Annotated in this window: 42 protein-coding genes; 37 read left to right on the plus strand and 5 right to left on the minus strand. The window is 64.2% G+C overall.

All coding sequences use genetic code 11. The annotated features are described in order from the left end of the window. Positions 1-137: 137 nt before the first annotated feature. The 7 genes from ftsH to E0E00_RS07755 all read left to right on the plus strand — a co-directional run bounded on the left by ftsH (position 138) and on the right by E0E00_RS07755 (position 11,135). Positions 138-2,039 carry an ATP-dependent zinc metalloprotease FtsH gene (ftsH, locus tag E0E00_RS07725; RefSeq protein WP_130811957.1) on the plus strand — a complete coding sequence of 634 codons (1,902 nt, stop codon included), beginning with the start codon at positions 138-140 and terminating at the stop codon, positions 2,037-2,039. Between the two features lie 441 nt (positions 2,040-2,480). Continuing rightward, positions 2,481-5,294 (plus strand): isoleucine--tRNA ligase, encoded by a 2,814-nt coding sequence (gene ileS / locus E0E00_RS07730; RefSeq protein ID WP_130811958.1) that lies wholly within the window; start codon positions 2,481-2,483, stop codon positions 5,292-5,294. Between the two features lie 48 nt (positions 5,295-5,342). Further along, positions 5,343-5,912 carry a signal peptidase II gene (lspA, locus tag E0E00_RS07735; RefSeq protein ID WP_130811959.1) on the plus strand — a complete coding sequence of 190 codons (570 nt, stop codon included), beginning with the start codon at positions 5,343-5,345 and terminating at the stop codon, positions 5,910-5,912. Next, positions 5,905-6,921, plus strand: coding sequence for an RluA family pseudouridine synthase (locus E0E00_RS07740; RefSeq protein WP_130811960.1), 1,017 nt, complete (start codon positions 5,905-5,907; stop codon positions 6,919-6,921). Before lspA ends, E0E00_RS07740 begins: the two co-directional genes overlap by 8 nt. Before the next feature lie 68 nt (positions 6,922-6,989). Further along, positions 6,990-8,294: a glycosyltransferase family 2 protein gene (locus E0E00_RS07745; protein WP_130811961.1), complete on the plus strand. Its 1,305-nt coding sequence runs from the start codon at positions 6,990-6,992 to the stop codon at positions 8,292-8,294. A gap of 180 nt (positions 8,295-8,474) precedes the next feature. Further along, positions 8,475-9,992 carry an IMP dehydrogenase gene (locus tag E0E00_RS07750; protein WP_130811962.1) on the plus strand — a complete coding sequence of 506 codons (1,518 nt, stop codon included), beginning with the start codon at positions 8,475-8,477 and terminating at the stop codon, positions 9,990-9,992. A 45-nt stretch (positions 9,993-10,037) separates the two neighbouring features. After that, positions 10,038-11,135, plus strand: coding sequence for a 5-bromo-4-chloroindolyl phosphate hydrolysis family protein (locus E0E00_RS07755; protein WP_130811963.1), 1,098 nt, complete (start codon positions 10,038-10,040; stop codon positions 11,133-11,135). Positions 11,136-11,179: 44 nt separating this feature from the next. Here the strand turns inward: E0E00_RS07755 and E0E00_RS07760 are convergent, their stop codons facing one another. Continuing rightward, positions 11,180-12,349, minus strand: a complete 1,170-nt coding sequence (locus E0E00_RS07760) for a toxic anion resistance protein (RefSeq protein ID WP_130811964.1) — start codon at positions 12,347-12,349, stop codon at positions 11,180-11,182. Positions 12,350-12,446: 97 nt separating this feature from the next. Between E0E00_RS07760 and E0E00_RS14365 the strand changes: the two genes are divergently transcribed. The 6 genes from E0E00_RS14365 (at position 12,447) to E0E00_RS07785 (ending at position 19,044) form a co-directional block, all read left to right on the plus strand. Next, positions 12,447-12,602 carry a hypothetical protein gene (locus E0E00_RS14365; protein WP_165443615.1) on the plus strand — a complete coding sequence of 52 codons (156 nt, stop codon included), beginning with the start codon at positions 12,447-12,449 and terminating at the stop codon, positions 12,600-12,602. A gap of 188 nt (positions 12,603-12,790) precedes the next feature. Then, a complete protein-coding gene (gene leuS / locus E0E00_RS07765; RefSeq protein WP_130811965.1) occupies positions 12,791-15,358 on the plus strand; it encodes a leucine--tRNA ligase in 2,568 nt (855 codons plus the stop codon). A 312-nt stretch (positions 15,359-15,670) separates the two neighbouring features. Continuing rightward, positions 15,671-16,429 carry a helix-turn-helix transcriptional regulator gene (locus E0E00_RS07770; protein WP_130811966.1) on the plus strand — a complete coding sequence of 253 codons (759 nt, stop codon included), beginning with the start codon at positions 15,671-15,673 and terminating at the stop codon, positions 16,427-16,429. Positions 16,430-16,588: 159 nt separating this feature from the next. Next, the gene (locus tag E0E00_RS07775; RefSeq protein WP_130811967.1) at positions 16,589-17,146 is read left to right on the plus strand and encodes a hypothetical protein; all 558 of its coding nucleotides are present in this window, start codon (positions 16,589-16,591) and stop codon (positions 17,144-17,146) included. Between the two features lie 507 nt (positions 17,147-17,653). Next, positions 17,654-18,097 (plus strand): MarR family winged helix-turn-helix transcriptional regulator, encoded by a 444-nt coding sequence (locus tag E0E00_RS07780; RefSeq protein ID WP_130811968.1) that lies wholly within the window; start codon positions 17,654-17,656, stop codon positions 18,095-18,097. Between the two features lie 107 nt (positions 18,098-18,204). Beyond that, positions 18,205-19,044 carry a DegV family protein gene (locus E0E00_RS07785; RefSeq protein ID WP_130811969.1) on the plus strand — a complete coding sequence of 280 codons (840 nt, stop codon included), beginning with the start codon at positions 18,205-18,207 and terminating at the stop codon, positions 19,042-19,044. Positions 19,045-19,242: 198 nt separating this feature from the next. On the opposite strand, the gene E0E00_RS07790 is transcribed toward E0E00_RS07785, so the two are convergent. Continuing rightward, positions 19,243-19,647: a transposase gene (locus tag E0E00_RS07790; RefSeq protein ID WP_165443616.1), complete on the minus strand. Its 405-nt coding sequence runs from the start codon at positions 19,645-19,647 to the stop codon at positions 19,243-19,245. After that, the gene (locus E0E00_RS07795) at positions 19,602-21,056 is read right to left on the minus strand and encodes a transposase (protein ID WP_130811971.1); all 1,455 of its coding nucleotides are present in this window, start codon (positions 21,054-21,056) and stop codon (positions 19,602-19,604) included. Before E0E00_RS07795 ends, E0E00_RS07790 begins: the two co-directional genes overlap by 46 nt. A gap of 338 nt (positions 21,057-21,394) precedes the next feature. Here E0E00_RS07795 and rimP point away from each other — a divergent pair, with 338 nt between their 5' ends. From rimP to rpoD, 9 genes are all read left to right on the plus strand, one after another. Continuing rightward, on the plus strand, positions 21,395-21,892 hold the full coding sequence (gene rimP / locus E0E00_RS07800) for a ribosome maturation factor RimP (RefSeq protein ID WP_371683400.1): 498 nt from the start codon (positions 21,395-21,397) through the stop codon (positions 21,890-21,892). Positions 21,893-21,904: 12 nt separating this feature from the next. Continuing rightward, positions 21,905-23,158 (plus strand): transcription termination factor NusA, encoded by a 1,254-nt coding sequence (nusA, locus tag E0E00_RS07805; protein WP_130811973.1) that lies wholly within the window; start codon positions 21,905-21,907, stop codon positions 23,156-23,158. 73 nt (positions 23,159-23,231) lie between these two features. Further along, on the plus strand, positions 23,232-25,880 hold the full coding sequence (gene infB, locus E0E00_RS07810) for a translation initiation factor IF-2 (RefSeq protein WP_130811974.1): 2,649 nt from the start codon (positions 23,232-23,234) through the stop codon (positions 25,878-25,880). Positions 25,881-25,890: 10 nt separating this feature from the next. Next, positions 25,891-26,355: a 30S ribosome-binding factor RbfA gene (gene rbfA / locus E0E00_RS07815; RefSeq protein ID WP_130811975.1), complete on the plus strand. Its 465-nt coding sequence runs from the start codon at positions 25,891-25,893 to the stop codon at positions 26,353-26,355. Between the two features lie 11 nt (positions 26,356-26,366). Further along, the gene (locus E0E00_RS07820; RefSeq protein ID WP_130811976.1) at positions 26,367-27,434 is read left to right on the plus strand and encodes a bifunctional oligoribonuclease/PAP phosphatase NrnA; all 1,068 of its coding nucleotides are present in this window, start codon (positions 26,367-26,369) and stop codon (positions 27,432-27,434) included. Beyond that, positions 27,431-28,390 carry a tRNA pseudouridine(55) synthase TruB gene (gene truB, locus E0E00_RS07825; RefSeq protein WP_130811977.1) on the plus strand — a complete coding sequence of 320 codons (960 nt, stop codon included), beginning with the start codon at positions 27,431-27,433 and terminating at the stop codon, positions 28,388-28,390. Before E0E00_RS07820 ends, truB begins: the two co-directional genes overlap by 4 nt. After that, a complete protein-coding gene (ribF, locus tag E0E00_RS07830) occupies positions 28,387-29,472 on the plus strand; it encodes a riboflavin biosynthesis protein RibF (protein WP_165443617.1) in 1,086 nt (361 codons plus the stop codon). The genes truB and ribF overlap by 4 nt, the downstream gene beginning before the upstream one ends. Further along, the gene (dnaG, locus tag E0E00_RS07835) at positions 29,469-31,430 is read left to right on the plus strand and encodes a DNA primase (RefSeq protein ID WP_130811979.1); all 1,962 of its coding nucleotides are present in this window, start codon (positions 29,469-29,471) and stop codon (positions 31,428-31,430) included. The genes ribF and dnaG overlap by 4 nt, the downstream gene beginning before the upstream one ends. Positions 31,431-31,473: 43 nt before the next feature. Then, positions 31,474-32,865: an RNA polymerase sigma factor RpoD gene (rpoD, locus tag E0E00_RS07840; RefSeq protein ID WP_130811980.1), complete on the plus strand. Its 1,392-nt coding sequence runs from the start codon at positions 31,474-31,476 to the stop codon at positions 32,863-32,865. A 77-nt stretch (positions 32,866-32,942) separates the two neighbouring features. On the opposite strand, the gene E0E00_RS07845 is transcribed toward rpoD, so the two are convergent. Beyond that, a complete protein-coding gene (locus tag E0E00_RS07845; protein WP_242622189.1) occupies positions 32,943-33,725 on the minus strand; it encodes a YaaA family protein in 783 nt (260 codons plus the stop codon). A gap of 330 nt (positions 33,726-34,055) precedes the next feature. Here E0E00_RS07845 and E0E00_RS07850 point away from each other — a divergent pair, with 330 nt between their 5' ends. From E0E00_RS07850 to E0E00_RS07920, 15 genes are all read left to right on the plus strand, one after another. Then, complete coding sequence (locus E0E00_RS07850) at positions 34,056-34,994, plus strand: biotin--[acetyl-CoA-carboxylase] ligase (RefSeq protein ID WP_165443618.1); 939 nt, start codon at positions 34,056-34,058, stop codon at positions 34,992-34,994. Positions 34,995-35,158: 164 nt separating this feature from the next. After that, entirely contained in the window at positions 35,159-35,755 is a 597-nt protein-coding gene (locus E0E00_RS07855; RefSeq protein ID WP_130811982.1) for a MarR family winged helix-turn-helix transcriptional regulator, read from the plus strand. Further along, on the plus strand, positions 35,755-36,732 hold the full coding sequence (locus E0E00_RS07860) for a beta-ketoacyl-ACP synthase III (RefSeq protein ID WP_130811983.1): 978 nt from the start codon (positions 35,755-35,757) through the stop codon (positions 36,730-36,732). The genes E0E00_RS07855 and E0E00_RS07860 overlap by 1 nt, the downstream gene beginning before the upstream one ends. A gap of 111 nt (positions 36,733-36,843) precedes the next feature. Further along, positions 36,844-37,077, plus strand: coding sequence for a phosphopantetheine-binding protein (locus tag E0E00_RS07865; protein WP_130811984.1), 234 nt, complete (start codon positions 36,844-36,846; stop codon positions 37,075-37,077). A 72-nt stretch (positions 37,078-37,149) separates the two neighbouring features. Further along, positions 37,150-38,094 carry a nitronate monooxygenase gene (locus E0E00_RS07870; RefSeq protein WP_130811985.1) on the plus strand — a complete coding sequence of 315 codons (945 nt, stop codon included), beginning with the start codon at positions 37,150-37,152 and terminating at the stop codon, positions 38,092-38,094. Beyond that, the gene (locus tag E0E00_RS07875; RefSeq protein WP_130811986.1) at positions 38,082-39,044 is read left to right on the plus strand and encodes an ACP S-malonyltransferase; all 963 of its coding nucleotides are present in this window, start codon (positions 38,082-38,084) and stop codon (positions 39,042-39,044) included. The genes E0E00_RS07870 and E0E00_RS07875 overlap by 13 nt, the downstream gene beginning before the upstream one ends. A 2-nt stretch (positions 39,045-39,046) precedes the next feature. Beyond that, positions 39,047-39,799, plus strand: a complete 753-nt coding sequence (gene fabG / locus E0E00_RS07880) for a 3-oxoacyl-[acyl-carrier-protein] reductase (RefSeq protein WP_130811987.1) — start codon at positions 39,047-39,049, stop codon at positions 39,797-39,799. 33 nt (positions 39,800-39,832) lie between these two features. Further along, entirely contained in the window at positions 39,833-41,080 is a 1,248-nt protein-coding gene (gene fabF, locus E0E00_RS07885; RefSeq protein ID WP_130811988.1) for a beta-ketoacyl-ACP synthase II, read from the plus strand. A 2-nt stretch (positions 41,081-41,082) separates the two neighbouring features. Further along, positions 41,083-41,595, plus strand: coding sequence for an acetyl-CoA carboxylase biotin carboxyl carrier protein (accB, locus tag E0E00_RS07890; RefSeq protein ID WP_130811989.1), 513 nt, complete (start codon positions 41,083-41,085; stop codon positions 41,593-41,595). Positions 41,596-41,603: 8 nt separating this feature from the next. Beyond that, positions 41,604-42,032, plus strand: coding sequence for a 3-hydroxyacyl-ACP dehydratase FabZ (fabZ, locus tag E0E00_RS07895; RefSeq protein WP_130811990.1), 429 nt, complete (start codon positions 41,604-41,606; stop codon positions 42,030-42,032). Positions 42,033-42,035: 3 nt separating this feature from the next. Next, positions 42,036-43,373, plus strand: coding sequence for an acetyl/propionyl/methylcrotonyl-CoA carboxylase subunit alpha (locus E0E00_RS07900; protein WP_130811991.1), 1,338 nt, complete (start codon positions 42,036-42,038; stop codon positions 43,371-43,373). Then, entirely contained in the window at positions 43,366-45,102 is a 1,737-nt protein-coding gene (gene accD / locus E0E00_RS07905; RefSeq protein WP_130811992.1) for an acetyl-CoA carboxylase, carboxyltransferase subunit beta, read from the plus strand. Before E0E00_RS07900 ends, accD begins: the two co-directional genes overlap by 8 nt. Continuing rightward, a complete protein-coding gene (locus E0E00_RS07910) occupies positions 45,099-45,992 on the plus strand; it encodes a DegV family protein (RefSeq protein WP_130811993.1) in 894 nt (297 codons plus the stop codon). Before accD ends, E0E00_RS07910 begins: the two co-directional genes overlap by 4 nt. A gap of 198 nt (positions 45,993-46,190) precedes the next feature. Continuing rightward, a complete protein-coding gene (locus tag E0E00_RS07915) occupies positions 46,191-46,640 on the plus strand; it encodes a DUF3290 domain-containing protein (RefSeq protein ID WP_130811994.1) in 450 nt (149 codons plus the stop codon). 1 nt (position 46,641) lies between these two features. Beyond that, positions 46,642-47,301 (plus strand): DUF421 domain-containing protein, encoded by a 660-nt coding sequence (locus E0E00_RS07920; protein WP_130811995.1) that lies wholly within the window; start codon positions 46,642-46,644, stop codon positions 47,299-47,301. A gap of 181 nt (positions 47,302-47,482) precedes the next feature. Here E0E00_RS07920 and E0E00_RS07925 read toward each other — a convergent pair whose 3' ends face one another. Continuing rightward, on the minus strand, positions 47,483-49,225 hold the full coding sequence (locus tag E0E00_RS07925) for an IS1634 family transposase (protein WP_130811996.1): 1,743 nt from the start codon (positions 49,223-49,225) through the stop codon (positions 47,483-47,485). Positions 49,226-49,380 lie beyond the last annotated feature (155 nt).

Genomic DNA, 49,380 nt, shown 5'->3' on the forward strand with positions numbered 1-49,380 from the left:
GTAGCCCTCGTCCGGCGCGTCCCCTGCGCGCCGCGTGCGGCACTTGTGAATGGTTGTTGCGCGAACACGATCGAAGCACGGCAAATGGGTACGCTAAAGCCAGGTTCTTGCACGGCACCGGACGAAAGGGTCCACAGATGGACATGGATGACAACAAGAGACGCAGGTCGATGCTGGTCTACGTGCTCATCGCGATTGTGGTGTACCTCGCGGTGAGCCAGACGCTCTACCCCAACCTGGTAAGCTCCCGAGTGACCGAGACCAGCTACTCTCAGTTCCTCGAGGATGTCGACAACAAGAAGGTTGTCGCCGCCGAGATTGACACGAGCAACTCCACGATCAAGTACACCGAAGGCACGGGCGACTCGCAGAAGGTCTACAGCACAACCGCCTGGCCCAACGACGACAGCCTTGCAACCACGCTCAAGGAGCATGGCGTTGACATGACGGCGTCGATTCCCGATACCTCCGGTGACCTGTGGCTCTACATGTTCATCGCCTATGGGCTGCCGCTCGTCGGACTGCTCCTGCTCGGCTGGTGGGCAAACCGCCAGATGAAAAAGCAGATGGGCGATGATGGCCCATCGATGAACTTTGGCGGCGGCTTTGGCATGGGCGGCGGCCTTGGGCGCTCCAACGCCAAGGAGGTCAAAGGCGAAGACACCGGTGTCACATTCAAAGACGTCGCAGGCCAGGACGAGGCCAAGGAGTCGCTTCAGGAGATCGTCCACTTCCTCAAGAACCCCGGCAAGTACAACGAGATTGGTGCCAAGTGCCCCCGCGGCGCGCTGCTCGTGGGCCCTCCGGGCACGGGCAAGACGCTGCTTGCCAAGGCCGTTGCAGGTGAGGCGGGCGTGCCCTTCTTCCAGATCTCCGGCTCCGAGTTTGTCGAGATGTTCGTTGGCCGCGGTGCCGCCAAGGTGCGTGACCTCTTCAAGCAGGCCAAGGAGAAGGCCCCCTGCATCGTCTTCATCGACGAGATCGACGCCGTGGGCAAGAAGCGCGACATGTCAATAAACTCCAACGACGAGCGCGAGCAGACGCTCAACCAGCTCCTCTCCGAGATGGACGGCTTCGACAACCACAAGGGCATCGTTGTCCTCGCCGCAACCAACCGCCCCGAGACGCTTGACCTGGCATTGCTCCGTCCCGGCCGCTTTGACCGCCGCATTCCCGTTGAGTTGCCCGACCTTGCCGGCCGCGAGGCCATCCTCAAGATCCATGCCAACGACGTCAAGATGGATCGTGACATCGACCTCAGCGTGATTGCCCGCTCGACGCCTGGCGCCTCCGGTGCAGACCTTGCCAACATCATCAACGAGGCCGCCCTTCGCGCCGTCCGCTACGGCCGCAGCCGCGTCTCGCAGGGGGACCTCGAGGAGTCCGTCGACGTGGTTATCGCCGGCGAGAAGAAGAAGTCCACGGTTCTCTCCGAGCACGAGAAGGAAGTCGTGGCCTACCACGAGACCGGCCACGCCATTGTCGCGGCCATGCAGAGCGGCTCTGCCCCCGTGCAGAAGATCACGATCGTGCCGCGCACCTCGGGCGCCCTGGGCTTTACCATGCAGGTGGAGGAGGACCAGCACTTCCTCACCACGCGCAAGGAGGCCAAGGACAAGATCGCGGTGCTCTGCGGCGGCCGTGCGGCAGAGGAGCTCATCTTTGGCGAGATGACCACAGGCGCCTCGAACGACATCGAGAAGGCAACGCAGATCGCGCGCGCCATGGTGACCCAGTACGGCATGTCCGACAAGTTTGGCATGGTGGCCCTGGGCCAACAGCGCAACCGCTACCTTGGCGGCGGCCAGGAGCTCACGTGCTCCGAGGGTACTGCCCAGGAGATTGACACCGAGGTCCAGACGCTCGTCGAGGAGGGCCACGCACAGGCCATAGAGACCCTCAAGGCCAACCGCTTCAAGCTCCACGAGATTGCCCACTACCTCCAGAAGAAGGAGACCATTACGGGCGAGGAGTTCATGAAGATGCTCAAGCGCGACGACGGCTTTGCCCCGCAGTTCTCCGCCCAGAGCGCGCAGTAGCGGCGCAGCGTCGGACCCGGCGCCCCGGTTCGGGGGTGTCATGAAACATCAGGTGCCGCGCGGGCCCATGTGTCCGCGCGGCACGCCGCTCTTTCCGGGTGAAATCCGTCAGCGACGCGACGAGTCCGGCGAACGTGCTATCATGCAGCCCCGAAGGCTGTGAAGGGGACAGGTAGCCTCGGTGTGCGTCATGAGGAGCGAGCGGGGATGGTGGGAGCCCGCCTTGGCGTCCGTCGCAAGATCACCCCGGAGCCGCGGCCCCAAAGCGGGAGGTTTTCTCGCCCGCAAGTAGGCGTCGACGGAGTGGCCGCCGTGACAGGCCAGCCGAGTTTGGCGGAATGTTCGCTCGCTGGGTGGTCATAAGCGAAGTGTGAAGTGAGCGCTTCGTCCCAGCAGGAGGGACGGGCGCTCTTTTGTGCCCGCGAGATGGAGGTTTTCCAGGTGGCAAATGAGTACAAGAAGACGATGAACCTCCCCAGGACGGGGTTCCCGATGAGGGCATCGCTCGCTCAAAACGAGCCCAAGCGTCTCGCCCAGTGGGACGAGGACAAGCTCTACGAGCAGCTCCTCAAGAAGAACGAGGGGCACGAGAAGTTCGTCCTCCACGATGGTCCCCCGTACGCCAACGGCCCCATCCACCTGGGCCACGCTCAGAACAAGATCAGCAAGGACATCATCAACCGCTACTGGTCCATGCGCGGCTTCCAGACCCCGTACGTGCCCGGCTGGGACTGCCACGGCCAGCCCATCGAGCACAAGGTCGAGGAGATGCTGGGTACCGAGAAGTTCAACCAGCTTCCCACTGTCAAGATCCGCGAGCTTTGCCGCAAGATGGCGGTCGAGCAGGTCGACACGCAGCGCCAGGGCTTCAAGCGCCTGGGCGTTCTCGGCGAGTGGGATAACCCCTACCTCACCTATGTCCACGACTACGATGCCACCGACGTCGAGATCTTCAAGGCCATCTTCGACAAGGGCGCCATCTATCGTGGCCGCAAGCCCGTCCATTGGTGCACCCACTGCCACACGGCACTCGCCGAGGCCGAGATCGAGTACGGCGACGAGGTCTCTCCCGCAATCTTCGTGCGCTTCCAGATGACGACCGTTCCCGAGGGGCTCGAGGCCTATGGGGGCAACCTCTGGGTGGACATCTGGACTACGACCCCGTGGACGCTGCCTGCAGACGATTGCGTCATCCTGCACCCCGAGGCCGATTACGTTGCCGTTGTGGTGGACGGCCGCGCCGAGATCATGGCACAGGCGCTTGTCGAGAAGGATTGCGAGAAGTTTGGCTACGAGTCCTTTGAGCTTGCCAAGCGCGCCGACGGCTCTGTGTGGAGCATGACCGGCATCGAGCTTTACCGCAATAGGTACAAGCAGCCCATCTTTGGCGATCGGGGTGTCGAGGGCGAGTTCATCTACGCCGACTACGTCACGCTTGATGACGGCACCGGCATCGTTCACTCCGCCCCCGGACACGGCGTCGACGACTACAACGCCGGCATGAAGTTTGGCATCCCCGTCGTCATGCCCGTTGACGACGATGGCAACTTCTACAAGGGCGATGACATGGGGACTGGCGGCCCGTGGTCCGGCATGAACGTGAACGACGCCAACCCCAAGATCATCGAGTGGCTGGACGAGCGAGGCGAACTCATCCTCCACGAGGACATCTCCCACAGCTACCCGCACTGCTGGCGCTGCAAGGAGCCAGTCATCTTCCGTGCCACGAGCCAGTGGTTTGTCTCGATGGACAAGACGGGCCTTCGCAAGGATGCCCTTCGCGAGCTCGAGAAGGTCAAGTTCTATCCCGCGCATTCCCGCAACCGCATCACCTCGATGGTCGAGGGGCGCCCAGACTGGTGCATCTCGCGCCAGCGCAACTGGGGTGTGCCAATTCCTGCCTACACCTGCCAGGACTGCGGCGAGACGGTTATGAACGACGCCACGCTTGACAAGGTCATCGAACTCTTCCGCGAGAGGGGCTCCGACGCCTGGTTTGCCGAGGACCCCGCGAGCTACCTGGGCGCCGCCTGCGTCTGCCCCAAGTGCGGCAGCCACAACCTCAAGGCCAATTCCGACATTCTCGACGTGTGGTGGGACTCCGGTGTCTCCCACACCGCCGTGTGCAAGCACCGTGGCTACCTCAAGTTCCCTGCCGACATGTACCTCGAGGGTTCCGACCAGCACCGTGGCTGGTTCATGAGCTCGCTCATGACCTCGGTGGGTGCCTACGACACGGCTCCCTACGAATCGATTGTCTCGCAGGGCTTCACGCTTGACGGCCAGGGCCGCAAGATGTCCAAGTCGCTCGGCAACGTGATTGACCCCAACAAGGAGTGCGACACCCGCGGTGCCGACGTCTTGCGCCTGTGGGTCGCCTCCGTTGACACCTCGACCGACGTCCCCTGCGACAATGCGATCCTTGACCACGTGGGCGATGCGTACCGTAAGATTCGCAACACCTTCCGCTTCCTCCTCGGTGAGATCGAGGACCAGTTTGACCCCGCTACCCAGGGCGTGCCCCTGGACCAGCTTGCGCCGTATGACCGCATCACGCTTGCGCACATGTGCGAGGTCCACGACACCGTGGCGCGTGCCTACGAGGGCTACCGCTTCAACGTGGTCTTCCGCACGCTCTACGACTATGTGACCGAGCTCTCGAATGGTTACCTCAACGCGACCAAGGACCGCGTCTACTGCGGTGCCACCGACTCGCCCGAGCGCCGTTCCGCGCAGACCACGTGGGCACACATCCTCTCGATGCTGGTCCACGACCTCCAGCCCATCCTCGTCTACACCACCGACGAGGTCATGCCCCACCTGCCCGCATCCATGCGCGACAGCCAGGGGCATGCGGCACTTCTCGACTGGTACGAGGCCCCCATGGCTCCTGCGGAGTACGAACCGCTGCTCAAGGCCCACGAGGCCTTGACCGAGGTGAGGGGTGCCTTCACGAAGGCCTACGAGGAGGCGGCTTCCGAGGGCGTCATACCCGAGAAGACCTCCCAGGCCGCTCGCGCGGCGCTCACTATGCCCGTCGATGCCCTGGAGGTGGTCCGCGCCACGGGCATCGACCTCGCAGAGCCCCTCGTGTGCTCTTCGGTCACAGCCGAGGCGGCAGACGAGTTCTCCGCGACCGTCACCCACGCCGAGGGAGAGCGTTGCCCCAGGTGCTGGAACTGGCGCGAGCTCGGCGAGGACGGTCTCTGCGACCGCTGTCATGATGCTGTTGAGAAGGCGGGCGAGCAGGACTAGCATCACTTGTACGGAACGTATTGGGGACGGCACGCGTAGGGGGACTTTGTGACGGTTGACGCAATGCATAAGGTACGGTCGTGGCGAGGGGCGAGGCTCGTCGTGTTCTGGGTCGTCTGCGTGCTTGCCGTTCTCGTCGACCAGGTCACCAAAGCCGCTGCGCGCGCGTCCCTCGTTCCCGGACAGCCCCAGACCTTCATTCCGGGCATCCTTGACCTCGCGTTTGTGAAGAATGCGGGCGCGGCGTTCTCTATAGGGGAGGGTGCCGGCCCCGTGTTCATCATCTTTGCGGCGGTTGTGCTGGCGTTTGGCATTTGGCTCGTGTGGTCCCATGACGCGCTGCCCATGTCGCTTGTGGTGTCTGTCGCCTGCGTTTGTGGCGGTGGCGTTGGCAATATGATCGACCGTATGATCTTTGGCTACGTCACCGACTTCTTTGCCACTACCTTTATGGCCTTTCCCGTCTTCAATGTGGCGGACATCTTCGTTACCATGGGCATTGCGGTCTCAGTGGTTCTCTACGTCGTGATGGTTGACGCTCCCGAGAGCGCTGCCGAGAGTGCCGCGCATGCCGACGAGTCCGCACCTTCCAGCGCTGGGGATAGCCAGGATGCCTGATCGCCTCATCGGCCTGCTCGTGGGGCCTGAAGGGGATGGCGTTCGCATCGACGCGTTCCTCTCCGCACAAGACGGCCTGCCGTCGAGAAGTGCCTGCGCTCGTCTCGTCGAGGAGGGCCGCGTGACGCTCAACGCCACGGCCGTATCGTCCAAAAGCGAGCGGCTCTGCCTGGGTGACCGTCTGCAGGTGACGCTGCCCGAGGCAGAACCCGTCATGGGGGGCCTCGCTCCCAACCCCTACATCCCCCTGGACATTCGCTTTGAGGACCAGTATCTCATGGTCCTCTCGAAGCAGGCTGGCCTCGTGTGCCACCCAAGCCCGGGGCACGTGGACGATACGCTGGCAAACGCCCTTGTCGCCCATTGCGGTCACGCGCACCTGGGGCGTCTTCAGGGCGATGACCGTCCCGGCATTGTGCACCGACTGGACATGGACACCTCTGGGCTCATGGTGGCCGCCAAGGACGACGATACCCAGAAGGCCCTGCAGGACCTCATCCGCCTGCGCGTGCTTGACAGGCGCTACGTGACCCTTGTACAGGGCTACGTAGCGCCTGACCAGGGCACCATCGGGAGTGGCATCGCGCGTTCGACGAGGGACCGCCTGCGCATGATGGTCACGGATGACCCCAATGCGCGTGAGGCCATCACCACCTTTACGACGCTCGAGCGCTTCGAGGCTGGTCGCAGAGACGATGGCTACACGCTTTTGGAGTGCCACCTCTACACGGGCAGAACGCACCAGATTCGCGTCCACATGCGCCACATAGGCCATTGCGTGGTGGGAGACCCGCTCTACGGCCGCGGTGACCTGCGTCAGAACCTAGGCCTTACCAGGCAGTTCCTCCATTCGTGGCATATCCGCTTTGACCACCCCGTTACAGGAGAGACCATTGAGCTTGCCAACGAGCTGCCGGAGGACCTGCGCTCTGTACTAGAATCACTGAAGGATACCTCCATGGGCAGGACCGAGGCCGGGGAGCGCATCTGCCCACAGCTCGGCGTATGACGCTATGACGCGTTTTGTCCCGCACGTACGTCACCTGGCGCACGTGAAGATGTGAGAGAGAGCTTGATATGGAGTTCAACAGGATCGGACTCACGCCCATCGTGATTTTCAACTTGGTCGTGTGGCTCTTCTTCACGCTGGCGTACTTTTACCAGTTCGTCTATCTCATCCGCGTGGCCGCACGCGGCACGGTCAAGCTGCCTCCCGCCAAGAAGCTGCACCGGTATGCCTATTTCATCTCGGCACACAACGAGGAGCCGGTCATTGGCAACCTCGTACGCTCGATTCTTGCCCAGGACTACCCCCGTGAGCTTATGGACGTCTTCGTGGTGTGCGACGCCTGCACCGACAACACCCACGAGGAGGCCGAGCGCGCCGGTGCCATTGTATGGGATCGAAACGACCTTGCTCGCCGAGGTAAGAGCTGGGCCATGGACTATGGCTTTGATCGCATCCTCGACGAGCATGGCGACAAGTACGAGGCCTTCTTCGTGTTTGACGCCGACAATCTTGTCTCACCCAACTACACCCGCATCATGAATGACGCGTTCGACGCGGGATACCTTGTGTGCACAAGCTACCGCAACTCGAAGAACTTCGACTCAAGCTGGGTCTCTGCCGCCAATGCGCTGTGGTTTATGCGCGAGGGCAAGTTCTTGAACAACGCCCGCACGATGGTAGGCACGAGCTGTGCCATCTCGGGTTCGGGCTGGCTTGTCTCGGGCAAGATTATCAAGGGCATGCATGGGTGGGACTTCCACACCCTGACCGAGGACATCCAGTTCTCCACGTTCTGCTGTGCGAACAACATCCAGATCGGCTATGCCCCGGCTGAGTTCTTTGACGAGCAGCCAGTCACGTTCAAGGCCAGCTGGGTGCAGCGCCTGCGGTGGACAAAGGGCTTCTACCAGGTCTTTTTCTCGTACTGCAACGACCTTTTCCACGGGATTCGCCACGGCCGCTTTGCCTCGTACGACATGCTCATGACCATCGCACCGGGCATGATCTTGACGCTGCTCTCGGCCTTTGTGAACGCGACCTACCTTATCGTTGGCGGCCTGAGCCACGGTTTTATCGCCACGGAGGCGGAGCTCTCCATGTGCGCGGGATCGCTGGTTATGACGTTCCTCTCGATGTACGTTGTGTTCTTCCTGCTCGCCGTCATCACGACCATCTCGGAGCGCAAGCATATCCACTGCCACAAGAGCAGGCGCTGGATCATCTTCACGAACCTGTTCACGTTCCCGCTGTTCATGATGACCTACATCCCCATGACCGTGGTGGCGCTCTTCAAGAAGGTGGAGTGGATTCCCACCAAGCACGACATCGCCGTGAACGTCGAAGACGTGCTGGGGGAGGACCCTGCGACGTAGCGGCCGGGGCGCGCGGGCGCGGATGGCAGCGCGGCGGGTGGCCCTCCGCGCACGTGGTCCAACCTGTGGCGCGTTGTCGCAGGTCGGCAGCCGGGGCCAAAGAGCTCCCCGCTGGATGCTACAATGGCCCGCAATGGTGGCTACTAGTACCGCAGTGGCGGAGAGTAGGAGCGCGCACGTATGGCAACGTTCTTCGAAGGGGAATCGCACACCTTCTCTGAGTATCTGCTTGTCCCTGGCTATTCCTCAGCGGAGAACATCCCCGCGAACGTCTCGCTGCGCACGCCCCTCGTGCGCCACAAGCGCGGCGAGGAGTCGGCCCTGAGCCTCAACATCCCTATGGTCTCGGCCATTATGCAGGCGGTCTCTGGTCCCAAGCTCGCCGTCGCGCTTGCGCAGGAAGGTGGTCTCTCCTTCATCTACGGCTCCCAGAGCGCAGAGGATGAGGCAGCCATGGTCCGGGAGGTGAAGTCCTACAAGGCAGGCTTTGTGGTCTCGGATTCCACGCTCACGCCCGACATGACGCTTGCACAGGTCATGGACATGAAGGAGCGCACCGGCCACTCCACCATGCCCGTCACCGATGACGGCACCTCCCACGGCCACCTCGTGGGCATCGTGACCTCGCGCGACTATCGTCCCTCCCGCGATGACCGCGCCAAGCTCGTCTCCGAGTTCATGACCCCGCGCGAGAAGATGGTCGTTGCCGAGGACGGCACCTCCCTCAAGACCGCCAACGACATCATCTGGGACAACAAGCTCAACCAGCTGCCCATCGTCGATGCGGACAACCGCTTGGTCTCGCTTGTCTTCCGCAAAGACTACGACTCCCACAAGTCCCGTCCGGACGAGCTTCTCGACCAGAGCAAGCGCTACCTCGTGGGCGCCGGCATCAACACGCGCGACTACGCCGAGCGCGTCCCCAAGCTGGTCGAGGCTGGTGCGGACGTGCTGTGCATCGACTCCTCCGAGGGCTTCGCGGAATGGCAGAAGCGCACGCTCGCATGGGTGCGCGAGAACTACGGCGACTCCGTTCGCGTGGGCGCAGGCAACGTGGTTGACGCCGAGGGCTTCCGCTTCCTTGCCGACTGTGGTGCCGACTTCGTGAAGGTGGGCATCGGTGGCGGCTCCATCTGCATCACCCGCGAGCAGAAGGGCATCGGCCGTGGCCAGGCCTCCGCACTCATCGACGTGTGCCGTGCGCGCGACGAGTACTTCGAGGAGACCGGCATCTACGTGCCTGTGTGCTCCGACGGCGGCATCGTCTACGACTACCACATGACGCTTGCCCTTGCCATGGGCGCCGACTTCCTCATGCTCGGTCGCTACTTCGCTCGCTTCGACGAGAGCCCCACGCGCCGCGTCAACGTGAACGGCTCCTACATGAAGGAGTACTGGGGCGAGGGCTCCGCGCGCGCTCGCAACTGGCAGCGCTATGACCTGGGCGGCAACAAGAGGGGCCTCTCCTTTGTCGAGGGTGTGGACTCCTACGTTCCCTACGCCGGCCCACTCAAGGATAACGTCGACAACTCGCTGCTCAAGGTGCGCTCCACGATGTGCAACTGTGGCGCCCTCGACCTGGAGGAGTTCCGCGACAAGGCCAAGCTCACGCTCGTTTCGGCCACGTCGCTTGTCGAGGGCGGCGCGCATGACGTGCTCCTCAAGGATTCTAGCCAGCAGGTGAACTTTCGCTCGTAGAGATGAGGCAAGGGGACTGTCCCTTTGCCTCTTAAGGGGGTCAGAGTGGGTGAGCAGGATTTTGATGATGTGCGTCGCGCCGGTGTCGATGCCGCGCGTCAGGTGGGCGAGGCCCTCTCTCAAATCGACTTGTCTGGCGTCTCTCGATCGATCGAGAAGGTCATGTGCGACGTGGGGCAGCAGCTCAGCGCCTTTGGGCGCGACCAGAGTTCGCCCTACGTCATCAGTGACTCGCAGGTCGTGAGCCGTGGTCGCTGGCGCATGTGGGCCGGCTTTGCCCTGCTCGTCTTCTTGGCGCTCCCCCTTGTGATAGTCGGGCTGGGGATATTCCTTTTTAGTCCTGTTTCGGGCTTCGTGACCATGGGGCTTGGCATTGCTGCCACGATTTTTGGCGCGCGTCTGGTGGGGCAGGGCTCTCACGAGAAGAGCTTTGCGCAGGTGCTTCGCCGCGTTGACCAGGTCCTGGGGGCGCGACAGAGCATCCCCGTGCTGGAGCTTGCCAACGAGACGAGCATCGCGGTGCCCCGGCTCTCCGATACCCTCGACGAGGCGATCTCACGGGGCCTCATCCCCGAAGGCCACCTAGGCATGCACGATGGCAAGAAGGTGCTCTACCTCACCGAGGACGCGTGGGGCGCTGCTCAGGGCGTGAGACGCTACGTACAGCCCGCATCGGCATCCCAGGCGGGACCTGATGGCGCAGGCGAGAATTCCCCCGGCCTTTCCGAGGAGGCCCGCGAGGTTCTTTCCGCCGTCGAGCAGAGCATCGAGAAGATTCGCGACTCTGCGTCACGTGTCCGTGAGGCCGAGGTCCGCGCCACGCTTGAGCGCATCGCCTCGAAGAGCGAGGGCATCTGCGCATACGTCCTGCGCCATTCGGAGGTGGCATCACAGTTTAGGAAGGCTGCGACCTATTACCTCCCCACAACGGCAAAGCTCGCGGATTCCTACGCAGAGCTGGAGGGTCACGCTACTGGCCCGGAGGCGGTCAAGACCCTCTCCGAGCTGCGGTCATCGTTCACGCAGATAGATGACGCGCTCGCAAGGCTCTCTGACGAGCTCGTGTTCGATCAGTCCATCGATGTCCACAGCGACATCGAAGTCCTGCGTACGGTTCTCAAGCAAGACGGGCTGTCTGAGTAAAAGCCGCGCGGCTGGCCCACTCACAGCCAGCCGTGCGTGTGCACCTACTCCTTTGAAGCCTCAAGCAGCTTGCTCTTGAGCTCTCCCTCGATCTGGGCAAGCTCGGTCTCGGCCTGGCGGCGCTTCTCACGCCCCTCGGTCTGTATGCGCTTGACCTCGTCAAGTGTCGAGATGAGCTGCTCGTTGGTGTGCTTGAGCGTCTCGATGTCCACCACGCCACGCTCTGCCTCACGCGCGGCGTCGACCGTGGCCACCTTGAGCTTGTCGGCGTTCTTCTTGAGAAGCTCGTTTGTCATATCGGCGACCTCGCGCTGGGCGCGCGCCGCCTGCGAGGCGTGCTCGATGCCCAGCGCGATGACCATCTGGTTCTTCCAGAGCGGGATGGTGTTGACTACCGTCGACTGAATCTTCTCAGCCATCACGGCGTCAGAGTTCTGGACCAAGCGGATCTGCGGGGCAGTCTGGAGCGCCACCTGACGGGTGAGCTCAAGGTCGTAGATGCGCTTCTCGAAGCGATCGCACTTCTGGGCCAGGTCGCGTGCCGCCTGGGCGTCTTCGGCAAGGCCGGTCTGGGCTGCCTTGGCCTGGAGCTGGGCAAGCTCGCCGGAGCGAACCTGCTCGAGCCTCTCCTTGCCGGCGATGACATACATCGTGAGCTCCTTGAAGTAGGACTCGTTCAACGCGTAGAGCTGGTCGAGCATTGCGATGTCTTTGAGGAGCGTGCGCTGGTGGCCCTCGAGCGTGTCAGAGATCTCGTGGACGTTCTTCTCGACCTCGGTGTAGCGCGTGCGGAGCGCCACGAGGCTGTTCTTTGCCTTGTGGAAGATCGAGAGCGGGCCGGACTTCTCCTTCCCCTCGGGGTCGAAGTCCTTGAGCGTCACGATGAGCGAGCTGATGTCGTTGCCAATCTCGCCGAGGTCGCTGTTGCGCACGCCGTCGAGGGCACGTTCGGAGAACTCCGAGACCTTGCGCTGGGAGCCCACGCCGTAGGCAAGGACGCCGGCGGCGTTGGTTATATCAATCTTCTCGACAAACGCCTCGGCCTTGGCGCGTTCTTCGGGCGTGAGGACAGAGGCGAGGTCTGTAGCGGGCGCGGGCGTCTCGATTGCCGAGGGAGTGGGCTCTGTCGCACGCGGCGCGGGGTCGCCAAACTCAAGTTCGAGCTCGGGGACGTTGAGATTGGGGTCGTTTAGGGGGCTGGTCTGGTCCGCCATGGTTCCTCCGTGGGTTGTGACTGGCTAAGATGGTTGCAATTCTAACGCGGAGAGGTAGCTTGGAATCAAGGTTGCGGGCAATGGACGGAGGGCGCTCATGAAGATGGTAAACCTGATCGCTGCGGTTGTATACGTGCTTTTTCTCATAGTGGTCTTCCTGACGTTTTATGCCACTGACCGGAGGATGGTTGCGCTTTTTGTGGTTGTGGGCAGCGCCGTCCTGGCGGTCGTGCTGAGATGGATAAGGGGGTAGCCAATCTCCGCGCACGGCTCGGATGTGGAATTCGAGCAGGATGGGACAGGTCAGAGAGAGCGTCGGGACGGGGTCGAGCGCATCGATTCCGTCCCTTTGCTTACCGTGCGCAACATAATCCAAGGTCACGTGCGAACGTCGGCTATACTTACCCACGTTGCTGCGCGCACCACCAAGGGAGGACATTCATGGCAGACAGCACCGACAACGAGAGCCGCGAGGGCGTCCCTACCTACGACGCCCAGGCCATCGAGGCCAAGTGGCAGGCGAAGTGGGAGCAGGAGGACCTCTACAAGACCGACGAGGATCCCTCCAAGCCCAAGAGGTACGTCCTCGAGATGTTTCCGTATCCCTCGGGCGACCTCCACATGGGCCACGCACGCAACTACACCATCGGTGATGCCATGGCGCGCCAGGCCCGCATGCGCGGCTTTGACGTCCTGCACCCCATGGGCTTCGACGCCTTTGGCCTTCCTGCTGAGAATGCCGCCATCAAGCATCACACGCAGGCCGCCAAATGGACGCACCAAAACATTGACCAGGCCGTGCGCACCATGAAACGCATGGGCTTCTCGTACGACTATGACCGCATGTTCAACACCTGCGACCCGGAGTACTACCGCTGGGGTCAGTGGATGTTCATCCAGATGTGGAAGCGCGGACTGGCGTACCGCGCCACCTCGCCGGTGAACTGGTGCCCCACGTGTAAGACCGTCCTTGCCAACGAGCAGGTGGTCGAGGGCCGTTGCTGGCGCTGCGGCTCGGTGCCCGAGAAGCGCGAGCTCTCTCAGTGGTACCTCAAGATCACCGACTACGCCCAGGAGCTTCTCGACGACCTCGACAAGCTCACCGGCTGGCCGGAGAACGTCAAGGCGCAGCAGCGCAACTGGATCGGCCGCTCCGAGGGCGCCGAGATCGACTTCAGGCTGGCCGCCGAGGACGGCGTGACGCCCATGGACCGCACCATCTCCGTCTTCACCACCCGCGCCGACACCATCTTCGGCGTCTCGTTCATGGTGCTCCCGCCCGAGAGCGAACTTGCCGCCGAGCTGGTCGCCGGCACGCAGTATGAGGAGGATTACAAGGTTCTGAAGGCCGTCACCGAGAAGGTCTCCTCTGTCGACCGCCAGGGCTCTGCGCGCGAGAAGCACGGCGTCTTCACCGGTCGCTACGTGATCAACCCCGTGACCGGCAAGCCTGCACCGCTGTGGGTTGCCGACTATGTCCTTCTCGACTATGGCACCGGTGCCGTCATGGGCGTTCCCTGCGGAGACCAGCGCGACTTCGACTTCGCACGCAAGTACGGCCTGCCCATCCCGCCCATCATCTGCCAAAAGGACGACCCCCTCTACGAGCGGCTCAAGGACGTTCGCGACCTCGAGGTCACCAGCGTTGACTGGGACAAGGCCATGGCAGCCGAGGGCTACCTTGTGCAGTCCGGCCAGTTCACGGGCATGCTTGGCGGCAAGCACTCCGAGGCCGTCGACGCCATTGTGACCTGGCTCGAGGAGCATGGTTGCGGCCGTACCAAGGTGCAGTTCCGCCTGCGCGACTGGCTCATCAGCCGCCAGCGCTACTGGGGCAACCCCATCCCCATGATTCACTGCGACTGCTGCGGCGACGTTCCCGTGCCCGAGGACCAGCTGCCCGTGCGCCTGCCCGAGAACCTCGACCTTGGCGCGGGCGAGACCCTGGCCGAGTGCCCGGAGTTCTACGAGACCACCTGCCCCACGTGCGGCCGTCCCGCCAGGCGCATCACGGACACGATGGACACGTTCACATGCTCCAGCTGGTATTACCTGCGCTACTGCGACCCCCACAACGACGAGGCGCCCTTCTCCAAGGAGTCCGTCGACCGCTGGATGCCCGTCGACAACTACATCGGCGGCATCGAGCACGCCATCCTGCACCTGCTCTACTCGCGCTTCTGGACCAAGGTCCTGCGCGACATGGGCATGATCGACGAGGACGAGCCGTTCACCAACCTTCTCTGCCAGGGCATGGTGAAGGACGAGAACGGCGACACCATGTCCAAGTCCAAGGGCAACGTGGTTCCGCCCTCCAGCGTGATCGACCCCTATGGCGCGGACACCATGCGCCTGGCCATCCTCTTCGTGGCGCCGCCCGAGAAGGACTTCGACTGGGATCCCGAGGCGGTGGCCGGCGCCAACCGCTTCATCAAGCGCGCATGGCGCGTGGTGTGGCTCCTCTCGCACGGTGCAAAGAGGGGGGAGGTCGACGCCTCGAAGCTCTCCGGTGCCAATGCCGAGCTCAACCGCGCCCTGCACGAGCTGGGCATCAAGTGTACGAACGACTTCGACCGCGGCCAGTTCAACACGGCCATCTCGGCCTCGATGGAGCTCGTGAATGCGGCGTCCAAGTATGTGAACGACGTCCCCAAGGACAAGCGCGACGCCGCTCTTGCCTGGCGCGTGGCCCACGACATCGTGACCATGCTTGCCCCCATATGCCCGCACTGGGCCGAGGAGCTCTTCCACGAGGCACTGGGCCTTTCCGGCTCCGTCTACAACGAGCCCTGGCCCGAGTTTGACGCTGCGCAGGCCAAGAGCGACATGGTCGAGATTGCGGTACAGATCAAGGGCAAGGTCCGCGCCCGCATCCAGGTGGCTGCTGACGCCTCGAAGGAGGAGCTTGAGGCCACGGCCCGCGAGGCAGTGGCTGGGCAGATCGCCGGCAAGACGGTCAAGAAGGTCGTCGTGGTGCCCGGACGCCTGGTGAACATCGTGGCAATCTAGCATCTTTTTTGCCCTGGCCCACGGGAGGCAAGGGGGAGTTTCCCTTTGCCTCCCTTTTTCTGGTCCGGTTCGTCACACATTCGGCAGCGATTGTGTGACGACCTGCGCGGGTCACACATTCGGCAGCGATTGTGTGACGAATTGGTTGCCGCAGGACCGCAGTCGCCACCCGGCGGCCCGAAATGCTAACGCAGGCGGCTGTCTGGCAACAGTAGAGAGGTGAACGGAAGTTCAAGGATCAATCCAAGAAGCGCGTTTAACATATGTTCATAGTAGTGCTCGTCAGACACACCAAAGAGGCTGGAGCAACCTATGCCTGGTCATAGCTCTATACCCCATGGTCCCTTGTCGTTTGAAAACTTGCTCCAGAGCGTGGGACTCTCCGAGCGTGAGGCAGATGCTGTTCGAACAATCGTCATAGGTCTCACCGCAGCTGATGCTGCTCCTCTTATGGGTGTTGGGGCATCAACCGTTGGCAGCTACCGTCAGAGGGCCTTCCAGAAACTTGGCGTCACCACAAGGGCCGATTTTCTTAGAATTCCTGAGTGCGCACTCTGGCAAGAGGCACTTTGTCAAAACGTCGCAGCCGATGACGAACCCCTTGGTAGAGCGCTTGAGCCTCAGTTTCACAATGATGCGCAGCGGAATACAGAGGGTGACGATTCCCCGGTTTCAATCAAGTCCTACCCGCTGCTATTCCTGAAGTGTCTTGTCATCAGCCTTGTCGTTGTCTCTTCCGTCGCGCTGCTTTCAATCTTTCTCAGGCCCAAGCCTGCTTATCTTGACTCTCCAAATGGCTTTATCTCTTCAGATTACGGTGATATTCCAGATGTGACGGGGATGCGTGCAGATGCAGCTGCCTTCGCTTTGGCATCCGCAGGCTATTATCCAGAGTTTGTGCCCCGCTCATCTTTAGACACTCCCGGTACGACTCTTTGCGTGAGTGAGATAGGGGATATGAAAGATGCAACTCCGGATCGGTCCGCCATAGCGTGGGAGGGTGGTAGCGTCTCTGGTTACAACCTGTCGGGTGATTGGAAAGCTTATGTCTTGATTGACGTTGCCGTCTGAGTCTACGCTTGCGGGTCTATTCACGCCATTGGCAAGTAGCAAATGTAGCAAATCATTTTGACTACAGACATCTTCTCTCCGCCTCATTACCTTTTCAGCAAGTCGGATATACACGGCGATTTAGATATGTACAGTTTTTGGCATCACGGAGGAGGGGCGATGAAGATGAACGGCATTCTCACGAGGCGAGACTTTCTGGGAGCTTCAGTCCTTGCATTTCAAGGGGTGCTGTTGATGCCCGACGCTGCTCATGCTGATCAGGCGAATGCTAGTGTACTAGAGCTTGACGGAAGCATCGAAGCAAGGGAAATGTGGGCAGAGGCCGTTAAAAGGGCCGACCAAGAGAACTCGCCCATCATATCGTCTGAAGATGACCTCTGCAGTATCCAAGTAGACCCATTGAATGGTGTTTACTCGAACGCAAGAACCGTATCCGTGTCAAAACGTAGTCAAATAGGTCTTATAAATGATGTGATTATCATATCTGCTGATTATGGGGTAACAAGTACCAATAGAATCTCCCCATTCAATTGGGCAAGAATATATTGTTCAGCTTCGAGTGTGAAGCATTCAAACTACCATAGAACAGTTCTCGATGGTGGTCGTACCAACGCAATTAGCTTCCATGCAGAGATTGTTGCAGCCGGTGGATGGCCTACGTATGTCGGGGACTTCTATGCTGAGTTTTATTATACGTTCACTGGTAGTTTCATGTAGAGCTTGGGGGTGCCTTCGATGGTTCAGGGGCTAGGCGCTTGGGAGATGGTTGGCATTTTCCTTGCAATGGTTCTTGTGGTTGCACTGATCATCTTCGGAATTGTGCTTCTCGTCAGAAAGGCACCTGGTAAGCATAGCTAAACGCCGGGGCATTCTAATACTTCTATGTCAGAGAACCCAGCGGGATACAAAGGAGGCAGGGGTAGTTTCCCTTTGCCTCCCTTTTTCTGTCCCGGTTCGTCACGCATTCGGCAGCAATTGTGTGATGACCTGCGCGGGTCACACATTCGGCAACGATTGTGTGACCGTCGAGAGCCTAGCGGGACCTCTCTCGCACCCACTGTCTCCCACTTGTGTAGATGTTGATGACGCAACAGCTTGGCGTCTTCGAAACGGTTTTGAGTCGTAAGATGTTGACAAAGCAACAAACTGACGGACTTGGGCCGCTATCTCAGCTCCCCAACTACTCGAGCGGAGCAACGGACCTTTGCGAGTGGCAGGAGAGGCATGAACAACCGTTTTGAGAGCTTTGTTGATGTGGTCTACGCTCTCAACAAGGAAATACAGCGCATAAAGTCTGAGAAGATGGGCTCTCTTGGGCTGCGGGGGACCGACACCATGGTGCTGTATTACCTCTCCAAGCATGCCATCGGTCTCTCGGAGGCAGACCTCGCCCGTCTCGTGCGCCAGGATCGAGCCGCTGTTACGCGCACCGTGGCAAAGCTGGAGCGCTCTGGTCTTGTGGAGCGCCCTTCCGGAGATAGCCACAGCGCCCGCTATCGCGCGCCTGTGCGACTGACTGGGCTTGGGACGGACGTTGCAGCCGAGATGGACCGCATCATCGATGACGTTGTCCGTCAGGCGAGTGGGGACCTTGAGCCCACAGAACGAACACGGATGTATGACTGGCTGAGTCAGGTCCTCGAACGGCTGGAGGCAATCCAGGACTAGCGCAGCCCGCTTCTGGCTAAAACAGGCCAAGGGGCGGACGGCACATCCATCAGCGGGCTTTTCTCGCCTAGCCACTACCGGGTATCGCCCGGGGAAAGGACGCACCTATGTCCGTACGCATTATCACCGACTCTGCTTCCGATATTGTCGGCTTCAACCATGCGAGCCTGACCGTCGTGCCACTGAGCGTCGCGTTTGGCGACACTGTCTACCATGATGGCGTCGATCTTTCTCATGAACGCTTCTTTGATTTGCTGGTTGAGTCAGACGTGATGCCGACCACGGGCGCCGTCTCCCCCGGGGCGTTTGCCGATGCCTTCCATCGCGCCCACGAGGCAGGTGAGGAGGTTGTTGCCGTGACCATCTCATCCAAGCTCTCTGGCACATGGCAAAGTACGGCCATTGCCGCGGAGGGATTGCCCCATGTGCATGTGGTTGACTCGCTTAACGCTTGCATTGGGCAGCGAATTCTGGTGGAGTATGCACTCATGCAGGCAAAGGCAGGCTTGAGTGCTGCGGAGGTGGCGCGCCGCACAGAGGAGGTCCGCTCCAGGGTACGCGTGCTTGCGCTTCTCGATACGCTTGAGTACCTACGCCGAGGAGGCCGCATAGGTGCGGCAGCGGCCGGCGTGGGGTCGCTGCTCTCCATCAAGCCCGTGATCACTGTGAAGGACGGGGAAGTGGAGCTCCTTGGAAAGGCGCGGGGTTCTAGAAACGGGTGCAACCTCCTGGTTGAGTTGGTGGACAAGGAACCCATCGATTTCACGCTGCCGTTTGCTCTGGCATGCTCGGTAGGCGGTGAGCGGACTCTTAACAAGTACGTTGACGACTCTCGGGGCCTGTGGAAAGGCATCGTGGACGCGCTGCCTATGTGCTCGGTGGGTGCGGCCATTGGGACGCACGTGGGCCCCGGTGCCATTGCGGTCGCGTATTTTGCGCAGGGCTGAGTGAGTGGTGGGGGTAGGCGGTCGGCGATTGTGCGGCCCGCACAACCGTCGCAGTGGCAAACCCCGCTGTCCATGCATCCCGTGTAGTCCCCGTGATGCCGTCCTTCTCGCAGCTTGACCCCCTGCTGAGAGGGCCCTATAATCCCGTCTTTGACACTTGACCCTACATATTTTGCACATATGGGCTGGTAGAGATGCTTATTCGCTGTCTTTGCCAGCCTCTCGTTTTGTGGTAATCAGGCTCCTGTGATGGGTCTGTCGGATGATCTTCCTCATTTGCCTTGTGGGCACTATCTCGAAGTCCGTGCGAAAGCCGAACGCAGCGTGCAGGGCATCCGTGACGGCGTCTCTCACATAGAGGGGGCGAAAGCCCTCGCCCTTGATCTCCCCTACCCTCATCTGGCGCAGGGCACCCAAGATCTCAGAGCAGGTGAAGCTCCCCTCCAGGCCCTGCTCGACGATGCGATAGACGAGCAGGGCTAAAAAGCAGGTGAGAAAGTGCGCCTCTATCCTGTCTTTGCGAGACAGGTACACGGGCCTCGCCTCGAAGTCGCTCTTCAGTATCCGGAAGCACTCCTCGACCTCCCAGCGCCCTGCTGCCACTCGGATGATGCCGGCTGCGTCCTCATATCATCAAGCGAGGTGGCAAGACCGTAGAAGCCGTCCCAGCTGGCCTCCTCGGCCACCTTCTTCTCATCGACCCTGAAGACGGTCTTGTCCGCCACCTCCCCCTCCTCTGTGATAGAGGTCGAGCTCACGAAGCGCATAGGGTCCTTGGGTCCCTTTCGCATGCGTTTGGCCGACCCGTTTTCGCAGGCACACGCCGCCCGCTCTACCTGTGCCTGCCGCACGGACCTTTGATAGTTTCGGTAGCGAAGCGAGAAGGTCACGATCAGGTTCTGCCCGAGCTCTTCTTTTGTGTCAGGGTCCGCAAGCGAGGCCCAGCGCGTCTTGTAGAAGGTCTGCCCATAGAGACGGGCGCGCACTGGCTGGGGCGTCGCCGGGTCATCTGCGGCTCTGCATACCTCGGCGAGATCGAACTTTCCGCCCTGCCCCACACACAACCAGCCCGAGCTGTCGCGTGCCCACTCTTTGATCTCCTTGGGCTGCTTTCTCAGCGATACGGTTACCACGAGCTGAAGGTCACCTCGGGAGTTGCGCACCCGGTTGGCAACAGAGGAGAGACCGGCATCGGTCGAGACGATGAGCTTGGTGAGGCCGAAGTCGGACTCGAGGCGATCTTCCAGCTGAGGGAGTGTCGGCTGCTCTGACTCGTTTCCAGGACAGGTCGTGAAGGCAAGTGGCAGCCCATCTGCGTCCATCATGAGGCCCATGCCGACGATAGGAGATGGCCTGTGCTCCCTAGAGGGGCCGTACCTGCGAAACGTGTCCTCTTGGGTGATCTCGAAGCAGTAGTTGGCGCAGTCGTAGTACAAGGTCTTGGTCCTGCGCGGGACGACGGCCTTGCTCGCCTCGAACACTTGGGCCTGGATACGCTCCGAGTTTTGGGCGAGCACCGAGAGCGCCCTGTAGACCTGATGGGTCTCAAAGCCAGGCTGCTCGATGAGCCCACGGGCAAATTCAACAGTCGCGCGCTTGGAGGCAGGCTCGGGCACCCGTCCGAAGACGAGACGGGAGAGTATGGCGTCTAAGTCGAAGTCAAACTTTCTCGCCTGTGAGATCTCCTGGCAAAGAGCGGGCAGGCCGAGTCTTGAGTAGACGTCTTGCAAGAAGAGGTACCCACAGTTGAAGACGCGTCTCTCATCGGCCGCGATCCGCCGGGTGGGGTCAAACGACACGGAGATCTTGCGCGTGAGGGCCCGCTCTTCCCCGCTCATGCGCCGGGCCTGCTCTTTTGCCCACACGGCAACATCAGTGCCAGAAGGCAGCACCCGCTCAAGCTCTGAGCGCGTCCCTAGGCGCCTGACGATCTTAGAGGTCGACTTGCCCGTGTCCCTGTTGCGAAGCGTCTTTGCGATGTAGAAGGTCTCAGCACTCTTGGTCCTTGTCACCTGAACCTTCATAACACACCCATTCATGTAGAACTGCCACTAAATACCACATTATATGGTATCACATATGATGCACAACAAAGCCGCGAATCCCAGGTATTAGGGGAAATTCGCGGCCAAGGCACAGGCAGGGTATGGGGCTAGGTGTCAAAGTCCCGTGTCCATGCATCCCGTGTAGTCCCCGTGATGCCGTCCTTCTCGCAGCTTGACCCCCTGCTGAGAGGGCCCTATAATCAGCTCGTAATGTAGTTGTGATTCGCAGGAAGTGGGGTGGATCTTCTCGCCCCGCTTCCTTTCTGTATGTACCTGCGATGTGTGAGGGAGGGGACATGCCCGCAGTGCCAGAGCACGACACGCGCCAGTGCATCCTGGTTGCGCTCGAAGCCGCAGCGCCCGAGCACGGCATCGATGTCGTCGACGTCGAAGTCGTGGGCTCGAAGAAGAACCCGTGCGTCCGCGTGCGTATCGACCACGCAGACGAGGAGGCTGGGCCCATCTCACTCGATGAGGTGGCCGCAGAGACCGCGTGGGTGTCCGCTACAATAGACAAACTCGATCCCATCGAGGGGTCCTTCACGCTCGAGGTCTCGTCGCCGGGCCTCTCGCGTCCGCTCCGTCGCCAGCACGACTTCGAGCGCTTCGCCGGCGAGGACGTCTCGCTTGCTACCACGGCAACGGAGGGTCGCCGCCACTTCACCGGCTGCCTCGAGGGGCTAGATGACGGCAATGTCATCCTCACCGTCGACGGTGAGCGCGTGAGCATCCCCTTCGACCAGGTCAAGAGCTGCAAGATCAAGCCGAACTTCGACGCCCCCTCAAACGGGGCCAAGGGCTAGAAAGGAATTCGCATGGCATCAGAGATGATGGAAGCGCTGATGGCGCTCTGCCAGGAGAAGCACATCGATGAGCTCTACGTGCTCGACCGCCTCGAGCAGTCGCTTGCCCAGAGCTACGCATCCATTCTCAAGCTCCCCTATGGCGCGCGCGTCACCATCGATCATGCCACCGGCAAGGTCTACGTCTACGAGCTCATCCCCAAGGAGGAGTCCTACGACGAGGAGACCGGCGAGTATCTTGACTTCGACGAGAAGGACGTCACCCCGCCCGACACCTCCCGCATCGCGGCGCAGCACGCCAAGGCCGAGATTCGCTCCATCGTGCGCAACGCCGCCCGCGTCCAGATCTACGAGGAGTTCTCGCAGCGCATCGGCGACATCATCACCGGCACGGTCCTCCAGACCACGCCCGACTTCACGATCATCAAGATCCGCGATGGCGTCGAGGCCGAGCTTCCCCACTTCGACCAGCGCCGCTACCCCGACGAGCGCAACGAGCGTCCCGTGGGCGAGCGCTACTCGCACAACCAGCGCCTGAAGGCCATCATCATCGACGTGCGCGACCCGAACAACGACCAGCCTACCGTTCGCGGCGAGCGCCAGCGTCCGCCCATCGTGGTCTCGCGCACCCACCCCGACCTCATCCGCAGGCTCTTCGAGCTCGAGGTCCCCGAGGTCTACGACGGCGTAGTCGAGGTCCGCTCCATTGCCCGTGAGCCCGGTATCCGCTCGAAGGTTGCCGTCTCGTCCAAGGACGAGCACCTCGATCCCGTGGGGGCCTGCGTTGGCCCCAAGGGCAGCCGCGTGCGCACCGTGGTCTCTGAGCTTCGTGGCGAGCGCGTCGATGTGGTGCCCTGGTCCGACGACCAGACCCGTTGCGTTGCCAATGCCCTCTCGCCCGCCCGCGTCTCTCGTGTGATACTTGGGCCCGAGGACGGCTACGCTACGGTCATCGTGCCCGACGACCAGCTCTCGCTGGCCATTGGCAAGGAGGGCCAGAACGCCCGTCTGGCTGCGCACCTCACCGGCATGCACATCGACATCAAGAACGAGTCTCTGGCCGCAGGTGTCCTGCGCGACCTTCCTCGCTCCGCCGAGTCCCCCCAGGGCGAGGTCGAGGAGAACGGCGAGCAGCACCGCTGCGAGTACGTGGGCGAGAACGGCATCCAGTGCCGCAACATGGCTCGTCCCGGCTCGCGCTACTGTGGCATCCACGAGAAGCTTATGGAGGCCGAGGTCTCAGACGACCCCGATTCCCTGATCTAGTGTCCCCAGGCGGACCGTTGTTAGCAGGCACTACCCGGGCGGCGCTGTCGCCCGTGAATGAAAGGTTGGTCACATGGCCAAGACTCGCGTACACGACCTTGCCAAGGAGTACGGGATGACGAGCAAGGAGATGCTCGACCATCTCCGCGACATGAAGATTCCCGCCAAGTCTGCATCCTCGACGCTCGAGGATGCCTATGTCTCCATCGTGCGCAAGAAGCTCAAGCCCATCCTCGAGGAGCGTGCCGCGCAGATCGAGGCCGCCAAGAAGGCAGAGCAGGAGGCAGCCGCCGAGGCCAAGAGGGCCGAGGAGGCAGAGGCCGAGAAGGAGCGCGTTGCCGCCGAGAAGCGCCGCGAGCGCGAGCGTGCCGAGGAGGAGAAGAAGCGCATTGCCGCCGAGGCTGCGAGGAAGCGCGCCGAGGAGGAGAAGAGGCGTGCCGAGGAGAAGGCCGCCAGGGAGCGTGCCGAGGAGGCCGAGCGCAATCGCATCCACGACAACGCCCCCAAGTCGATGCCCACCTTCACCTCGCTGCTTGACCAGATTGCCCAGCAGGAGCAGGTGCTTAAGCAGCAGGCCGAGGAGGCCGCGCAGAAGAAGGCCGAGGGCCAGGGTCGTCGCGAGCGCCGTGGCGAGGCAGAGCATGCCCGTGCCGAGCGTCGTAGCTACTCTGCGCCCTCTCGCATGGAGCAAGACGACGGTGCCGAGCAGGGCGAGGGCCGTCCCGGCCGCAAGGGCCGCAGGGGCTCGCGTCGTGGTGACGAGGGCGAGGACCGCTACAGCCGCATGGCTCGCGAGGCCGAGGCATACAACAGGAGCCGCGTCCTGGACGAGGCCCGAGAGGCTGTCGAGGAGGCCTCCCGTGAGTCCACCGGTCGCCGCCGCCGCCGCAAGGAGCGCCGCCAGAAGCAGGCCGAGGAGGCTGCGGAGGAGAGGCGCATAGAGGAGGCCATCGCCAACGACCAGGACCTCTCGCAGCTCGACACCGTGAAGGTCCCGCAGGGTGCCACGGTGGCGCAGCTCGCAGAGCTTCTCGGCGTGCCCGCCAACGACATCATCAAGCGCCTCTTCCTCCTGGGCAACCCCCTCACGCTCACCGAGTCCATGTCTGACGACCTCATCGAGCTGGTCGCCGAGGACCTCGGCCGCGACGTCAAGGTCATGACCAAGGAGGAGGAGAACTCCTTCACCTTCTACGATGACCCCAAGGACCTGAAGCCGCGTCCGCCTGTGGTCACCGTCATGGGCCACGTCGACCACGGCAAGACGTCGCTCCTCGACGCCATCCGCCACACGGGCGTCGCCGAGGGTGAGGCCGGTGGTATCACGCAGGCCATCGGTGCCTCCCAGGTCAAGATCAACGGCCGTACCATCACCTTCATCGACACCCCTGGCCATGAGACCTTCACGGCCATGCGCGCCCGCGGTGCCAAGGTGACCGACATCGTCATCCTGATCGTCGCCGCAGACGACGGCGTCATGCCCCAGACGGTCGAGTCGATCAACCACGCCAAGGCCGCAGGCGTGCCCATCGTCGTGGCCGTAAACAAGATCGACAAGCCCGGCGCCGACCCCACCCGCGTGCGTCAGGAGCTCACCGAGCACGGCGTCATCCCCGAGGAGTGGGGCGGACAGAACATGTTCGTCGACATCTCGGCCAAGAAGAAGGCCGGCATCGACAACCTTCTCGAGGCCGTCCTTCTCGAGGCCGACGTCCTCGAGCTCAAGGCCAACCCCGACACCTTTGCCTCGGGCAACGTCCTCGAGGCCAAGCTCGACCGCGGTCGCGGTTCGGTGGCAACGATGCTGGTCACGCGCGGTACGCTCCACGTGGGTGACGCCCTTGTCGCCGGTGTGGCCTACGGTCGCGTGCGCGCCATGCTCGACCCCAAGGGCAACCCCGTTGACGAGGCCGGCCCCTCTGATCCTGTCGAGATCCTGGGCCTCCAGAGCGTCCCCATGGCAGGCGACGAGTTCCGCGTCTTCCAGGACGACCGCGATGCCCGCGACCTTGCCGACCAGCGCGCCCTTAAGGTCCGCATCGAGGAGCAGAACCGCGTCAAGCACGTCACGCTCGAGAACCTCTTCGACACCATGGCCGACGCCGAGGTCAAGGAGCTCAACCTCATCATCAAGGCCGACGTCCAGGGCTCCATCGAGGCGCTCCAGGACTCGCTCGACAAGATGGACCAGTCCGAGGTCCGCATCAACACGATCCACGCGGCCGTGGGCGCCATCACCGAGACGGACGTCACGCTTGCCGACGCATCCAACGCGATCATCATTGGCTTTGGTGTGCGCCCGGATGCCAAGGCACGCGCCGCCGCCGAGCGCGATGGCGTCGAGATTCGCTCCTACAGCGTCATCTACAAGGCCATCGAGGACATCGATGCGGCACGTATCGGCATGCTCAAGCCTACCGAGGAGGAGGTCCAGACCGGCGTTGCCGAGGTTCGCGACACCTTCAAGGTGCCCAAGGTTGGCATTGCCGCCGGCTGCATGATCTCCGAGGGCGAGGTCTCCCGCGACGACCGGGTTCGTCTCGTGCGTGACGGCATCGTGGTCTACGAGGGCAAGATCGCCTCGCTCAGGCGCTACAAGGATGACGTCAAGAGCGTCAAGGCCGGCTTCGAGTGCGGCATAGGCCTGGAGAACTTCCAGGACATCCACCCTGGCGACCAGATCGAGGCTTACCGCGTCGAAGAGGTCGCGCGTACGGAGTAGGGAGGCACACATGAAGCAGAACCAGCACTCGCGCCGGACCAACGAGCTTGCGCGCGAGAAGCTCGCTACCATCATGCTCTTCGAAGTCTCCGATCCAGACCTGCAGCTCGTGACCGTCACGAGTGTGGAGGTCTCGGTCGACAAGTCCTTCATGCGCGCCTACGTGAGCTGTGAGGCCTCCCGCTACGATGAGGTCTCCGCGGCCCTCGAGCGCGCCAAGGGGCGCATCCGCTCGCTTCTTGGCCACGCGCTCGGCTGGCGCGTGACGCCCGAGCTGGCGTTCCAGATCGACACCACCACCGACGAGGCAGAACGCATCTCTCGCGCGCTCGAGAACGTGCCGCCCACGCTTGGGGTCGAGAAGGACGAGAATGGCTACCCCATTGCGTCGGATGCCAAGGACGCCTCTGGCGAGGCAATCGCAGGACCTTCTGTGGAGGGTGACCCTTCTGCCGAGGACGCTGAGGGCGAGTAGGGAAGAGCTTGATGAGGGTATCCGAATACATGGAGCAGGCCGAGCTGTTCCGGGGTGTTGTCGCGCTGATCGAGGAGGCCGACACTATCGCGATTTGCGCACACACCTCGCCCGACGGCGATGCCATTGGCTCTGGCCTTGCGCTCGCCGAGATCATTCGCACCGCGTGGCCGGGCAAGCGCGTGACTAACCTTCTGGCCGACAAGGACCCCGTCCCAAGGATCTATCGGTTCCTGCCGGGCTCCGGCACCTTCGTGCACGCGGCAGACTACGACGTGACGCCCGACCTCTTTATCTGCGTGGACCTCTCGCAGATGTCGCGCCTGGCCGACGCCGAGGGGATTTGCGCCCGCGCGCATCACGTGGCCGTTCTCGACCACCACCCCTCCGGCGAGCCCTTCTGGGATGCCGGCGTGGTGCGTCCCGATGCTGCTGCCACGGGCGTCATCGTCTCGGAGTTCTGCCTGCATGTCTCGCGGGAGCTTACGCCCACGATCGCACAGAACCTTCTCTGCGCCATCGTGACCGACACGGGTCGCTTCCAGTACCAGAACGCCGACAGTGAGGCCTTCGAGACCGCAAGTATGCTGGTTGAGGCCGGTGCCTCGCCCTCGGAGGTCGCGCTCAACGTGTACCAGTCCGACCGCCTTGCCTACGTGCACCTGGCCGCTCGTGTGCTCGCGCGCATACAGACCTTCGCGGAGGGGCGCATTGCCTACAGCTTTGCCACGGCCGAGGACATAGCCAAGGCCGGCGTCACGCTCGATGAGCTGGACGGCCTTATCGACCTTGTCCGCTGTATCGAGGGCGCCAAGGCGGCGCTCTTCCTCAAGGAGGTCGATGGCGGCAAGGTCCGCGGCAACCTCCGCTCCAAGTGCAACCTGGACGTCTCGGGCATTGCGCGCGAGATGGGTGGGGGCGGACACCGTGCCGCAGCGGGGTTCACCGCCACGGGCACCGTGGACGAGGTGCGCGCCATCGTGCTCCCCAAGCTGTGCGCACTCTTCGATGATGCCCCAGCACGCGGTGCCGCTTCCCCAGACGTTTCTGCGACCGACGCGCAAGGTGCGTCGCGGTGAGACGCGGCGAGTCGGGTGCCAACGCCCTCCTCGGCATTGACAAGCCCTGCGGTATGACCAGCCACGACGTGGTGAACCACGTGCGGCGCGCCTTGGGGGAGCGTCGCGTTGGGCACGCTGGCACGCTTGACCCGGCGGCATCTGGCGTCATGGTCGTGGGTGTGGGTCAGGGCACGCGTCTCATGGGCCTTCTCACCGCTGAGCGAAAGCGCTACACGGGGAGCATCCTCTTTGGCTGCGAGACCGACACGGACGACGCCGATGGCGCGCCTACGGTGGCGGCGAACGTCCCCGAGCGCCTTGCCAGCGAGGACGTGGCCCGCGAGACTCTCGCTCGCTTTGTGGGCGAGCAGGACCAGGTCCCGCCTGCCTACTCTGCCATCTCTGTGGGTGGCAAGCGTTCCTACGCGCTTGCGCGCGAGGGGAAGACACCCGAGCTTGCGCCCCGCCGCATCACGGTCTTCTCGGCCACGCTTGTAGAGATTGCCTCTGTCGGGGGGCAGCTCGCCTGGGTCGTGGACTTTGACGTCTCCAAGGGGGCCTACGTGCGGAGCCTCGCACGCGACATTGGCCGCGCTGCGGGGTCTGCCGCGCACCTTGTGGCGCTCAGGCGTACGCAATTGGGCTCGGTTGGCCTTGATGCCTGCCTTTCGCTCGATGCCGTCGATGCGGCGCACGACCCCACGGAGGTTCTCGCCCATGCGCTCGACCCGGTTGCTGCCCTAGGCGTACCAGTGCGCCAGCTCGACGCCATGGAGGCCGCCGACGCTGCCTGCGGTAAGGCTCTGGTTGCCGGCATGGTATGCGACAAGGACGGCACGCTTCGTGCCCCGCGCGTTGGCGAGCGCGTGGCCATGGTCTTCGACCAGCGCCTCGTTGGCGTGTGGAGCTGTGGAGGGCGTGGCCTTGCCTGCGAGGTCAACTTTCCGGCGGGCATCATGGGGGCATGCGCATGAGAGCCGAGCCCTTCTCCGGTACCCCTGCGTGGCGCAGGCCCACATGGCCGCTTGTTCCCGCCGAGGCGCGCTGGCTTGCGGCGGCATCGGTGCTCTCGGGCGTGCGTCTGGGGGCTTCCGTGCCCGTGAACTCCGGTACGGCCTACCTTGCGCCTGGCGTGACGCTGGGTCCCAGTCAGCGCTTTGTCTGCGTGATTGGCGCCTTCGACGGGCTCCACGCAGGCCACCGCGCCCTTATCGCCGAGGCGGCTGCGGATGCCCGTGCGCGCAACCTTCCGCTTGCCATTGTGACCTTTGACCCCGACCCTTCGAAGGTTCTCTCCAGGCGCTCTCCCGAGCGTCTGCTCTCGGATGCGGACCGCGTGCGCTCGCTTGCCCTTGCGGGGGCGGATGCCGTCGTGGTCCACCGCTTTACGCCCGAGTTCGCGGCGCTTCCATATGACCGCTACGTCACCGAGGTCCTGGGCGGCATCTTCTTCCCGGCGGCCATCCACGTGGGCGAGAACTTCCGCTTTGGCGCCGGTGGCGCGGGCACGGTCGTGGCGATGACGCGGCTGGGCGAGAAGCACGGCTTCGAGGCCTTTGGGCATGCGCTCGTCTCGGTGGGGGGAAGCCCGGTCTCGGCCACGCGCGTGCGTGGGCTCCTGCGCGAGGGTAAGGTCGACAAGGCCGCCGAGCTCCTGCTGAGGCATCACTTCCTGGCTGGGCGCATTATCCATGGCCGAGGCGAGGGCACCTCCTTTGGCTTCCCTACGGCCAACGTGGAGCTGGACGGGCGCGACTGCCTGCCCGCCGATGGTGTCTACGCCTGTCTCGCCTGCATTGGCGGCAGCGTCTGGCCGGCTGCGGTCAACGTGGGTGTCCCTCCCACGTTCAACGTGTCCGCGCATCCCATGCTCGAGGCGAATCTCGTGGGCTTCTCGGGCGATGCCTACGGAGAGGAGGCACGCGTGGTGTTTCTCCGCCGCCTTCGCCCCTCTCGTCGATTTGACTCGCTTGCCGAACTGGAAGCCACGGTGTTGGGGAACATCCATTGGGTACGGGATCACGTCGGAGAGGGATGTGTGGGGGTGGTCGTGTGATCAGCGACGAGGACAAGGAGCGGGTTCGCCAGGCCATCGACATCGTGCAGCTGGTGGGTGAGACGGTCGAGCTGCGCCAGCGAGGCCGCGAGTTTTGGGGCTGCTGTCCGTTCCACCACGAGAAGACCCCCTCGTTCAAGGTTGACCCGGCAACGGGCCTCTGGCACTGCTTCGGCGCGTGCAGCGAGGGTGGCGACGTCTTCAAGTATGTGATGAAGCGCGAGAACCTCTCGTTTCCCGATTCCATTCGCTACCTGGCCGACCGCGCGGGCATCGAGCTTGCCGAGGACAGGAGCGCCTCGCGTGGGCCCCGCAAGAACCGCCTGATTGAGGAGCTTACGCTTGCGGACGACTACTACCACACCATGCTCATGCGCGGCCGCGGCGAAGGCCCTACTGCCGCGCGGGCATACCTTGCCGGTCGTGGCTTTGGCTCCGACGTGTGTCGTCGCTGGCATCTGGGCTATGCTCCGGGGCGCGGCTCGCTTGTGGCACACCTGCGCGAGAGGGGCTACAGTCCCAAGGAGATGATTGCCGCAAACCTGGCGGTCGAGCGCTCGGGGCGCCTTGCCGATTGGTTCTACGACCGTGCGATGTTTCCCATCCACGACGAGCAGGGCAGGACCATCGCTTTTGGCGGCCGTATCCTGCGTCCCGCCAACAATGCCCCCAAGTACCTCAACACCCGTGACACCACAGTCTTCAACAAGGGCAGGCACCTCTTTGCCTATGACCGTGCCAAGGAGGCCATGGCTGCCACCGGCACGGCCATCGTCTGCGAGGGCTACACCGACGTGATCGCCATGCACGAGGCGGGCTTCACCAACGCCGTGGCGGCGCTGGGCACTGCGTTTCGCATAGACCACATCCGCCTCATGGAGCGCCAGCGCGTCTCTCGCATCATCTGCATGTTTGACGGTGACGAGGCAGGTCAGCGCGCGGCCGAGCGTGCCGTGCAGTTTCTCGACAAGACCTCTGCCTCGATGGCCTGCGTGGTGCTGCCAGACGGGCGGGACCCGATGGAGTTCCTCTCGTCCCATGACGCCTCGGCCATGCAGAAGCAGCTCGACAGAGCGGTGCCGCTCATGGACTTCGTGTTCTCCAAGCGCCTGGCCAGCTACGATCTCTCGGCACCAGGGCGTCGTGTCAAGGCGCTCGACGAGATGGCCCAGCTCCTGGCCCCGCTTAAGCACTCGGTCCTTCTCGACGAGTACGCCACGCAGCTTGCGGACGCCCTGGGCATGGACGCGGCAGAGACAAAGCGCGTGATTCGCGAGAAGCCCGTGAAGGCGTCTGAACCCGGGGCACCGCGGCGTCGCGAGGCCGCAAGCGCTCCGTCTGCCGCTGCCGCACCGCCGGCTTCTGGCGACGAAGACGACTACGTGCCCATGCCCGATGACTACGTGCCGGCAGAGGCCTACGGGGACGGGAACGTCGCCCCTGTGGCCGCCATTCCCGCAGGAGGCGGTTCCTTTTCGGTTTCACGGATGCTCTCGGGTGACGAGCGCATGCAGGTTGCCGTCGAGCACGAGCTCCTCTCGATGCTTGCGGCCATGCCAGACGAGGTTCGCTCCTATGCGGACCGCTTAGCAGACGTGATGTGGGTGGACTCACGCCACGAGGGGATGGCCTGGGCCATGCTCGCCACGCCAGAGGGTACCTCGCCCGCAGACGTCGTTGCGGCGGCGACGGCGGTCGAGCCCGATGCGCCACAGATTCTCTCGTCCGGTCGCGTTGTCTCGAGCATGGGGATGGACACGCACGAGAAGGTCGCCTTCCTCGTGGATTCTGTTGAGCTCTACTCGTGTAAACGGCGTGTGCGCGAGATCAAATCCCGTCTGCGCCAGGCCGGTGATGCGGGTGGCGAGAACGCCGAGGCGCTCTTTGAGCAGGCAACGTCGCTCCAGAAGCGTATCAATGCGCTGACAAAGAAACTTTCCTCTGTTGTTGAGCAGTAAAAACGGGTAGCATCTTGAAGGCTATTGCGTCGAAGGGAATAACTTGGCTGCTGCAAAGAAGACGAAGGACGACATCAAGCTCTCCGACGAGCTGGGACGCGTGGTCGATGGGCTGGTGAGCGCCTCTGCCAAGTCGGGCGGGAGCGTGTCCGAGGATGACATCCAGGTTGCCATCCGCGACGTCGACGTTGATGGGGACGAGCTCTCCGACCTCTATGACTCGCTGCGCTCCAGGGGCGTCGAGATCACCGCGTCAGGCGAGGTGGCTAACCCCGCCTACGGTCTCGGCTCCATTGACACTGGTGACGACGATGACGATGACTTTGGCTCGGATGACAGCTTCTCCGACGATGAGGACTCGCTTGACAGCGAGGATGACGAGGAGTCCGAGGCTGCCGACGAGGCCAAGGAGATAAAGGAGGCCCTCCGCTCAGTGCCCAAGGCCAAGGTCTCCAAGCCCAAGCGCTCGAGCCGTGCGCGTGCGCGTCGACAGGACACCTCAACCGTCATGCTCACGGGCGACCCAGTGCGCATGTACCTCAAGGAGATTGGCAAGGTAGACCTGCTCACCGCCGACGAGGAGGTCCATCTGGCCATGAAGATCGAGGCCGGTACCGAGGCCTCCAAGAGGCTCGAGGCCGCCGAGAACGGTGAGATTGAGCTTGCCCGCGCCGAGCAGCGCCGCCTCATGCGCATCGAGCAGGTGGGCCTTGACGCAAAGCAGCAGCTCATCTCTGCAAACCTGCGCCTCGTGGTCTCCATCGCCAAGCGCTATGTAGGCCGTGGCATGCTTTTCCTCGACCTTATCCAGGAGGGCAACCTTGGCCTGATTCGCGCGGTCGAGAAGTTCGACTACACGAAGGGCTTCAAGTTCTCCACGTATGCCACGTGGTGGATTCGTCAGGCCATCACCCGCGCCATCGCCGACCAGGCCCGCACCATTCGTATTCCGGTCCATATGGTCGAGACGATCAACAAGCTCATCCGCGTGCAGCGTCAGCTCTTGCAGGACCTTGGCCGCGACCCCACGCCCGAGGAGATTGGTGCCGAGATGGGCATGACTCCCGATCGCGTGCGCGAGATCCAGAAGATCAGCCAGGAGCCCGTCTCGCTCGAGACGCCCATTGGCGAGGAGGAGGACTCCCAGCTGGGTGACTTCATCGAGGATTCCTCTGCCGTGGCGCCGCCCGAGGCCGCGAGCGACTCCATGCTCCGCGAGCAGCTCGACCAGGTGCTTGACGGGCTTGCCGACCGTGAGCGCAAGGTTATCAAGTTCCGCTTTGGCCTTGAGGACGGGCATCCCCGCACGCTTGAGGAGGTCGGCCGCGAGTTTGGTGTGACGCGCGAGCGCATCCGCCAGATTGAGTCCAAGACGCTTGCCAAGCTGCGCCATCCCAGTCGTTCCGGTAGGCTCAAAGACTACATGGGGGAGTAGGCGCCAACAGCGAAGACCCGGGTAGATTGTGCTACCTGGGTCTTCTCGTGTTCCTCGTGCATCTGCTTGTGCTGGCGCTACGCCTTCACGCGCACAAACGTGAGCCTCTCCTCGGTTGAGCGACTTCGACTCAGGCGATACCCGCGCTCTGCAAACTCCGCAAGCAGATCGACACTCTCAACGCCCCGCTCGGCGCACCAGCGCACGAAGGCACCTCGAGCGGCCTTCGCCTCGGTTGCACGTTGGACAAACTTTCCGTCCGATGTGCGAAGTTCCCCAAAGACGCAGGTGACAATCGGCATGCCGGCCTTTCTTGCCCAGGGGACCACGGCCTTGGCGTACTCCTGCGAGGCAACGTTTACCAGGGGCGTGGCACCGGAGCGGACAAGGGCATCGAGAAGTCTCTCTCCCCAAAAACCGTAGAGGTCGCGATGCCCGCCCACGGCAAGCCTTGCCTGCATCTCGAGCCTGTAGGGCACGACGCCGTCAAGTGGGCGGAGAGTCCCGTACATCCCTGAGAGTATGCGCAGGTGAGAGGAGAGCCAGGTGAGCTCGCGTTCGGTCATGACCTGCGGGGCCAGGTGCTGATACTGGATGCCCACGTACGTGAGGACGGCACTGGAGAGCAGACGCGGGTCTCTCGCCATGTCCTCGGGCAGCGTGGAGAGTCGCTCCCAGTTGGGCCGTGCGAGGGCATCGCTGCAGCTCCAAACGGCACGGGCTCCCTCATAGCCAAGGGAGCGGAGTTCGCATGCGAGATGCTGTGCGTCTGTGAGGAACTCGGGACTCGTTGCGGCGACAGGCGGTCCTTCGACCACATCCATCCGCTTCGCGGGCGATATCACGAGCATCATGGTCATGGGCTCCTCCGTTTCCCCTTCGCGTGGCCTCACGTCGCTAGCGTCCACAGTATATGTGGTCACAGAGGTTACCGTTGACCGAGGAGGGAAACGCCTTGCCGTCCCCCTGCCCGCGCAGGCCGTCGTCGCCGACCCTCCGAACCTCAAAACGTGTACATCTATATTCATGTGGCAGAGGGCTCCCGCATACCGGGGCACTCCAGCATGTCCAATCCCGCCGCGCTCACGGCGCTCCCGGACAAGCTTGGGAGCGATTATCCCGTTGCCCGCGTCATGGGCACGGTCGTTTGTGTGCGTCGCGCGTCTTGCTTGCGGCCTCGGGGGCCTTGCTTGGGGACAAGGCGTATCCTCTTCATCGACTTGGCGCAGGTAAGGCTGGGGATGGGGGAGAGGACCTTGGCGCTTCTCGGTGCGATGATGAACGGCCTTCCGGGCATCCGTGTGGTCGAAGTGACCGAGTCGACAAACGATGACGCCATGCACCTTGGCCGTGCGGGCGCGCCGCACGGCTCCACCGTGGTCGCACGCCGCCAGACTCTGGGGCGAGGCCGTCGCGGACACGTATGGGTCTCCCCTGCAGGTGGGCTGTACCTCTCCGTGCTCGTGCGGCCACAGGTCCCCAGGGAGGCGCTCGCGGCCATCTCGGTGGCGACGGCTTTGGGGGCATTCGACGCCTGCTTGAGCCTGGGCGCCTCGGGCGTCGCGCTCAAATGGCCAAACGACCTCGTAGTCCCTGTGGGGGCCGAGAACCCCTTTGGCGCTAAACTCGCCGGTATTCTCGTGGAGGTGGGGGAGGGCCCGGAGGGTGCCTTCGCCGTCTGCGGCATAGGGGTGAATCTCGTCCGGGGCGATCGTGGGGCCATATGCCCTCCTGCGGTCCGCGACGGAATGGCGGCGCCCCTGCCACCCGCCTACCTTGAGGACCTGCTGCCGGAGGCAGCCCGCCACAGGCTGCGGGATGGCCTGTGCGCCACAGCCACCGTATTCCGAGACGCTATGGTCTCGCGCGTGGACGCCTGGGCGTGCGCCCTTGGTCAGGAGCCCTCATGCGCGGGGCCGCTGTCCCCCCTTCTGCCTGACTACCTCTCCCACCTGGCCGCGCGGGGCCGTTCCGTCCTGGCCGTGTCCGCAGATGGCACCCCCATCTGCCAGGGCACGCTCGTCTCTGTTGATGCCTTCGGCAAGGCGCACGTGATTGGCGGGGACGGCCATGTCACCGTACTCTCCAGCGAGCTCTGCTCCCTAAGGCCGGCGGTTCCGGGGGCGTAGGGAGGGGAACGTGCAGATTCTCTGAGTGTGCGCTTGTCGTGACAATTGCCGGTGACTTCGCTACACTGTCATTAGTTAGTTAGCCTAACTAATGACAGGTTCTGCGTTGCCTGACAGGGCGGGCCTGACAGGGCGGCTCGCCACGACACTGCGGGGGGAGGCTTGTGTCTAAGTCGTACGAGAGACATGCGCAAGACCTGGGCCCCAGCCTCGAGGCCGGCGGTTCGAGCGTCTCTGGCGTCGACGTGAGCGACAGCGTCGCCTTCGTGTCAGAGATCTCGCGCCTCCTGAGCAACACCTACGACTCAATCGACCGCTTGGAGGAGCTCACTCGTCGCTCGCACGGCATCGACCTCTCGGTGAGCGAGCTCAACCTCATCGAAGTCGTGGGGAGGAGAACCCTCCACAGGGACGAGACAATCGGCATGTCTGACATCGCGCGGGCCCTCGACATCAAGGTGCCTTCCGCGACCTCTTCGGTGAGCAGGCTCGTGCGCAAGGGCTATGTCGAGAGACACCGCGACTCCTCGGACGCCCGCCGCGTCAACGTGGCTCTCACGCGCCGCGGCGAGAAGGTCTACCGCCTTCATGCCGTTTTCAACTGCCGCATGGCACAGGAGGTCTCGGGCGGTCTCACCATCTCGGAGCGTGAGGTGCTCCTCGATGGCATCAGGCGACTGGAGCACTTCTACGCCGAGGCGCAGCGGGCGCAGCTCGACTACCTGAACGACGTCTTCGCAAAGAGGGGTGGCGAGCGCTAGTGCCCTACACCATCATCGGGACCGGGTCGGCCCTGCCCGAGTGCGTGGTCACCAACGACGAGCTCTCGCAGTTCCTCGACACGAGCGACGAGTGGATCCGCGTGCGCACAGGCATCCGCGAGCGCCGCATATGCACCACTGAGTCGCTCGACGACCTCGCCGAGCAGGCCTCGCTCCGCGCGCTCGCCTCCGCAGGGATCGATGCCGCCGACCTCGACCTCATCGTCTGCTCCACCACCACGGGCGACCATCTCATGCCCGCCGAGGCATGCGCGGTCGCCGAGCGCTTGGGGGCCAGCTGCCCCGCGTTCGACGTCTCCGCCGCGTGCTCCGGGTTCGTCTTCGCGCTCGACGTCGCCGACGGGTACCTCGCCCGCGGCCGCGCCAGGCGCGCGCTCGTGCTCTCCGCCGAGAAGTGCTCGCGCATCATGGACTGGACCGACCGCTCGACCTGCGTGCTCTTCGGGGACGCCGCCGCGGCAGTCGTCGTGGAGTCGGGTGGTGCAAGCCCGCTCTGGACGCGCCTGCGCACCATCCCCAACGTCGCCGCGCTGGACGTTTCGGGCATCGTGGGGACGAGCCCCTTCGACCGCACGCACGACGCCGCCGGGCCCAGCGCGCTCTCGATGAGGGGCAGGAGCGTCTATCGCTTCGCCGTCACCGAGGTCTCGCGCGAGCTGCGCGACATGGCGGGCGAGACGGGCGTCGCCCTCTCGGGCATCGATCACTTTGTGCTCCACCAGGCCAACGAGCGCATCATCGACGCGGTCTGCGCGCGCCTCGGACTCGACCGCTCTCGCGTGGCCGTGAACATGGCCACCACCGGCAACGTCTCGAGCGCCTGCATCCCGCTCGCGCTCGACGGCATGAGCCGCAGGGGCGAGCTGGCCCCCGGCGAGCTCGTGGCCCTCGTGGGCTTTGGCGCCGGCCTCGACGTCGCCTCGACCCTCGTGCGCTGGGAGGCCAGCCCAAGCTAGCTCCCCTCGCCAGTCCCGCGCCGCATCCCGCGGCGGCCCAAGGTATTCCGGGCGCCACCAGGCGCCCTCGTCCGCGCCGGCAGTCCCGGTGCCAGAAGAAGGAGAAGAACCATGGCAGAGTCCACCTTCGATCGCGTCGTCGCCATCCTCAAGGACCAGGAGGGCCTCGATGACGTCGAGCTTGCCCGTGACACCAATCTCGCGAGCGTCGGCCTCGACTCCATGGCCACCGTCGAGGCGGTCATGGCCTGCGAGGACGAGTTCGGCATCGAAATCGACCCCGAGGCCAACCCCAAGACCGTGGGCGAGTTCGTCGACCTCGTCGACGGACTGCTCGCCAAGTAGCGCGGGCGCAAGCGCGGGAGAAACGCAGGAGAGCCGGGAGCAGCCGGAGCCAAGACTAAGGATCAACCTCACATGATCAAGACACCCCTCTGCGACCTGGTGGGCATCGAGAGGCCCATCTTCCAGGGCGGCATGGCGTGGATCGCAGACGCAAGCCTCGCCGCCGCCGTCTCCGAGGCAGGCGGCCTCGGCATCATCTCGGCCATGAACGCCGGTCCCGACTGGGTCCGGGACCAGATCCGTGAGTGCCGCGGACGCACGGAGAGGCCCTTCGGCGTCAACGTGATGCTCCAGAGCCCCTTCGCGGCGGACGTCGCGAAGGTCGTGGCCGAGGAGCGCGTGCCCGTCGTGGTCACGGGAGCGGGCAACCCCAGCAGGTACATGGCGGACTGGAAGGCCGCGGGCGTCAAGGTCATCCCTGTGGTCTCGTCCGTCGCGCTCGCCCGCCTGCTTGAGCGTGCCGGGGCCGATGCACTCGTCGCCGAGGGAGGGGAGTCCGGGGGCCACATCGGCGACCTCTCGACGATGGTCCTCGTGCCGCAGGTCGTGGACGCCGTCACGGTTCCGGTCCTCGCCGCCGGCGGCATCGCTGACGGCCGCCAGGTCGCTGCCGCCCTCATGCTGGGCGCGCAGGGCGTCCAGGTGGGGACGCGCTTCCTCGTCGCCCGCGAGTGCACCGTGAGCCAGGAGTACAAGGACCGCATCATCAAGGCCAAGGACCTCTCGACCATCGTGACGGGGCGCACCCTGAACGGCGCGGTGCGCTGCCTCAAGACGCCCTTCTCGCAGGAGTTCGCCCGCCGCGAGCGCGCTGGCGCGACCCCAGAGGAGCTGGGCAGGTTCGGCGCGGGGTCGCTTCGCAAGGCCGCCAAGGACGGCAACTACGAGGAGGGCTCCTTCATGGCCGGCGAGGTCGCCGCGATGGTCCACGAGGAGCAGACGGCCCGGGAGATCGTCGATGACCTCATGGGCGGTGCCGAGAGGTGCCTGGGGGAGGCCACGAGATGGATCGCGTAGACACCGCCGGCGCGCCCGCGCGCCCAAACGTCGCCTTCCTCTTCGCCGGCCAAGGCTCCCAGAGACCCGGCATGGGGCAGGCGCTCTACGAGGCCAGTCCCGCCGCCCGCGCCATCCTCGACGCCGTGGAGGCGGTCCTCCCCGGCACGCGCGAGCAGTGCTTCACGGGCACCGGGGAGGAGCTCTCCCTCACCGAGAACACGCAGCCCTGCGTCTTTGCCGTCGACCTCGCCTGCGCCTGCGCGCTGCGCGAGCGCGGCATCGTGCCGGCGACCGTGGCGGGCCACTCGCTCGGCGAGGTCGCGGCCCTCGCCTTCGCGGGCGCGTTCGACGTCGCCGCGGCCACGCGCCTCGTCTGCGAGCGGGCACGCCTCATGACCGCCTGCTGCGAGGAGCACCCCGGGGCCATGCGCGCCGTCCTCAAGCTCGAGCCTGCAAAGGTCGAGGAGCTTGCGGCCAAGGCCGGCGAGGCGTGGCCCGTGAACTACAACAGCCCGCTCCAGACCGTGGTCGCCGGCTCGCCCGTCGCCTGCGAGGCCCTTGACGTCCTCGTACGTGACGCCCGAGGACGCTCTATGAAGGTTGCCGTCTCCGGTGCCTTCCACAGCCCCTACATGGCAGATGCGTCCACGGGTCTGGAGGGCTTCCTCCAGAGGGTGCCGCCCAGCGCGCCCGCGATCACCTGCTGGGCAAACCTCACGGGCGCGCCCTACGGCACTACTGCCGAGGAGGTCTCCCACACCTTGGCCGAGCAGGTCTCCCATCCGGTGCGTTGGGTGGACGAGCTTCGCGGGATGCGCGCGGCAGGCATCGACACCTTCGTGGAGGTGGGGCCGGGCCATACGCTCACGGGGCTCGTGGGTCGCACGCTCGAGGGCGTCACCACCTATAACGTCGAGAGCCCCAGCCAGCTCGAAGAGGCCGTGCGGGCGCTTGGGGGAGAGGAGTAGCCATGGCAGGGGAAAACGCTGCGAGGCGCGTGGCCATCGTCACCGGGGGGTCGCGCGGCATCGGACGGGCCTGCGCCGAGAGGCTCGCCAGAGACGGCTTCGACGTCGCCATCGTCTATGCCGGCAACCGGGGGGCGGCCGAGGAGTGCGTGGCCGCGCTCGAGGGGCTCGGCGCCCGCGCCGCCTGCTACTGCTGCGACGTATCTGATGCCGAGGCCGTGAAGGCCACGGTTGGGCAGGTGACTGATGACTTTGGTCCCGTCTGGGCCCTCGTGAACGACGCCGGCATCACCCGCGACGGCCTCTTCGCCCGCATGCGCGACGAGGACTTCGACCGCGTAATCGACGTCAACCTCAAGGGCACGTTCAACATGGTGCGCGCCCTGGCAAGGAACTTCGTGCGCCAGAGGGGCGGACGCATTGTGAACGTGAGCTCCGTCGTGGGACTCCACGGCAATGCCGGCCAGGTCAACTATGCCGCCTCCAAGGCCGGCGTCGTGGGCCTCACCAAGTCCGTGGCCCAGGAGCTCGCCGGCCGCGGCGTCACCGCGAACGCCGTCGCCCCCGGCTTCATAGAGACCGACATGACGAGAGGGCTCTCCCAGGAGGCGCGTGACAGCTATGCCGCGCGCATCCCCCTGGGCAGGCTCGGGACGACCGAGGAGGTCGCCAGCGTGGTGGCGTTTCTCGTCTCCGACGCCGCGGGCTACGTTACGGGCGAGGTCATCCAAGTAGACGGCGGGCTCTGCATGTAGGTGCCCGGCAGCCACGCCACGAGAGGGGATTAGATGAATCGCAGAGTTGTCATCACGGGCATGGGGGCCATCACCCCCGTGGGGAACACCGCACCCCAGAGCTGGGATGCGCTCGTCCACGGCAAAAGCGGCATCGGCAAGATCTCGGCCTTCGACACCACGGGCTTCCGCGTGAGCGTAGCCGCTGAGGTCAAGGGCTTCGACGCCGCCCAGGCCTTGGGCAAGTCCGAGGCGCTGCACAACGACCGCAACGTCCAGTTTGCCCTCGTGGCCTCCGACGAGGCCATGGCGTCTTCTGGCCTTGACGCCGAGGGCGCCATCGATCCGGAGCGCTTGGGCGTCTACGTGGGCTCGGGCGTGGGGGGGATTGGCACCGCCGAGGCACAGGTGGGCCGTCTCGACGCAGGCGGGGCTCGCAAGGTCTCGCCCTTCTTCGTGCCCATGATGATTGCGAACATGGCCACAGGGCAGATCTCCATTCGCCACCATGCCCTTGGTCCCACGCTTCCCATTGTCACCGCCTGTGCCACAAGCACCAACGCCATAGGCGAGGCCTATCGTGCCATCCGTCACGGCTATGCAGACGCCATCCTCGCTGGAGGTACCGAGGCGGCTATCGTGCCCGTCTCCATTGCCGGCTTCACCAACTGCCGCGCCCTCACCACCAACCCCGATCCCGCCTGCGCCTGCCGTCCCTTCGATGCCAACCGCGACGGCTTTGTCATGGGCGAGGGTGCCTGCGTCCTCGTCCTGGAGGAGCTTGGTCATGCCCTTGCCCGCGGCGCGAGCATCGTGGCCGAGGTTAGGGGCTACGGCAACACTGCTGACGCCTACCACATCACGAGCCCGGATCCAACGGCCGCAGGCATCACGCGTGCCATCAGGCGGGCCGTGGAGGAGTCCGGGCTCGACGCCGCTCAGGGTCTCTATGTGAACGCCCATGGCACGTCTACCAAGCTCAACGACAAGACCGAGACCCAGGGCCTGAAGCAGGCGTTGGGCGATGCCACCGCTCATGCCGCGCACATCTCGTCCACCAAGTCCATGACCGGCCACATGCTGGGCGCCACCGGCGCCGTCGAGGCTATGGCCTGCGCCTGCGCCCTGCGCGACTCCGTCGTGCCGCCCACGATTGGCCTTGCGACTCCGGATGTGGACTGCGACCTCGACTACACGCCTGGTCACTCCGTGCCCTTCGACGGGGCTTGGGCCATGTCGACGTCCCTCGGCTTCGGCGGCCACAACGCTGTGATTGTGCTTCGTCGCTTCGAGGGGGAGTAGCCATGGACACCACAAGCAGCCGCATAGATGCACTGGCCAAGGTCATGCAGGAGCGCGGGCTTGCCCGCGTGAGGGTCGAGGAGGGTGGCGACTCCATCGAGATGGAGCGCCCCGAAGCCTTCCCGGTGGCAGCACCGCTCGCAGCCCCCGTGGCCCCTGCGGCTCCCGCGCCCTCCCGTCCGGAGGAGGTCCCATCCGCGCCAGACGCCAAGCCTCCGGAGGCACCGGTGGAGGCCTCCGAAGCCACAGGCCCTGCCGAGAGGCCCCTTGACATGACCAGGGTCATCGCGGTGAAGGCACCCATGGTCGGCGTCTTCTATGCTGCGCCCGCGCCCGGTGCCGAGCCCTTCGTGCACGTGGGCTCAAAGGTCAAGAAGGGTGACACGCTCTGCGTCATCGAGGCCATGAAGGCCATGAACGAGGTCACGTCCGAGGCCGATGGCGAGGTCGTGGACATCTGCGTGAGCGACGGCGAGCTCGTCGAGTTTGGCTGCGTGCTCATGAAGGTCTACTAGGGGGGCTCATGAACCGAGAAGATATCGAGGCCATCCTGCCGCACCGCCCGCCCATGCTCCTCGTCGACGACTGCGAGCTCGTGGGTGGCCATGCCATTGGCCACACCCATGTCACGGGCGACGAGTTCTTCGTCCGGGGGCACTTCCCCGGAAACCCCGTTGTCCCTGGCGTCATCCTCTGCGAGATGCTTGCCCAGAACTGCTGCGTCCTTCTCGCCCAAGACGGCTCTACCCAGGGTGCCACGCCCTATTACACGAGCCTCGACAAGGTGCGCTTCAAGCACCCCGTGTGCCCTGGCGACACCGTGGAGCTCGACTGCACGGTCACGCGCTCGCACGGCATGTTCCACTTCGCCCATGGCGAGGCTCGCGTGGGGCAGACCATCTGCTGCATCGCGGACATGTCGTTCGCGCTGGTGCCAGAGAAAGACGTGTAGGCCATGTTCCAGAAGGTCCTCATCGCAAACAGGGGAGAGGTCGCGGTCCGCGTCATCCGCGCATGCAAGGAGATGGGCGTCAGGACCGTGGCCGTCTACTCCACGGCCGACAGCGAGGCGCTGCACGCCACGCTCGCTGACGAGGCCTACTGCATAGGCGGCCCCCGCGCGAGCGAGTCCTACCTCAACACCGAGGCCATCCTCACGGTTGCTCTGGCCTCTGGGGCGTCCGCCATACACCCCGGCTATGGGTTTCTCTCGGAAAACGTCGAGTTCGCGCGAGCCTGCTGCGAGCACGGCCTTGTCTTCGTGGGTCCCAGCCCTGAGGTCATGCAGCTCATGGGCGACAAGGACGAGGCGCGCCGCACCGCGCGGGCCGCGGGCGTTCCGGTGGTCCCCGGCTGCGACCTTCTGGAGTCTGCTGAGCAGGCCGAGAAGGAGGCGTGCCGCATTGGCTGCCCCGTGCTGGTGAAGGCGCGCGCGGGTGGCGGCGGGCGCGGCATCCGCAAGGTCGAGCGCCCCGAGGAGGCGCGAGCCGCCTTCGAGACCGCAAGCGCAGAGGCAAAGGCTGCCTTCGGCGACGGTATGTGCTACATGGAGAGGTTCGTCTCGCCCTCCCACCACGTCGAGGTGCAGGTTATTGCCGACAAGTACGGCCACGTGCTCTCCCTGGGCGAGCGCGAGTGCTCCGTTCAGCGCAGGAACCAGAAGCTCCTCGAGGAGAGCCCGAGCCCCTGCCCCGCGCTCACAGACGACGTGCGCCTGCGCATGGAGAAGTGCGCCCGCGACCTCGCCCGCTTGGTGGGCTACGAGGGCCTGGGCACCATCGAGTTCCTCCTGGAGGATGACGGCAGCTTCTGGTTCATGGAGATGAACACCCGCCTGCAGGTGGAGCACCCCGTGACGGAGTTCGTGACCGGCGCGGACCTCGTGAAGTGGCAGCTCCGCGTGGCTGCGGGTGTCCCCCTGGACGCCACCCAGGAGGACGTCGACGTGACGGGGCACGCCATCGAGTGCCGCATCAACGCCGAGACGGCGGACTTCCTGCCCTCCTGCGGCGGCATCACGATGCTCCACGTGCCCAACGGCCCCTGGGTGCGCTTCGACTCCGCGCTCTACGTGGGCTGCGTCGTGCCCCCCTACTACGACTCGCTCTTGGGCAAGCTCATCGTGTACAGCCCCACGCGCGAGGAGGCCATCCGCAAGATGCGCTCGGCCCTGGGCGAGCTTGTGATCGACGGCGTCGAGTGCAACGCGGACCTCCAGCTTGACATCCTTTCCAACGAGGAGTTCCTCTCGGGGAACTACCACACGAGCCTGATGGAGCATCTCTATGACTAACCCGCGCGAGAAGAGCGCAAACGAGCTCGAGGGGCCCGTCACCGAGGTCCCCATAGACGTACCGCCCCGCATGGTGCTCGTGCGTTGCCCCCACTGCCGCCACGTGGTCGAGGCGGAGCTGCTCTCCCAGAACCTCGACGTGTGTCCGCGCTGCGGCCACCACATGCGCCTCTCTGCGCGCCAGCGCATCAAGATCACCGTGGACGACGACAGCTTCGTCGAGTGGGACGCCGAGCTTGCCCCCCATGACCCCCTTGCGTTTCCCGGCTACCGGGAAAAGATAGATGAGGCGCACGCAAAGTCGCACGAGCGCGAGGCTGTGGTATGCGGCGAGTGCGCGATTGGCGGCGAGCGCTGCGCCATCTTCGTCATGGACTCCGGCTTCATGATGGGTTCCATGGGAAGCGCCGTGGGCGAGAAGATCTGTCGCTGCTTCGAGCGGGCCGCCGAACGCGGCCTGCCGGTTGCGGGCTTCACCGTCTCCGGCGGCGCCCGCATGCAGGAGGGTGTGACCTCGCTCATGCAGATGGCCAAGATCTCTGCAGCGGTAAGGCGCCATGGCGAGAGGGGCCTCCTCTACGTGGCCGTCCTCACCGACCCAACCACGGGCGGCGTTACGGCGAGCTTTGCCATGGAGGCCGACATCTGCCTTGCCGAGCCGGACGCGCTCGTTGCTTTCGCGGGCCCGCGCGTGGTGGAGCAGACCACGCACAAGCGGCTGCCCGCCGGCTTCCAGCGGGCCGAGTTCCTTCTCGCACACGGCTTCCTCGACATGGTGGTGGAGCGCAAAGACGTCCCTTCAGCCCTTGCCTACCTGCTCTTCCTTCACAACCGTGATGCCTGGGGAGATCCCTCTCACGAGGTCCCGCGCTGCAGTGCGGCCTTCCCCGAGACCCCGCGCTGGCCGGTGCCCAAGCACCTGCAGAAGCCTCTGCCCCAGGATGGCGTCACGCCCTATGACCTTGTGCGGCGAGTGCGCGACACAAATCGTGCCAGCGTGCCCGCCGTGGCCGAGCAGGCCTTCTACGGCCTCGTCGAGCTCCATGGCGACCACGCCTTTGGCGACGACCCCGCCATTGTAGGCGGCATCGCGCTTCTGGGCGGACGCCCCGTGACCGTCATCTGCACGGACCGTGGCCGCACCACGAAAGAGCGCGTGGCCAGGAACTTCGGGTCGCCGGAGCCCGAGGGCTACCGCAAGGCCCTGCGCCTCATGCGCCAGGCCGAGAAGTTCGGACGACCCGTGATATGTCTCGTCGACACCTCCGGGGCATTCCCGGGCATGGAGGCTGAGGAGCGCGGGCAGGGCGCGGCCATCGCCGACGACATCGTGGCCATGAGCGGCCTTGCCGTCCCCGAGGTGAGCGTCATCATGGGGGAGGGTGGCTCCGGCGGTGCCATCGCACTTGCGACTGCCGACTGCGTGCTCATGCTCTCTGACGCGGTCTACTCCGTGGTGAGCCCGGAGGGTTGCGCTACCATACTGTGGAAGACGGCTCGCCGCGCCCCCGAGGCTGCGGAGGCCTTGGGCATTACGGCGCCAACGCTCGAGCGCCTGGGCATCGTGGACGGCTCGATAGACGCCCAGGGCCTGGGGACGCCGGAGTTCGCCTTCCGGCTCGCCGAGCGTCTCCAGACGGAGCTTGAGCCGCTCGTGCAGATGGATGCCAAGGAACTTGTGGAGAGCCGCTACGAGAGGTTCAGGAGGATGGGGAGGTTCGATGCATGAGCGAGGCCAACGCTATGAGTGCCAACGAGTGCAAGGTCAGGCCCATAGGCATCGTCTGTGACTCCACTGCGCCGCTCACGCGCAAGGAGGCCGCTGCCCTGGGCTGTGCGCTCGTCTCGATGCACTACCTTGTGGACGGCGTAAGGCGCGCCGAGGTCTACGAGGGGGAGAACGGCGACTATGATACCCTCTACAAGAACGCGAAGGTCTTGGGCACGGAGGCTGTCTTCCCCTCAGTCTTCGTGGGGGAGTTCAGGCGCCTTCTGGACGGGGGCTCGGACGTCTTGTGCATCACGATGTCCTCGCGCCTCTCGGGTACGTACAGGAGCGCCGTCGAGGCCAAGACCCAGCTCGTTGCCGAGGGTGTTGATCCCGGGAGGATTGCCGTCATCGACTCCTGGACCACCTCTGGCGGGCTTGACTTCCTCATCAGCCGCGCACGCCGCCTCATCGTGGGCGGCTCCACGCTTGCCGAGGTCGTCTCGCAGCTGGAGGGAGCCCGCGCGCGCCAGGGCATCGTGTTCACCGTACCCCGGCTTGACGTGCTGCGCCGCTCTGGCAGGCTCGGCGCCACGAGGAGGGCGGTCGCCGGCAAGCTCGATCGCTACCTCATCATGATCCTCGACCAGGGCGGCATTCGTGACGTGGACGTGGCACACGGTACCGTTGCCGTTGCCCGCTCGCTCGTGAGGCAGGTCCCGGAGGGCGCGCGCACGGGACCTCTCATTGTGACGGGCTACGGGAGCTCGGACGCGACGCGGGCCGTGGTCGGCTGCATCCACCGGCGCCTTCCCAAGGCCGAGGTCACCGTGCGCGACGGTGGGCCGGTGGTCTCGCTCCATCTGGGCGTGGGCTCCGTGAGCCTGGCGTGGGACGTGCCGGCCGAGTAGGGTGCCTGGCGCTTTGCGCCGGGCGGTGGCGGATGGTACCGCCCCTATGTGGAGTTTGGCGAGAGTTCGGGAAGTGGTCCCGCGCCTGCCCAGTCGGCAGAAGTCTCACCTGCAAGAACCTGCTAGGCTACGACGGGTGCTGGCCAGGGGAGGCTGGGCTACACCGTAGGCAGGCATCGCAGGAAACAGGGGTGGCGCATGGACTTCTATAACCTCGATTACATCGTATCGCACCAGTCGGCAGACTCGGCCGTTCGCGTGGTGATGATTCTCGTCCTGCTTCTGGCTGGCGTCATCTCCAACGTGCTCTACCTGCGTGGCAGGATGCGGACTCGCTGGAGGGACGCGGGGATAGGCGCCCTCGTCCTCTCACTGGTCCTGGTGGGCGTTCAGGTCGAGCAGTACCTCCAGGTGAGCGACCAGATGTCCCAGTCCCAGCTACTGGTGAGCTTCATCGAGGGGGTTGCCGTAGACCAGGGCGTTTCGGTAGACGAGGTGCTGGTCAATTCGACATCCCTGCGTGACGGCATCATCGTGCGCTTCAACGAGGAGGACTACCTCGTCCACCTCAATGATGACGACAACTCCTACACGCTCGAGCGGACGCACATCATCGACCACAACGTCTACGTGAACGGGAGGCGCTGACATGGGCTTCTACACGCTGACGGCCGTCAAGTTCGCGCTTGGCATGCTCGTGATGATTCTTCAGATAAACATCCTCGGGAAGCACGAGTTCTCGCTCAACACCCCGCTCAACCAGGTGCAGAACTATGTGCTGGGCGGCATCATAGGTGGCGTGATCTACAACACGTCGGTCTCGGTGCTTCAGTTCCTGATCGTGCTTCTCATATGGTCGCTTGTCGTGGTGGTGGCGAAGCTTCTCTTCGAGAGCAGCAAGGCGCTCAGACACGTCGTCGCCTTCCAGCCCGAACTCCTCGTCTGCGACGGGAAGGTGGATGTCTCGCGCTGCGAGAAGGTGGGCCTCGCGGCGGAGCAGCTCAGCCGGAGGCTACGCGAGGAGGGCATCCCCCGCATAAGAGATGTGGAGGCGGCCGTCATGGAGACCGACGGCAGGCTCACCGTCCGCGCGCGCGGTACGCAGAGCAGGGGGCCGCTGCTGCCCCTGGTGAGCGACGGCTGGTTGGTGGATGACGGGCTTCGGCTCGCAGGCAAGGACGAGGCCTGGGTGATGGGGCAGCTCAGGGCACAGGGGTATGTCTCGGTGCGGCAGGTCTTCTTGGGCGAGCTCGTGGACGGGAACCTTGAGGTGGTGCCATTCGCAAAGGCCAGGGGCCGCAGGGGGTAGTAGTGCCGGACGTGGGCCAGGTGGGTCCTATGTCGACAACAATTTCGAGGTTCTGGCGGTTTCCAGTTGATGTGCCGTCGGCCCCGTGTTAGAGTATCCTGACTTTTGCAGTTGAAGAGGCCGTTTTACCTGTGCTTACCGGGAAAACGGCCTCTTTTTCACTTGTATATTTTCTGTAGTGTTACAGGGCCTTCCAGCGCACCTCGCGCCCCTTCTTGAAAAGCCCCCTGATGTCGCCGGTGCGCATGAACTTCCTGGGGGCCTCTTCGCCGATCAGCGCGAATAGCCCGTCCGTGAGGTCGGTGCGGTGGTCGAAGAGCCACCACTCCGCGTCGACCGAGCTGCACTCCAGCGCCCTCATGTCCTCCAGTATCGCGCCCGCTGAGTAGCGGTTGCCCAGCGCGTGCTCGATCAGCCGCTCTATGACCAGTGCCAGGTAGCAGGTGAGGAAGTGGGCCTGGATGTGCTCCGGCGTCCAGACGTACACCGGCCTTGCCCCCAGGTGCGACTTCGTGACCTTGAAGGCCTCCTCGATCCTCCACAGCTCGCGGTAGGTGTCGACCACCCTCGCCGGCTCCCAGCCGGTCTCCGAGGTGACTATGCAGCAGTGGCCGTCGCAGGCGGCGTCGGCCTCGATGGCGGCGTAGTCGAGCTCCGGGGCCTTGGCGCACTCGACGACCTCGCCGGTGGCGGCGTCGAACCCCACGTTGCGCACGTACTTGGCGGCGCCCAGGTGCGTGGCGCGGGTGCACCTCCCCGGGTTGGCGACGAGCTGGCGCGACTTCTCCAGCACCCTCTCCCTCTCGTGACGGGCGCGCTCGGCGTACTTTCGCGACCAGAAGGCCACGACCTGCACGTCCACCTCGACGGAGTGCCCGCGCCCGTCGGCGGAGTCCTCCCTGGGGACCCTTATGGTCTTGGTGTCCTGCCGGGACTTCATCTTGAAGGTGCCGATTGCGCTGGGGGAGTAGCCCCTGTCCGATATGACCCACTCGCGAAGCTCCCTGCGGCCCTTGGTGCCGCGTATGGACTGGCTGAACACGAAGCCGTCGCCGCGCGCCACGGTGGCGATTACGTTCTTCGAGCAGTTCATGCCCTTGTCGGCCACGGTGACCACCCGGCCCATGCCCGCCGCCCTCCTGGCCTCGGGCAGCGCGTCGACCAGGGTGTCGCCGTCGTGCACGTTGCCGGGGAATATGCGGAAGTCCACCGGCACGCCGTTGGCGTCCTGCATGAGCCCCATCTGCACGATGGGGTTGGGGCGGCGCTCCTTGGAGACGCCCTTGCGGCGCGGCTCGTCGCCGTCGCTCTCGAAGTAGTAGTTCGTGCAGTCGTAGTAGCCGCAGCTCAAGTCGCGTATGCCCGCGGCGGCGATGGACGAGTTCGCCTTCGACACTATGGCGCCCGACATCCTGGCGATCTCCGTGAGCCCGCGGTAGACGTCGGACTCGGACAGGTCGCATCGGTAGAAATGGCGGCCCGAGCTCTCCCACGCCGCCCTCTTGGAGCCCGGCGCCAGCAGCCTCTCCATCACCAGCAGCCTCAGCAGCGCGTTCACGTCGAAGCCCGTCCTCCTGCCCCGCATGTTGGACCTGACGGCGGCCTCTACCCCGAGGGCGCCGTAGTACGCCATCGGCACGGCGTCGCCCGCCGCCATGCGGTTGGTCCTGCGCTTGTCCACCCTCTGCAGGGGGTGGACGGTGATCGTCTGCGGCCCCTCCGCCGCCAGCCTCTCGGCGTCCATCGCCGCCACGACCTCGGCGAAGTGCGCGACCGGGTCGTCGAACTCCGCCTCGAGCGCGTCGACGTAGCCGAAGGTCTCCACGGTGCGCTGCCTCACGCGCCCGGTCTCGGGGTCGCGGTAGCCCTGCACGGCGGACAGGCTCACCCTGCCGCTCCTGCTCGGCGTCTTCTTCAGGTACATGCGGAAACCGCCTCTCACCTGCGGGAACATGTGCTTCGCATTATACACCGCGTAACACAACGTAACAAGATAAATACTTAAAATTTGACATAAAAAATGCCCATCTAGCTGGGCAAGGGGTGGGAGGTCAGACTAGGGCAACTGCAAAACTACGG

Source organism: Olsenella sp. Marseille-P4559 (genome assembly GCF_900605015.1).
GTDB lineage: Bacteria > Actinomycetota > Coriobacteriia > Coriobacteriales > Atopobiaceae > Tractidigestivibacter.

Bases quoted from the DNA above. Each gene is read 5' to 3' on its own strand.
- E0E00_RS07920 (WP_130811995.1), top strand. From the start codon at position 46,642: ATGGGCTTCTACACGCTGACGGCCGTCAAGTTCGCGCTTGGCATGCTC.
- E0E00_RS14365 (WP_165443615.1), top strand. From the start codon at position 12,447: ATGAAGATGGTAAACCTGATCGCTGCGGTTGTATACGTGCTTTTTCTC.
- infB (WP_130811974.1), top strand. From the start codon at position 23,232: ATGGCCAAGACTCGCGTACACGACCTTGCCAAGGAGTACGGGATGACG.
- ribF (WP_165443617.1), top strand. From the start codon at position 28,387: ATGAGAGCCGAGCCCTTCTCCGGTACCCCTGCGTGGCGCAGGCCCACA.
- E0E00_RS07820 (WP_130811976.1), top strand. From the start codon at position 26,367: ATGAGGGTATCCGAATACATGGAGCAGGCCGAGCTGTTCCGGGGTGTT.
- E0E00_RS07775 (WP_130811967.1), top strand. From the start codon at position 16,589: ATGAAGATGAACGGCATTCTCACGAGGCGAGACTTTCTGGGAGCTTCA.
- E0E00_RS07865 (WP_130811984.1), top strand. From the start codon at position 36,844: ATGGCAGAGTCCACCTTCGATCGCGTCGTCGCCATCCTCAAGGACCAG.
- E0E00_RS07740 (WP_130811960.1), top strand. From the start codon at position 5,905: ATGCCTGATCGCCTCATCGGCCTGCTCGTGGGGCCTGAAGGGGATGGC.
- E0E00_RS07760 (WP_130811964.1), bottom strand. From the start codon at position 12,349: ATGGCGGACCAGACCAGCCCCCTAAACGACCCCAATCTCAACGTCCCC.
- accD (WP_130811992.1), top strand. From the start codon at position 43,366: ATGACTAACCCGCGCGAGAAGAGCGCAAACGAGCTCGAGGGGCCCGTC.
- E0E00_RS07870 (WP_130811985.1), top strand. From the start codon at position 37,150: ATGATCAAGACACCCCTCTGCGACCTGGTGGGCATCGAGAGGCCCATC.
- E0E00_RS07780 (WP_130811968.1), top strand. From the start codon at position 17,654: ATGAACAACCGTTTTGAGAGCTTTGTTGATGTGGTCTACGCTCTCAAC.
- E0E00_RS07770 (WP_130811966.1), top strand. From the start codon at position 15,671: ATGCCTGGTCATAGCTCTATACCCCATGGTCCCTTGTCGTTTGAAAAC.
- fabG (WP_130811987.1), top strand. From the start codon at position 39,047: ATGGCAGGGGAAAACGCTGCGAGGCGCGTGGCCATCGTCACCGGGGGG.
- E0E00_RS07875 (WP_130811986.1), top strand. From the start codon at position 38,082: ATGGATCGCGTAGACACCGCCGGCGCGCCCGCGCGCCCAAACGTCGCC.
- E0E00_RS07910 (WP_130811993.1), top strand. From the start codon at position 45,099: ATGAGCGAGGCCAACGCTATGAGTGCCAACGAGTGCAAGGTCAGGCCC.
- rbfA (WP_130811975.1), top strand. From the start codon at position 25,891: ATGAAGCAGAACCAGCACTCGCGCCGGACCAACGAGCTTGCGCGCGAG.
- E0E00_RS07745 (WP_130811961.1), top strand. From the start codon at position 6,990: ATGGAGTTCAACAGGATCGGACTCACGCCCATCGTGATTTTCAACTTG.
- nusA (WP_130811973.1), top strand. From the start codon at position 21,905: ATGGCATCAGAGATGATGGAAGCGCTGATGGCGCTCTGCCAGGAGAAG.
- ftsH (WP_130811957.1), top strand. From the start codon at position 138: ATGGACATGGATGACAACAAGAGACGCAGGTCGATGCTGGTCTACGTG.
- fabF (WP_130811988.1), top strand. From the start codon at position 39,833: ATGAATCGCAGAGTTGTCATCACGGGCATGGGGGCCATCACCCCCGTG.
- accB (WP_130811989.1), top strand. From the start codon at position 41,083: ATGGACACCACAAGCAGCCGCATAGATGCACTGGCCAAGGTCATGCAG.
- E0E00_RS07925 (WP_130811996.1), bottom strand. From the start codon at position 49,225: ATGTACCTGAAGAAGACGCCGAGCAGGAGCGGCAGGGTGAGCCTGTCC.
- E0E00_RS07845 (WP_242622189.1), bottom strand. From the start codon at position 33,725: ATGACCATGATGCTCGTGATATCGCCCGCGAAGCGGATGGATGTGGTC.
- leuS (WP_130811965.1), top strand. From the start codon at position 12,791: ATGGCAGACAGCACCGACAACGAGAGCCGCGAGGGCGTCCCTACCTAC.
- E0E00_RS07785 (WP_130811969.1), top strand. From the start codon at position 18,205: ATGTCCGTACGCATTATCACCGACTCTGCTTCCGATATTGTCGGCTTC.
- E0E00_RS07915 (WP_130811994.1), top strand. From the start codon at position 46,191: ATGGACTTCTATAACCTCGATTACATCGTATCGCACCAGTCGGCAGAC.
- E0E00_RS07750 (WP_130811962.1), top strand. From the start codon at position 8,475: ATGGCAACGTTCTTCGAAGGGGAATCGCACACCTTCTCTGAGTATCTG.
- E0E00_RS07900 (WP_130811991.1), top strand. From the start codon at position 42,036: ATGTTCCAGAAGGTCCTCATCGCAAACAGGGGAGAGGTCGCGGTCCGC.
- fabZ (WP_130811990.1), top strand. From the start codon at position 41,604: ATGAACCGAGAAGATATCGAGGCCATCCTGCCGCACCGCCCGCCCATG.